The following is a 42,945-nucleotide window of genomic DNA, read 5'->3' on the forward strand; positions in this document are numbered from 1 at the left end:
AGCCATCTGGCACAACCGCCGCACCAGAACACCGATCACCCGGTCACTGACCGCCTACGACCACTGACCAGCACATCGGACTTACTCATCTAGGGGAAGTTCACGATGTTCGACGGGATCGTCGACGTGCCCGACGTCGGTGCGCCGGTGCTGTTGATCACGTGGTTGTACTGGCCCTTGCCGCCGAGCGAGACGACCAGGATGTTGTGGAACTTCACCCCTGGCTTCACCGGCGTCTGGAATCCGTGTTCCTGACGGATGTTCGGGTCGGACGTGTAGTTGCAGTAGCTGCCCATCGCCCATCCCTCGTGGTTGACGACCGAGTCGTCCACCTTGTACGCGGCGTACCCCTGGATGCCGCCGTTCTGGATGGCGGCCTGGTTCGGCGCGTCGTACGCCTTCTCGTTCTGGAAGAAGATCGTCCGGCCGTTCTCGCCGCTCCACCGCACGTCGTACTTGTTGAAGTGTTCGACGAACAGCCCGGTCGCCAGCACGTTGTCGCCGTTCACCTGGAGGCCGTAGTCGGCGCGGTTGGTCTCCCAGCCCACGCCGTCCCCGTGGTCCGCCCGCCAGATCCAGGTGTGGTCGATGATCGTGTCGTCGCTGTTGACGACCATGCTGGTGGTGGCCTTGCCGGGGCCGGCGCCGCCGATGCGGATGAAGACGTCCTGCACGGTCGTCGGGTTGGCGGCGTGACCGGCCGACGCGTTCGGCGGGCCGACCTCCAGCAGCGTCGGGGAGTTCACCGGTCCGGCGTCGATCAGGAAGCCGGCCAGCTTCACGCCGTCCACGTCGGCGACCTTCATCGCCGTCACCCCGTTGTCCGGGATGATCGTCGCGTAGCCGAGGCCGAGGACGACGGTGTTCGCCCGGTTGACGTTGATGGACTGGTCGACGTGGTAGATGCCCGGAGTGAAGAGCAGATGCAGGCCCTGGGCGAGCGCGGCGTTGATCGTGGCCGCCGAGGCGCCCGGCTTGACCACGTAGAACTGGTCGAGCGGCAGCGACTCGCCCTGCGGGGTGCCGTTCCAGGAGACACCGCGCGCGTTGGTGCGCTTGGCCGGCACGAAGACCTTGTACGTGCTGCCGTCCAGGTAGAGGAACGGCTTCTCGCGGGAGGTCGGGGTGTTGTTCAGCGTGGTGTACGGCGGGTTCGGGAAGGACTGCGCGGGTGCGCCCTCGACCCCGGAGAAAGCCATGTTCCAGACGCCGTTGCCCCAGCCGCCGATGGCGCTGTCGCGGGTGTACCACTGCTGCTGGGAGTAGGGCGTGATGGTGCCGTCGACCTTGCTGTCGGCGATGTAGCCGCCGCTGGCCCAGCCGTATCCGTTCGGCGCGAGGTTGAGCCCGCCCTTGACGTGCATACGGCGGAACGGGGCGGCCTGCGCGACCGCCCAGCGGTTGCTGCCGCTGACCGGGTTGAGCGCGAGGTTCTCGGCCGAACGCCAGAAGTTCTGCGTCGCGTTGCCGTTGAACCAGCCGGCGTCGACCGTCACGTCCCCGTTGATGTTCGTGTCGTCGGGCTTGAGGCCGAGACCGGAGATCGAGGTGTAGAAGCCGAGTTGGGCGTTGATGTTGTTGTACGTGCCCGGCTTGAAGAGCAGTTGGTAGCGGCCGGTGCCGAACTGGGCCGACTCCTGCTGCTGGAAGATCTGGTCGAGCGTGCCCTGGATGTTGGGCGTCGAGGGGTCGAAGACCTTGACGTTGGGACCGAGGTCGCCGCCGCCCTGGATCGGACCGCCGGGGCCGCCGCTCTCGCCGTACACCTGGAACTCCCAGAGCGAGTAGCCGTACGGGGTGGCGCGGGTGGTGCCGGTCAGCCGTACGTGGCGGGCGTCGCCGGAGACGTTCAGCGTCTCGGTGCCGCCGGGGCCCGTGGTGGTGGAGTACGCGCTCGTCCAGCTGGTGCCGTTCGTGGACAGCTCGATCCGGTACGCCTTGGCGTACGCGGCCTCCCAGCGCAGTACGACCTGGCTGACCGCGACCGTGGAGCCGAGGTCGATCTGGATCCACTGCGGGTCGGCCGCGGCGCTCGACCAGCGGGTGCCGTTGTCGCCGTCAACGGCGGCGACGGCGGGGGTGCCGCCGTTCTCCGTGCTGGAGACCGTCACCGGTTTGCCCTGGGAGAGCAGGGTCGGTGCGGCGCTCGCCGCGGTGGTGGTGGGGATGAGCATCAGCAGGGAGGCGACGAGGGTGGCGGCGACGGACGCGGCGATGCCGCGGCGGCGCACCGACGCGGGTCTGCGTAACACCGGGAGTACGGACAGCGGAGCGTGCATGGGCAGGTCTCCTGAAGTCTCGGACGACGAGGGGGAGTTCGGTGGTGGAGAGATCCGGCGAAATCCGGGAGAGCGCTCTCTCGTTACGGCAGATGGTTCTCTCGTGTTACGTACACGTCAAGAGTTGTGCACGACCCGGCCACCGCCGGATGCCTTTCGATCAACAACTGACCGACCTTGCGGGGCTTTTGCCTGGTTCACGGCCTGTCTTGCGGAGTGTGCGTTCATGTCCTGACGGTGCGGGCCGGGCGAAAGTCGCGTACGGCACCGTGAACGGGCGGCGGCGACCAGGCATCGATACCGCGCGACCGGAAGCGGTCACGCAGGTGATCCAAATCGTCCTCCGAACCGACGCATTCGTACGGTTAGACTCACGCGATCGCACCGGGGACGACAGGGGAGGCAGCGCCGATGGTGCAAACGAAGAAGATCGCGCTCTATCTGGTCGTGGTCTTCGTGCTGTACACGATCATCACGTCACCCGAACGGTCCGCCGATCTTGTCCAGGTAGGGTTCGAAGGCATAGCCAGCGCGGCCGAGGGTGTCGGCGACTTCATGACCGAGCTCGTACGGTAGCCAAGGCCCCCGGTCACCCCCGGCCGGTCCTCCCGTCCACGCCGTCAGGAGACCCCTTGATCCGCCACCTGGTCCTGTTCAAGCTCAACGAGGGCGTCTCGCGCGACGAGCCCCGCGTGATCGCCGGCGCGCGGGCCTTCGCGGAGCTGGGCGGCAAGATCCCGGAGCTGGAGTTCTGGGAGTGCGGCTGGAACATCAGCGACCGGCCGATCGCTCATGATTTCGCCATCAACTCGGCCGTCGCCGACGCCGGGGCGCTCACCCGCTATCTGGAGCACCCCGACCACCAGGCGGGCGTCGGCCAGTGGCGAGAATTCGCCACCTGGGTGATCGCCGACTACGAGTTCTGACCGGTTCCGACCGGCCGTAGCCGCCCTTGGCCCTCCTGCCGCTCTCCCGGAGCCCTCCCGTGGCTCTCCTGGCCTCACACCTCACGGTGTGGGGCTTTTCGAGTTTGAGCAGCTGATTCCAGCTGAAGACAGCTGGTCCCCCGTCAACACGGAGTTTTCTGGTGCTTGCACACAGTGGGCATGTCTTGTGATGCTATGACCGCTTTTGACGGATGAGTTGACCGTAGTTGACCGCAAAGGGGTGGCGTGACCGTGCCGGCCAGTACAACGCCTCAAATGCCGCCCCAGATCGAGCCGCGGTCCGACACGCGGTCCGAGACCCCCCTCGTCGAGACCCCGGCCGAGAGCGAGCCCCGGCCGTCGACGCCGGGGTCGCGGGGCGCCGACACCAGGGCGCTGACGCAGCTGCTCTTCTCCCAGATCAAGGATCTGGAGCGCGGCAGCCCCGAGCACACCCGCGTACGCAGCGCCCTCATCGAGGCGAATCTGCCGCTCGTGCGCTACGCCGCCGCCCGCTTCCGCAGCCGTAACGAGCCGATGGAGGACGTCGTCCAGGTCGGCACGATCGGCCTCATCAACGCGATCGACCGGTTCGACCCGGACCGCGGCGTACAGTTCCCGACCTTCGCGATGCCGACCGTCGTCGGCGAGATCAAACGGTACTTCCGCGACAACGTACGGACTGTCCACGTACCGCGCCGGCTGCACGAGCTGTGGGTCCAGGTCACCGGCGCCACCGAGGATCTGACGACGGCTCACGGCCGCTCGCCCACCACCGCGGAGATCGCCGCGCGGCTGAAGATCTCCGAGGAGGAGGTCCTCGCCTGCATCGAGGCCGGCCGGTCGTACCACGCGACGTCCCTGGAGGCCGCCCAGGAGGGCGACGGGCTGCCGGGGCTGCTGGACCGGCTCGGCTACGAGGACCCGGCGCTGGCCGGCGTCGAGCACCGCGATCTGGTCCGGCATCTGCTCGTCCAACTCCCCGAGCGGGAACAGCGCATCCTGATGCTCCGCTACTACAACAACCTGACGCAGTCGCAGATCAGTCAGGAACTGGGCGTCTCCCAGATGCATGTCTCACGGCTTCTGGCGCGAAGCTTCGCGCGTTTGCGATCCGCAAACAGGATCGAGGCGTAGCTCTTCTGGGTAGTAACCCCACGACGCCTCCACCGGCAGCAAATTCGCAAACCCCCTTATTACGGTGCAGATATGTCGACTTGGCGCTACGGCGTGTTGACGACATGTGACATTCTGCTGGAACCGCGTTTGCCGCGGCCCCACCTCCGGTATTCAGGTGGAGGCTGCGTTCCTTCGACGGGAGCGGCCACCGCGACCGTCAGCGACCTCAAGGGGGTGGCATGTCCGTAGAACAGGGCAGCTCGAAGGTGCTCACGCTCAACAAGAGCGACCAGGCACCGGACGCACCGGATGCTCTCGACCGTGTGGCCGAAACGCGTGTGTCCCCGCCGGAAGCCATCGACACCCGCACTCTGTCCCGCTCCCTGTTCCTGCGGCTCGCCGTGCTGGCGCAGGACAGCCCGGAGCGCACCTACGTACGTGACACCCTCATCGAACTGAACCTGCCCCTGGTGCGTTACGCGGCGGCCCGCTTCCGCAGCCGAAACGAGCCGATGGAGGACATCGTCCAGGTCGGCACGATCGGCCTCATCAAGGCGATCGACCGGTTCGACTGCGAACGGGGCGTGGAATTCCCGACGTTCGCGATGCCGACCGTCGTCGGCGAGATCAAGCGCTTCTTCCGCGACACGTCGTGGTCCGTGCGGGTGCCCCGCCGGCTCCAGGAGCTGCGGCTGGCGCTCACGAAGGCCAGCGACGAGCTGGCGCAGAAGCTCGACCGCTCGCCGACCGTTCCCGAACTCGCCCTGGTACTGGGCGTGTCGGAGGAGGACGTGGTCGACGGCCTCGCGGTCGGGAACGCGTACACGGCCTCCTCGCTGGACTCCCCGTCACCCGAGGACGACGGCGGCGAGGGCTCGCTCGCGGACCGTCTGGGGTACGAGGACACGGCTCTGGAGGGCGTGGAGTACCGCGAGTCGCTGAAGCCGCTGCTGGCCAAACTCCCGCCCCGCGAGCGGCAGATCATCATGCTGCGCTTCTTCGCGAACATGACGCAGTCTCAGATCGGTGAGGAGGTCGGCATCTCGCAGATGCATGTCTCACGCCTGCTGACCCGTACGCTCGCGCAGTTGCGGGAAGGGCTGATCGCGGACTGAGGTCGGGCGTCACCGCGAGGACGGCGCTCGGCGGAGTGCTGTGCGATCGCGGTGACGCCCCACAGGGAGGCGGAGCGCCACCGTCGAGGCGTGACTGACGCGTGCGGTCCACCGGCGCGATCCACCGGCGTGGTCCGCCGCCCACCGTCAGCCGAGCGCGAGCCAGGCGACCGCGCCCAGGACCACGATCACGGCCACGACGCCGACGATCAGTCCGGTCTTCGATCCGCTCGGCTGTGGCGCCTGGCGACGCTGGGGCTCACCGTCGTCGACAAAGGCGCGGAACATCTGGGTGCTGCCCGCAGGGTCGGGATTTCCCTCGGGGCCCTGCGGGGCATGCGGGTTGTGTGCCATGGGCCAGGACCCTAGCGAACACCGCGCCCCCGCCCAACCCCCGGGGCCGCCCCAACGCCGTACGGCGCGCGTTCGCCCTCTACACTCCGCCTCAACTCCGGCCTCTCGGCGCCCTCCCACCCCCCTTTCACCATTGACCTCGCACATGCGAAGCCTTTTGCCTTCCTTTACCGCTGATGTCCAATTTTAGTTTGCCTTCAGCAACCAACCGCTTCTATGGTTGCCCTAAGCAACAACATGGGAGGGGTCATGGCCTCCACGAGTCAGTACGCCGAACTGGCCCGCCAGCTCAGTGCCATCGGTGCCGTGAAACGGGGACTCTCCCGCGTCCTGCCGCCCGACTGTCCGGGCGGCTCCGCCGCCGTACTGACCCTGCTGGAGCGGCACGGCGAGATGCGGATGAGCCGTCTCGCCGAGCTGCTGGCCGTGGACATGTCCGTGACCAGCAGGCATGTCGCCCACGCGGTGGAGCGCGGCTGGATCGAGCGCGCGCCCGACCTCGCCGACCGGCGGTCCCGCATCCTGCGGCTCACACCGGCCGGCCGGGACCTGCTCGACGAATTGGCGGACCGGACGACCGAGATATTCGCCCGGACCCTGTCCGACTGGACCGACGACGAGGTAAGACAGCTGAACACCATGCTGGCCCGCCTCCGTGACAACTTCGGCGACTGCCGGCCCGGCCGCTGATGCCCCGGCAACAGAGTTGAGAACAAAGGAAATCAATGGCTACGACCAGCACACCAACGGGTGTACGGGGCGGCCACGCCAAGCACGGCGGTGGCTCCGCCGGCGCCGCACCCGGTACGCCGATGACACACCGTCAGATCATGGAGGCGCTCTCCGGGCTGCTGCTCGGCATGTTCGTGGCGATCCTCTCCTCGACGGTCGTCACCAACGCCCTGCCCGAGATCATCTCCGACCTCGGCGGCGGACAGAGCGCGTACACCTGGGTGGTGACCGCCTCGCTCCTGGCGATGACGGCGACCACACCCCTGTGGGGCAAGCTCGCGGACCTCTTCAGCAAGAAGCTGCTCGTCCAGATAGCCCTGACCCTCTACGTGGTCGCCTCGGCGGCGGCCGGACTGTCGCAGAGCGCGGGGATGCTGATCGTCTTCCGCGTCATCCAGGGCATAGGCGTGGGCGGTCTCACCGCCCTCGCCCAGATCATCATGGCTGCGATGATCGCCCCGCGTGAGCGCGGGCGCTACAGCGGCTACCTGGGCGCGACCTTCGCCGTCGCCACCGTCGGCGGCCCGCTCATCGGCGGTGTCATCACCGACACGTCGTGGCTCGGCTGGCGCTGGTGCTTCTACGTCGGCGTCCCCTTCGCCGTCGTCGCGCTGATCGTGCTCCAGAAGACCCTCCGGCTCCCGGTGGTCAAGCGCAAGGTCAAGATCGACTGGACCGGCGCGTTCCTCATCAGCGCGGCCGTCTCGCTGCTGCTGCTCTGGGTCACCTTCGCCGGTGACAAGTACGAGTGGATCTCCTGGCAGACGTACGCGATGCTCGCCGGCACGGTCGCACTCGGCGCGCTGTTCCTCTTCACCGAGTCGCGGGCCGGCGAGCCGATCATCCCGCTGCGGCTCTTCCGCAACCGTACGATCACGCTGGCCTCGCTGGCCTCGCTGTTCGTCGGTATCGCGATGTTCGCGGGCACGGTCTTCTTCAGCCAGTACTTCCAGCTCGCGCGCGACCAGTCGCCGACGATGTCCGGTGTCATGACGATCCCGATGATCGGCGGACTCTTCCTCTCCTCGACGGTCTCCGGCCTCGTCATCACCAAGACAGGACGCTGGAAGGCGTGGCTGGTCAGCGGTGGTGTGCTGGTGACGGCCGGTCTCGGACTGCTGGGCACCATCCGCTACGACACCGAGTACTGGCACATCGCGGCCTTCATGGCGATCATGGGCCTCGGCGTCGGCATGATGATGCAGAACCTGGTCCTGTGCACGCAGAACCAGGTCGAACCGCAGGACCTCGGCGCCGCGAGTTCCGTCGTCACCTTCTTCCGCTCGCTCGGCGGCGCGATCGGCGTCTCGGCGCTCGGCGCGGTGCTGGGCCACCGGGTCACCTCGTACGTCAAGGACGGTCTGGCCGGTCTCGGCCCGGACGCCGCGGCGGCCGGTCACGCCGGAACGGGCGGCGGGGGCATCCCCGACCTGGACGCGCTGCCCGGACCGATGCGGACCGTCGTGGAGGCGGCGTACGGGCACGGGGTCGCCGACGTCTTCCTGTACTCCGCGCCGGCCGCGCTGCTCGCCTTCCTCCTGACGCTGTTCATCAAGGAGGTCGCGCTGAAGACGCGTGCGGCGGGGGCGGGGGAAGCGGAGGAGATCCTGGAGAGCGAACCGGCCGTGCCGTTGGGTGTCGGTGGTGTCGAGGGCCCTGTCGCCGTCGAGACCACCACGGCCGTCCTCACGGCCCACGCCCCGGACACCGTCGGCATCGCCATCCACGGTGTCGTACGCGGCGGCGACGGCGGCTCCGTGCCGCGGGCGGCCGTCACCCTCATCTCCCCGGCCGGGCGCCAGTTGGGCCGCGCGGTCGCCGGGGACGACGGCGAATACACGGTGGACGCGCCCGAGTCCGGCTCGTACGTCCTCATCGCCTCCGCCGACGGCTTCCAGCCGCAGGCGGCCACGGTGGCGGTCGGCGCGGGGCCGCTGGCACACGACATCCTGCTCGCCGGTACGAGCGGCCTCACCGGCTCCGTACGGAGCGCCGAGGGCGATACGCCCGTCGAGGGCGCGATGGTCATCGTGACGGACGTACGCGGCGATGTGCTGGCGACCGGCAAGTCGGTCGAGGGCGGCGAGTTCGGCTTCACGGAGCTGCTGCCCGGCACAGTGACAGTCGCCGTCAACGCCGCCGGCTTCCGGCCGCTGGCCCTGCCGGTGGAGATCGGCGCCCAGGGCGTGACCCGTGTCGAGGCCGTGCTGCAACCCGGCGCGCTCGTCCGGGGCACGGTCCGCGCGGGTGCGGCCCGGCGTCCGCTGCCGGACGCGCGCGTCACGCTGATCGACGCGGCCGGCAACGTGGTCGCCACGGCGACGACCGGGGACGACGGGGCGTACGGCTTCGCGGACCTGGACGCGGGGGAGTACACGATCATCGCGACCGGCTATCCGCCGGTGGCCGGCGCCCTGACGGTGGCCGGGCACGGGATCGACGGCCACGACGTCGAACTCACGCACCCGGAGGACTAGTCGGGCGGGTGAGCAGCAGCCCCCGGACGGGGCGCGTTCCCCAGCGGAGACGTGCCCGGTGCGGTGGAAAGAGGCCCCGGTGACGGTGGTGGCGGCCTGGGGACGGTGCGCCGCCACCGCGCCGGGGCCCACCTCCTGGCCCGTGCCGTGCGGCCGGGCCGCAGGAGAATCGCGAACGAGGAGAGAGAAAACGGGATGGGACTACGCGCACAGGTACGGACACCGGACGGCTGGGCCGTCCAGCACGCCGCCGTGACCCTGACCGACAGGACCGGTGCGCAGGCGGTGCGCGCCGACGCGGACGCCGACGGGGTGGTGTCCGCCGACGCGACGCTCGCACCGGGGCCGTACACCGTGATCGTGACCGCCATCGGCTACGCGCCCGCCGCCGCGACCGTGTTCGTCACCTCCAGCGGTGTCGCCGACGCCGGGACGGTCGTCCTGACCCGGCAGGGCGCCGTCGAGCTGCCGCCGCCCGGTGTGTGGAACATCGACCCCGCGCACTCGTCGGTGGCCGCGGTCGCCCAGCACCTCGGGTTCTCCAGCGTGCGGGGGCGTTTCACCGAGTTCACCGGGCGGATCGGGATCGCGGCGGTGCCGGAGCACTCCCGCGTGGACGCGGTCATCGACGCGCTGAGCATCAACACCGGCAACGACATGCGGGACAAGCACCTCCGGTCGCCGGACTTCCTGGACGTGGAGCGGTTCCCGGAGATCACGTACCACAGCACGGGGGTCAGCCAGTTGGGTCCGGACCGCTGGTCGGTACGGGGCGAACTGGCGCTGCACGGAGTCGTACGGAAGGTGGCGCTGGACCTGTCGTACCTCGGGACCGGGCCCGATCCGTGGGGCGGCGTACGGGCCGCGTTCCGCGCGACGACGGAGCTGAAGCGCGACGACTTCGCCATGAACTTCAACCAGGTGGTGCAGGCGGGGATCCTGGCGATCGGTACGACGCTGCGGGTGGAACTCGACATTCAGGCGGTGCTGGAGGTCGATCCGCGGGACACCGCCGGGTCGTAGGCTGCGAGGCATGGCACCCGACATCGCGACCAACACCACCGTGGCACTCGACGAGTTGCTGGAGTTCGTCCGGCCCAGGCATCACGCGATCCTGCTGACCACCCGCGCGGACGGCCGCCCCCAGGGATCCCCGCTGACCTGCGGCGTCGACGACTCGGGGCGGATCGTCGTCTCCACCTACCCGGAGCGCGCCAAGACGCGGAACGCGAAGCGTGACCCGCGCGCGAGCGTGATCGTCCTGTCGGACACCTGGGACGGGCCGTGGGTGCAGATCGACGGTACGGCGGAGGTGCTGGACGTCCCGGAGTCGGTGGAGCCGCTGGTCGAGTACTTCCGCAACATCTCGGGGGAGCACCCGGACTGGGACGAGTACCGCGCGGCGATGGTGCGGCAGGGGAAGTCGATCATCCGCGTCACCCCGGAGCGCTGGAGCCCGATCGCGACGGGCGGCTTTCCGGCGCGGCTGGCTCCGCCGGAGTAGCCCGGCCGGCGTCTGGCGGCGTCTGGCGGCGTCGTTCAGCCGCGCGCCCGCATCGCCTCGATGCCGGCGATGAGGACTTCGAGCGCGAACGTGAAGTCCCGTTCGCGCATCTCCTCGACCGTCTCGACCGTCTCGCCGCCGCCCGCCTCCATCAGCTCCTCGGCCTGCTCGAAGCGGCCCTCGATTGTGCCGAGGCCGTACACGAACTGGAAGACGGTGGACAGCGCGCCCATCTGACCGTGCGCGGGCAGGCCCGTGCGGCGCACGACCTGTCGCACGGCGGCGGAGAACTCCGTCGAGTGCGGGCCGATGTTGAGGAACTTGCCGAGGAGCGGCGAGACCCAGGGGTGCCGGACCAGCAGGGTCCGGTAGCTGACGGCGAGGGCGCGCAGGTCGTCGCGCCAGTCGGTGGCGGGGTCGTCGTCCCCACGTTCGCCCGGAGCGACCTCCGTGAAGACCGAGTCCAGGGCGAGTTCGAGGAGGTCGTCCTTGGTGTCCACGTACCAGTAGAGGGACATGGCGGTCACGCCCAGCTCGGCGGCCAGCCGCCGCATGGAGAACTTGGCCGGGCCCTCGGCGTCGAGCAGCCGTACCGAGACGGCGATGATCCGGTCCCTGTCGAGGCCGTTGGGATGGTCGGACCGGTCGCTCCTACGGCCGCGGGCCGCCGGCTTGCCCTCCAGCCAGACGCTGGTCCGCAAGGGCTGCTTGGCCTTTTCGTTGGGCTGGTCGGCTGCCGACTCCATGGATGACCCTCCTCGGTTTCCTCGGCCCGCGGCGGTCGAGTTGGCCGTGCGGGTCCGATGCTATGCCGCGGACGTCCAGGGGGTCTCTTGTCGATCGCGGGCGGCTGTCAACTGGCCGGAGGACTGTGCGGTGTACGGGACCGACCGGTCCCGTACACCGCACAAGAAGCTCCCTTACGCCTGTATGACTACTTTTCCGCGGTCAGGTCGTACAGGGTCTCGCCGTCCACGGTGACCTGCTTGAACGTGGACTCCACCCAGGTGGAGACGGCCGTCCCGGTGCCGTTCCCACCGCCGCCGCCGAACCTGCCACCGAACCCGCCACCGCCGCCGAGGAAGTAGTGGATCTCGCCGTCGGCGACGTACTGCTTGAACTGCTCCAGCGTCGGGGACGGGTCGCTGCCGTTGAAGCCGCCGATCGCCATCACCGGTTCCCCGGTGGCGAGTTGGTTGCTCGCGGCGTTCTGGGAACCGATCGTCGCGGCGACCCAGGTGTAGTCGTCGGCGTCCTTCTTCAGCGCGGCAGCGAGTTCGGCGCTGACGGCCCTGCCGTCGAGCAGACCGGCCATGCCGCCACCACCACCGGCACCGCCGGGCTGCCGCGCCAGAGCGGGCGGCGGCTGTTGGCCTTGTCCCCCGGCACCCCGCGGAGCCTGCCCGGCGCCGGGCCACTCGGGCGGGGCGCCGTCGCCCTCACGAGGTCCGCCGTCACCGGGGCCGCCGCCGGGGCCACCCGGCCCGCCACCGAATCCGCCGAATCCCCCGCGCGCCGCCGCCGGACCCGCCGTGACGATCGACCCGGAGTGCGGGGTGTTGACCGTCGACAGCGTGTACGCGAGCGGCGCCGCCAGCGACGCGGCGACCGCCAGCACGACAGCGCCCGTCGCCAGCCGCGGTCCCAGGACACGGAACCGCCCGTCCCGCCCGATCCGGCCCACCAGCGTCAGCGCGACGGCCGCGATCAGCCCGCCGACCAGTACAGCCCAGCGCAGCCACGGCATGTAGTCCGGCGTACGGCCGAGCAGCACGAACGCCCAGACCGCCGTCCCGGCCACCGTCACACCCAGCGCGACCGGGGCGAGCGACTTCGCGCGCTCCTCCCACAGCAGCGTCACACCCATGCCGACCAGGGCGGCGATGTACGGCGCGAGCGCCACCGTGTAGTACTCGTGGAAGATCCCCGCCATGAAGCTGAAGACCCCCGCCGTCATGAGCAGCGCACCGCCCCAGACGAGGAACGCGGCGCACGCGGTGTCCGTGCGCCTGGCCCGCCAGGTCAGCACCAGCCCGACGACCAGCAGGAACAGCGCGGCGGGCAGCAGCCAGGAGATCTGGCCGCCGATGCTGTCGCCGAACATCCGGCCGAGCCCGGCATCCCCGCTGCGCGGGCCGCCTCCCCCGCCTCCGCCGACGCTGCCGGGCTCGTCGCCGTTGATACGGCCAAGTCCGTTGTAGCCAAAGGTGAGTTCGAGGAAGGAGTTGTTCTGCGAGCCGCCGACGTACGGGCGGGACGCGGCCGGCCACAGCTCGACGATCGCGACCCACCAGCCCGCGGCGACCACCAACGCGAGCCCGGCGGCGCCCAGTTGGCCGATCCTGCGCCGCACGGTCGTGGGCGCGCACACCGCGTATACCAGGGCCAGCGGTGGCAGGATCAGGAACGCCTGGAGCGTCTTCGTCAGGAACGCGAATCCCAACGCGACCCCCGCCCACACCAGCCAGCGCGTCCGTGCGCCTTCCAGCGCGCGCAGCACGCAGTAGACCGCGACGGTCATCAGCAGCGCGAGCAGCGCGTCCGGGTTGTTGAAGCGGAACATCAGCACCGCGACGGGGGTGAGGGCGAGCACCGCCGCCGCGATCAGCCCGGCCGGCGCGCTGAAGCGGCGGCGTACGGCGGCGTACAGCACCGCGACCGTGCCCACGCCCATCAGCGCCTCGGGCACCAGGATCTGCCACGAGCCGAGGCCGAACAGCCGTACGGACAGGGCCATCGGCCACAGCGCGACCGGGGGTTTGTCGACGGTGATGGAGTTCCCCGCGTCGGACGAGCCGAAGAACAGGGCCTTCCAGCTCTCGCCGCCGGCCTGGGCGGCGGCGGAGTAGAAGGAGTTGGCGTAACCGGAGTCGCCGAGGCTCCACAGGTTGAGGACCAGCGCCACGACCAGGAGGCCGAGGAACGCGGGGCGCACCCAGGGCGCGTCCTCGGGCCTGCCGCGGCGCAGCCGTACGAGAAGCGGGGAGGCGGGGGAGACATGGGTGGTCATCGTGCGTTCCGTTCCTGGGGTCGCTGGACTTCCCGGGCTTCCTGGACTCGCCGTTCGGGGAAGACCCACGCGCGGAAGAGCAGGAACCGCAGCACCGTCGCCGCGAGGTTGGCGGAGATCAGTACGGCCAGCTCCGTGGCATGGGCCGGGTTCCCGGACGCGGCGTCGAGCGCGGCCAGCGAGCCGCTGGTCAGCGCGAGACCGATACCGAAGACGACGAGGCCCTGGGCCTGGTGCCGCACGGCGCTCTCCCGGCCCCGAACGCCGAACGTCAGCCGGCGATTGGCCGCGGTGTTCGCGACCGCCGAGACCAACAGCGCGGCAGCGTTGGCCGCTTGAGGCCCGGAGGCCGTACGAAAAAGGGAATAGAGCAGCAGATAGAAGAGCGTGGACAGCGCGCCGACGACGCAGAAGCCGACCAGTTGCCGCGCGAGTCCGCCGGGGACGCCGCTGATCGCGCGGTCGCGCGGATCGTCGCCGAACGGCCGGGCCAGCCGGTCGAGCGGCAGCGCGCCGACCGCGAGCGCGCGGCCCACCCGCCAGACGCCCTTGAGGTCGTCGACCGCCGTACTCACGATGTGCACACGGCTGTCCGGGTCGTCGACCCAGTCGACCGGCACCTCGTGGATCCGCAGCCCGGCCCGTTCGGCGAGCACCAGCATCTCGGTGTCGAAGAACCACCCAGTGTCCTCGACCATCGGCAGCAGCCGCTCGGCGACCTCGCGCCGTATCGCCTTGAAGCCGCACTGCGCGTCGCTGAAGCGCGCGGAGAGCGAGGACTTGAGGATCAGGTTGTACGCGCGCGAGATGAACTCCCGTTTGGGGCCGCGTACGACGCGTGACGAACGCGCGAGGCGCGAGCCGATCGCCAGGTCCGAATGGCCCGAGATCAGCGGCGCGACGAGCGGCAGCAGCGCGTTGAGGTCGGTGGACAGGTCCACGTCCATGTAGGCGAGGACGGGCGAGTCGGAGTGCGACCAGACGCTGCGCAGCGCCCGCCCCCGCCCCTTCTCCTCCAGCCGGTACGCGGTGACCTCGGGGATCGACGCGGCGAGCCGGGCCGCCACGGCGGGCGTACCGTCGGTGCTGGCGTTGTCGGCGACGGTGATGCGGAAGCGGTACGGGAAGGTGCGGGCGAGGTGGTCGTGGAGCCGGCGTACGCACGACTCCAGGTCCCGCTCCTCGTTGTGGACGGGGATCGTCACGTCGAGCACGGGGACGCTTGAGGGAGGTCTCGCGCCGAGGGCTTCGACCGGGAGATGTTCCCGGGCCGGGAGGCTTCCCCACGGGGTTTCGGTGTCGGATCGCATGCGACCGACACTCGGAAATCAGGCTGTCACGACAGTGTGGTGAGCCTGTGGTGCGGCTGTGAGTTCACGGCGGGAGCGGGGCCGGCCGGGAGCCGGACCGTGAACACGGTGCGCCGCCCCGGCTCACTCCGCACGCCGACGTCCCCGCCGTGCGCGGTGACGACGGCGTGCACGATGGCGAGGCCGAGCCCGGTGGAGTCGGCCGCCGTGACGCCGGAGCGTGAACGGGACGCGTCGCCGCGCGCGAACCGTTCGAAGACGCGCGGCAGGAGGTCCGGCGGGATGCCCGGCCCGTCGTCGGCCACGTCGACCAGGACGTACGGCTCCGGTCCGTCGGTCACGCGTACGCGCGCCGTGACGGTCGTCCCCGGCGGGGTGTGCGTCCGGGCGTTGGCCAGCAGGTTCACCAGCACCTGCTGGAGCCGGGCGCTGTCGCCGGACACCTGCGCGGGCTCGTGCGGCAGCTCCAGCCGCCAGTGGTGGTCCTGCCCGGCCGCCTGCCCGGCGGCCTGCCCGGCCGCCCGCGCGTCGCTGAGCGCGTCCACGACGAGCGGGGAGAGGTCGACCGTCTCCTGCGCGAGCGGCCGTCCGGCGTCGAGCCTGGCCAGCAGCAGCAGATCGTCGACCAGCCCGGTCATCCGCTCCGCCTCTGCCTCGATCCGGCCGAGCGCGTGCCGGGTCTCGGGGCCGGGCTCCTCCCGGCCGCGCCGGGTGAGTTCGGCGTAACCGCGGATGGAGGCGAGCGGTGTCCGCAGTTCGTGGCTCGCGTCGGCGACGAACCGCCGTACCCGCGTCTCGCTCTCCTGCCGCGCGGCGAGCGCCGAACCGACGTGCCCCAGCATCCTGTTGAGCGCGGCGCCGACCTGGCCGACCTCGGTGCGCGGATCGGCCTCGGTGTCCGGCAGCCGGGTCAGGGGCGCCACCTCGCCGCTGTGCAGGGGGAGTTCGGAGACGCGGGTGGCGGTCGTGGCGACGCGCCGCAGCGGTCGCAGAGCCACCCCGACCAGGACCCCGCCCGCGAGCCCGGCGGCCACGAGAGCGGCGACGGTGACGCAGACCTCGACCACGATCAGGGTGGCGAGGGTGTCCTGGACGTCGCTGAGCGGGACGCCGACGAGGAAGGAGCCGTTGACGCCTTTCACATACTCGACACGGTAGTCACCCCGGTCCGCGAGGGTCACGGTGTGCGCGTCCCCGTCGCGCGGGACCGTGGCCAGGGCCGCCGTCTCGGAGTCGGTGAGCTTCTGCGCGGTGACCTCCTGGCCCCGGTCGTCGCCGCGCGTCTGGGCGCTGATCATGCCCCGGCCGACGTCGCTCGGGCCGGGGCCGGTCAGCTCGACGCCGACCGTACCGATCGGGGCGCCGCCACCGGTGATGGTCCTCAGCGGCTCCGGCAGCCGGGGCAGCGGGAGGTCGTCGGGCGCCGCGCCGTCCCGCTTGTGCGGCCCGGCGGCCCGTTCGGCGATGACATGGACCTGGGCGTCCAGCTGGTCGTACTGGTAGGAGCGGAAGGCGATGGTCGTCACCGCGCCGATCACGGCGGCCACGACGGCGATGAGCGAGACGGCGGACACGACGAGGCGGGTGCGCAGCGACCAGCGCTTCGACGTCGAAGCCTTACGTGCGCGTGTCCGCGCACGCGCCAGTCGAGTCACCGCCACGGCTACTCCCCCGGCTTGATCAGATACCCCGCCCCGCGCCGGGTGTGGATCATCGGCGCCCGGCCCGCGTCGATCTTCCGTCGGAGGTAGGAGATGTACAGCTCCACGACGTTCGCCTGGCCGCCGAAGTCGTACGACCACACGCGGTCGAGGATCTGCGCCTTGCTCAGCACCCGCCGCGGGTTGCGCATCAGGAAGCGCAGCAGCTCGAACTCCGTCGCCGTGAGGTGGATGGACTGCCCCGCCCGGCTGACGTCATGGCTGTCCTCGTCGAGCGTCAAGTCGCCGACGGACAGCACCGATTCGCTGCGTACGGAGGCGGTGCCGGAACGTCGTATGAGCCCGCGCAGCCGGGCCACGACCTCCTCCAGGCTGAAGGGCTTGGTGACGTAGTCGTCACCCCCCGCCGTGAGCCCGGCTATCCGGTCCTCCACGGCGTCCTTGGCGGTCAGGAAGAGGACGGGCACCTGCGGCAGCTCCTCGCGCAGCCGCCCGAGGGCGGCGATGCCGTCCATGTCGGGCAGCATCACGTCCAGCACCACCGCGTCGGGCCGGAACTCCCGCGCCGACCGCACGGCACCCGCGCCGTCACCGGCGCTGCGGACATCCCACCCCTCGTAACGCAGGGTCATCGACATCAGCTCGGCGAGCGAGGCTTCGTCGTCCACGACAAGGACCCGGACGGCGCTGCCGTCCGGCTTGATCATCTCGGTGCGCCCCCTGGGCGAGGTGACGGTCATACTGCCCACCCTGCGGAGTCCGGGTGAGAAGGGTCTTGCCGCTTCCTGTGAATTCCCTGAGAACGGCGAGCCTCGCGCCGGCCCGCGTAGCGCTCCTTGCGGTTGCCCGCCTTCGCCCACTCCTGCCGCTCCTTGACGTGGGAGCGCACCTTGCATCCGGCGCAGCACGGCCGGCCGATCAGCGCGGCGAGGGTCGGTACCCACCGGCACCGGGTGTCCGTTTCGTCCCGCGCGGGGCCGGCCGGCAGGTCGCAGGGGCCGTGACGGTGATCGTGAACAGGCAGGGGGTTGTGCTCCGCGTGGCGGACCCACGGCGGTTTGGTCTTGTCCGTGCGGGACATCTCGTTCCTCTCGGAACCCGCCGCCCGTGCTCCCGGAGCTTCCGGGCGGGCGGCTAGGTCGAGCACGTCGTCCGCGTCACGGCCTCACATCCCTTCCCCTGTGGTGAACAGCCCTTGAGATTAAGGAAATCGCTCCCGTCAGGCCACGCCTTTGTCGTCCAGCCCGAAGAGGCGGACCCCGTTCCCGTAACAGACCGCACGCGTCCAGGCGTCGCCGAGGCCGAGCCGTTCGAGGGCTTCCAGCTGGTGGAGGTACGGATAAGGGATGTTGGGGAAGTCCGAACCGAGCAGGATCCGGTCCCCCAGGTCCGCGAGCCGGGCCTTGGCCTCCGGCCCCGCCGGGAAGGGCGCGAAGGCCTCGCTGAAGTCGGTGAACGCCATCGTCGTGTCGAGCAGGACCCCGTCGTACCGGTCGGCCAGGTCCAGGAAGTCCTCGTACTCCGGCATCCCCATGTGCGCGACGACCAGCCGCAGCCGCGGATGGCGCGCGAGCAGCCGCCCGACGGGCTCGGGCCCGGTGAACTTGCCGGGCTGCGGACCCGATCCGCAGTGCATGACGACCGGCACGGCGGCGTCGGCGAGCAACCCCCAGACCCGGTCGAGGCGTTCGTCGTTGGGGTCGTAACCCCCCACCTGGAGATGCGACTTGAAGATCCGCGCGCCGGACTCGACGGCCTCGCGTACATAACTCTCCACGCCCTCCTCCGGGAAGAGCGTCGCGGTCTGGAGGCAGTCGGGCGTCCGCGCGGCGAACCCGGCGGCCCAGCCGTTGAGCCAGTCGGCCATGCTGGGCTTGTGGGGGTAGAGCATCGAGGTGTACGCGCGGACGCCGAACGCCCGCAGAAGCGCGACGCGTTGGTCCTCCTCGTGCCGGTAGGCGATGGGCCACTCGATGCCGGTGAGAGGTCCGGCGCTGTCGAAGTACGCCCAGACCTTCCGCAGGACGCGGTCGGGCATGAAGTGGGTGTGTATGTCGACGAGTCCGGGCAGCGAGAGCCGTTCCCGGAACTCCCTCACGGCCTCGATCTCCGCGGCTGCTTGATCATCCATCTCTCCACCCTCCGGCCCGGAGGGCGTCCTGTCCAGCAGGTCAGAACAGTCCGTCCTGTACGACGTGGCCGGTGCCGCCCACGCCTGCCACGTCGCGTACGGGCACGGTCACGGTCTCCCCGTCGGTCGTGTTCCCCGCAGAGGCGGTGAGTTCCCACCCCCGCAGGAGCCGGGTGTCGAGCACGAGCACGCCGCTGTCACCGCAGTCCAGGTGCAGATCGGGCCCGGCGGCGGCCAGGAGCCGCCCCGCGACACGCCCCCCGTCGGCCAGTTCGCCGATCACGCCGGTGACGGGCGGGATCCCGGCCAGCCCGAACACGTCCAGGTGATCGACCGGTTCGAGATCCGCCCGTTCCAACGACTCCGGCCATCCGGGGAGGTCGACGGCCCGCCCGTACAACTCCCGTACCTCCTCGGCCCGTTCGGACTCCTCCGCCGGCAGCGCGGCGCGTACGGCGCGCTTCGCGGCGTACGGAACGCGGTCCGGCACACCCAGCGCCGTACGCAGCAACTCCTCGGTCCGCCGGGCCGCCATCAGCGGCCCGCGCCCGAGCCGGGTGAAGACCACGGCCCCCTGTTCGAGCAGCCGCGCCGACCCGCGCGCCTCGGCGGTGATCCCGACCTTGACCATGCCGGGCCCGAACCACGCCAGATAGACGGTGTACGGCTGTGGATCGTCGGCGACGGTGTCGGCGGCCACCGACCGCGACCGGTCGAGCCGCGCACAGTCCGGGCACTGCCCACCGGTACTCCGCCCGCCCACGCGTGCGCCGAGCGGACACACCTGCCCCCGCACCCCGACGCACCGCCGCTCCCCAACGGCCCGGAACCCCACCTCCCGCCCGTACACGAGCGCGCTGCGCCGCTCCCGCGCGCCGTCCCGCCACACGAGCTCACCACCGTCGGCGCTCCACCGCAGCCCGCCGCACCGCCACCCCATACCTTCCCCGCTCTGCTAGAACCGCCGGATGCCGCCGAAGCCCCCCACCCTTCACCATGTCCGCTTCGGTGGCCGACACGCACATCTCGGACATCACCCCGCACACGGCGATCCCCCGCACCCCGGCCGCCACCCCGAACGCTGCCATGTGAGGTGAACAGAGCCGTTAAGCTCACCAGCACGGGGCCGCCATGCCGGAGCGCGACTGGGACGACGACACGGAGTACCGAGCCGCGCTGGCGCGCGCGGAGAAGCTGACCCGCTTCAGCTGGGCGACGATGGTGACGCTGCTCGCCCTGACGGTCGTGGCGCCGGTGATCCTGGCAGGCCTGACCTTCCTGGTCATCGCGGTCTCCATGGGCCAGCGCTGACCCGACCGACCGGTCACTGGAGCCACGTACTCTCCGGGCCGTCGAAGAGGTCGCCGGGCGCGGCGAGGAGCACCGTACGCAGTGGGGTGTCGATCCAGGCGGGATCGACCGCGACCCCCGTCGTGCGTTCCATGAGCGCGAAGGATTCCGCGCAGAGGGTGCCCAGACGAAAGGTGACCCCCTCCGCCCACGCGGGAACCTCCGGTCCGGGGTCCGCCCAGTCCGCGTCCTCCAACTCGGCGGGGTCGAACGCACCGTCCACCCGGCCGTCCCGCGCGCGCATCACCTGATGGCGCGCGTTGACGTCCCAGTGGACGCTGAAGAACTCCCCGCCGTCGGCCGACGCCCGCCGGGCGATCTCGGGAAGGCTGCCGTGATACCCCCACTCGATGGCGACGACATGTTCCTTGCTGGTGACCACCCGCAGCAGCTCGTAGTCCTCGTAGAGGTGATCGGCCTGTTCGTCGGCGGCTTCGGCGAACGTCATGAGTCTCGACTCGCCGGGATCACCGCCGAACGCCCGGATCACGTCGTCCTCGGACTTCCCGGCGACCACGGAGAAGGTGCACGCCTCCAGCGCGTCCGTATCGGCCCACGCGTACCGGGCAACGAGGTCGTCCCACACCGCGGCGTCTCCTTGGGTTCGAGCGCTTTCGCCACCGTGACGGCGCATTGGCGGCGCCTGGCGGCGGATCGCGGCGCCTGGCCGCGCACTCTACCGACTGACGAACGCCCGCCCGGACCGCTCAGGCCCGCGGAATGTCACGCCCCGTCGGCCGGTACTCGATCAACAGCACCCGCCCGTCCAGCACTCGCTGATCGACCAGCTCCAGCTCCCCCGCCGCCACACCCGCGAAGAACGGCTCGCGGCCCGACGACCCCATGAGCAGCGGGAACGTCATCAGCCGCAGCCGGTCGACGAGGCCCGCGCCGAGGAGCTGTCGGGCGACGGAGAGGCTTCCCATGGTGCGGAGCGGTACGTCGCTCTCGCGCTTGAGCCGGCCGATCTCGGCGACGAGGTCGTCACGGCAGACGCGGGTGTTCGGCCACGAGACCGTCTCCAACGTCGTTGAGAACACGACAGCGTTCAGCTCGCTCATCCGCCGCCACGCCTCGTCCCGCGCCTCCTCGGGCAGCCCCGCCAACGCCTCGTAGGTCCGCCGCCCGAAGACGACCAGCTGCGGCAGGGCCGACTCGGCGTTGATCCACGCCTCCAGTTCGGGGCCGTAGAACCCGAAGTACCCCGGTGAGTCCTCCCCGCCGGCCCACCCGTCGGCCGAGATGAAAACATCGACGGTCAGTGTCCGCGTCCGCATGACTGTGGTCCTTCCAACGCTCCGTGAGCCCGTACGAGCCCTTCCACGGGAGACGTCGGAACCACACCGGACTTCTCGACACGACCGGTCACTCACCCCCGCCAAGGATCTCGCCCACGGTGTTCGTAAGGCCGTCGGCGATCGACTCGTCGACGCGCGAGCCGACGAGCGCGGCGATGATCAGGGCCACGAGAACGATGACGCCCACGTACTCGACCGAGCCCTGCCCCTTGTCTCCGCGACGCTTCACAGCGGTGACAGCGGTGACGGCGGTGACGGCGGTGACGGCTCTCAGCGTGACGTTCGACATCAGAATCCCCTTGTGTGTCCGGCCGACAACCGGCCCCCTGTTCGCCGCGCTCGCCGACGTTGTGAGAAAGATACGGGCACATCCCACGGCATGGGTCCCGAGGTCCACGTTCTTCAGAGCTTCCACAGCCGCGCGTCCTTGCCCCTTGCCCACGGTGGCCAGGAACCGTCCGTCGGGAGAGAACGCCACAGCCTCGACCATGCCGGTGTGGCCGGCGATGGATTCACCGACGGGCTGACCGGTGTCCTGACGACATGGTGGGGCCCTTCGAACTACTGGTCACAGGCGCGTCCGGCTGCCCCCGGAGCTGCCTCGGTGGGCTGGCTCGTGCAGCAGCCGTCACCGGTCGCGTTGGGGTCGGCGCTCTTGCCGAGGGTGTCGGCGTCGGCCCTGACGACGTAGACCTCCCACGGCTCCTTGCCGGGGCCGTGCACCCACACCTTGTCCTGGAGGGCGTAGCAGCAGGTGGTGTCGTTCTCCTCGAACGTCGCAAGGCCTGCGTCCTTGAGGCGGCCGGTCGCGGCCATCACCTGGTCCGTCGACCCGACCTCCACGCCGAGGTGGTCGAGGCGGGTTTCCTCTCCGGGCTCGCCCTCGATCAGCACGAGCTTGAGCGGCGGCTCGGTGAGGGCGAAGTTGGCGTAGCCCTCGCGTCGCTTGGCCGGTTCGGTGCCGAACAGCTTCGAGTAGAAGGTGACCGACGCTTCAAGGTCGCTGACGCGCAGGGCGAGCTGTGCACGGGACATGGCGGTGACTCCGATCGGTTGCATTGATGCCTGTCGATCCAAGGTTGCATCTTGGATAGAAGACCGTCAACATAGAAGCATGTCGAAACAAGAGCTTGTGGTGCTCGGCCAGACCGGCGAGGCCGGCGCCTGCTGCCCCGGCCTGCTGACGGCCCCCCTCGACGAGGGACAGGCCGTGGAACTCGCGAAGGTGTTCAAGGCACTGGGTGACCCGGTGCGACTACGCCTGCTGTCGATGATCGCCTCGCGCGCGGGGGGCGAGGTCTGCGTCTGCGACCTGACCCCCGCCTTCGATCTGTCGCAGCCGACAATCTCGCATCACCTCAAGCTGCTTCGGCAGGCCGGACTCATCGACTGCGAGCGGCGCGGGACATGGGTCTACTACTGGCTGCTGCCCGAGATGACCGACCGGCTCGCAGGCATCCTCACCCGTCCCGCCGGTGAGCCCCTGCGCGCACCCGCCGAGGTGACCGCGTGAGTGCTGCGCCCGAGCAGGCGGTCGCCGGCCGCCTGTCGTTCCTCGACCGCTACCTCGCCGTGTGGATTCTCGCCGCGATGGCGGTCGGTCTCGGCCTCGGTCGCGTGGTGCCCGGACTCGGGGACGCGCTCGCCAAGGTCACCGTGACCGGGGTATCGCTGCCGATCGCGCTCGGCCTTCTCGTGATGATGTACCCGGTCCTCGCCAAGGTGCGCTACGACCGCCTCGACACGGTCACCCGCGACCGCCGCCTGCTGCCCTCGCTGCTGCTGAACTGGATCGCCGGACCGGCACTCATGTTCGCGCTGGCGTGGCTGTTCCTGCCCGACCTGCCGGAGTACCGCACGGGCCTGATCATCGTGGGGTTGGCGCGCTGCATCGCCATGGTGATCATCTGGAACGACCTGGCGTGCGGTGACCGCGAGGCGGCAGCCGTCCTGGTCGCTCTGAACTCCGTGTTCCAGGTGATCACGTTCTCGGCGCTCGGCTGGTTCTACCTGTCCGTGCTGCCCGGCTGGCTCGGCCTTGAGCAGGCCGGCCTCGACGTATCCGTGTGGGAGATCGCCCGAAGCGTGCTGATCTTCCTCGGAATCCCGCTCGCCGCCGGTTACCTCACCCGCCGGATCGGCGAGAAGGCCAAGGGACGCACCTGGTACGAGACGAAGCTGATCCCGCGCATCGGCCCCTTCGCCCTGTACGGACTCCTGTTCACCATCGTCGTACTCTTCGCCCTCCAGGGCGACGCGATCACCTCGCAACCGCTCGACGTCGTCCGCATCGCGCTGCCGCTGCTCGTCTACTTCGCCGTCATGTGGGCCGGCTCCATGGCGGTCGGCCGCGCCGTCGGACTCGACTACCCGCGCGCGACGACCCTCGCGTTCACCGCCGCGGGCAACAACTTCGAGCTGGCCATCGCGGTTGCCATCGCCACGTTCGGCGCCACGTCCGGGCAGGCCCTCGCCGGAGTGGTCGGCCCGCTCATCGAGGTGCCGGTGCTGATCGGCCTTGTCTACGTCGCGCTGTACGCCCGCCGCTTCTTCCCCACCCCCGCACCCGTGACCAAGGAAGCCCCCGCCCATGTCTGACACTGCCCTGCCCTCCGTGCTGTTCGTCTGCGTCCACAACGCCGGCCGCTCCCAGATGGCCGCCGCGTTCCTCACACACCTTGCGGGCGACCACGTACAGGTGCGTTCCGCAGGGTCCACCCCCGCCGACACGGTCAACCCCGCGGTCGTCGTCGCGATGGCCGAGGTAGGAATCGACGTCTCGGCCGAGGTGCCGAAGGTCCTCACCACCGAGGCCGTGCAGGCGTCCGACGTCGTGATCACCATGGGCTGCGGCGACACCTGCCCCGTCTTCCCCGGAAAGCGTTACCTCGACTGGCAGTTGACCGACCCCGCAGGTCAAGGCGTCGATGACGTCCGTCCCATCCGCGACGAGATCGAGAAGCGGATTCGCACCCTGATCGGCGAGATCACACTCGCGTAGCGGGATTGGCCAACAGCACCGCGCAGACGGTCAGCGCGAGCACAACGGCCAGGGCAGGGTCTGGCGCACGCCACGCTGATGGCGAGAATCTGTTCCCTCGGCCGACCGCTCCAGCAGCCCGACACCTTCCCCGCCACGCCCCGTGCCGGGTAGACGTCTCGTCCTTGTTGACGTGCACCTTGCCGGTGTTGTCCTTGGTGATCACGGAGGCGTCGTAGGTGCCGGCGGTCAGGAGCGTGCGGTCCGCTCCAGCAATGCCAAGAAGCGTGCTTCGGACCGATCTGGCACCCGGAGACTGTGGTCAGGCAGGCGACGGCGGTCCGGGTCCGACGCCATGGCGCGCGGGACTGCCCGGCAAGGTCCGCCACAACCCACAGACCGCGCCGACGGCGGCCCGCGATCTGCCGGCTGCCGGGACGCCTGGGTGGAAGGACCGGAAGACCGAGGGCCCGTTCGGCGTGCCAAGGGTCCCCGACCCAACCCTACGAACACTTAGAGTGAATGATCATTCCTCTGTGTGAGTGCTGTGGCGTGGTCGGGTACGCGGCGCGTCGCCGGGTACAGCCGCCCAGGCGGTGCCCCCCGTCCCAGGCGAGGAGTACAGATGAGTCAGTGGGGTGTGGTGGTGGCCGGTGGCGTGGTCGTCGGTTATGGGGCGCTCTCACGACGGCTGTCGACGACTGTGCTGTCCGGGCCCCTGGTGTTTGTTGTGTGCGGGCTGGCGATTGGGCCGCTGGGCCTGGACCTGCTGAACCGGGACCGGAATCCGGAGGTCACGCGGACGCTGCTGGAGATCGCCCTGATCCTCGTGCTGTTCACGGACGCGGCGGCGATCAGGATCCAGGACCTGCGCCGGGAGGGGTTCCTGCCGCTGCGACTGCTCGTGGTCGGGCTCCCCCTCACGATGGCGCTGGGGTGGCTGGTGGCATGGCCCCTGCTGCCCGGTCTGAGTGTGTGGGAGCTGGCCCTGGTCGGCATCATCCTGGCTCCGACGGATGCCGCGCTCGGGCAGCAGGCCTTCTCCAACAGACGCGTCCCGGCCCTGGTCCGAGGCGGCCTGGGGGTCGAGTCTGGACTGAACGACGGTCTGGTGCTTCCGTTCTTCGTGCTGGCACTCGCGGCGGCAGGTGAGGGGAGCGGGCATCCGGGCGTCGTCGCGACGTTCCTGCGTGCGCTGCTGCTGAGCAGTGCGATCGGCATCGCGGCCGGCTGGGCCGGGGCGGGCGTGCTGCGCTGGTCGGTCGCCCGGGGCTGGAGCGGCCCCGACTGGCGGCAGTTCCTGGCACTGGCCGTTCCCGTGATCGCCTACGCGGTGTGCGGCGCAGCTTCAGGCAGTGGCTTCATCGGTGCCTGGGCCGCCGGACTTGCCTTCGGCAGCCGACTGCGTGGCGCGTCGTCAGACCGGGGCGCTCACACCGACGGCCCCGGTCCCACGCAGAGCGTGGAGTTCAGCGAGCGTCTCGGGCTACTGCTCGCTTCGGCGAGCTTCCTGGTCTTCGGCGCCGTCATCCTGGGGCCGGCTCTTCAGCATCTGACGTGGCGGATGGTGGTCTACGGGCTCATCAGCCTGACCGTCATCCGGATACTGCCGGTCGCCCTCGCCACGGTCGGCACCGGCCTGCGGGCCGTCTCCATCGCCTACATCGGCTGGTTCGGTCCGCGCGGGCTGGCCTCCCTGGTATTCGGCCTGCTCGCCTTCGAGGAGCATCTGCCCGGGATGACGCTGCTGAGCAGCGTCGTCGCCGTGACCGTGGGCCTGAGTGTTCTTCTCCACGGCGCCACGGCCCCGTTTCTCGGAACCCGCTACGGCGACTGGTTCGCCAAGACGCTCCGCACCGAACCGGACCTCCGGGAGAACGCACTCACGTCCGACGACGTCCACGGTACGCGGGCCCTCCGTGGTTCTTGACAGACGCGGTGCCCCGCGGCGGCGCGGATCGGCGACGACGGCCGACCGGGCGAGCGGTCCGGCGTTCTCGCCGGGCACGGGCGGTTTCACGTTCCCCGCACGCCTCGCCCGACTCCGCCACGCCGTCGACAACCGTCACGGTGCGGGACGCCGACTGTCTCCGCGCGCCCCTTACCGCGGCGCGACGGCCGCGAATACGCCCCGCGCAGTCGTTCCGTCCGGCCAGGTCCACCCGGCGACAAGGCTTGCGGACGACCTCCGCGGTGCCGCCGCCACCGGCTGCAGGACGCGGTTGACCTGGACGTCAGGCGCGTCGTCAGGGCCAGTTCCGTGCACAGTGACGCTTGTGTCAGGAGTGTCGCTCCTGCTCTGGTGCTGCGGCACGGCCATGCCGCGCAGGAGCGCACGCAACTGCGCCATCACCACCGGGTCGTGGACACCGTCGTAGATCCACCGGGTGCCGAGCACCCCGTGCTCGGACGTGCCGATCAACGCCTCGCCGGGGACGCTGTCCAGTGCCGCACCGCGGTAACCCATCGGCACCAGATACGCCGCCGGATCCCGCGCGGTGGTGTCCACCACGACCATGAACTCGATCCCGACCGCGCCCTCGGGATCATCCAGACGGAACCCACCAGCCTTGACCAGTTCCGGTGCTTCCGCACCGCCCACGTACCAGCTCTGCTTCGGCAGCCAGCCGGTCAGCAACTCAAGCTTCGTCGGCGTCATGGTGGTGTGGTGGATCGAGGCCATGCGAGTTCCCCACGCGTAGGTCTGGGCCCGTCCTCCAACGGGATATGACCGAACCTATAGGAGACGGCCGTGCTTCCCGAGCGGTGGCGGTGGAGTCCACCGCCCCGCGCTTCCACGCGGCCGTAGACCTTCGCTGGTCATCGAGTAGACGGCCGCGTAGACCAGCAGGAAGAGCGGGAGAGTCAATGACAGTGCCTCGACTGCCCGCAGGCTGGGCCGCACAGAGCGCCTGATCACGCCGACATGCCAGAACAGAAGCAGTGTCACCGCTGCCGTGCCGCCGATGAGCGCGATGGAGACCCGTTGTCGCCAGGGACCTCACGAGGGCCAGCAGCGTATGCAGTCGGTCGCTCTTCCTCCTCACTCTCCCGGGCGATCGGCGTCTCATGCGGCAGGCCACGAGGGCAGTCACGGACCTTGCGGCACTGTGCGTGCCGTTCCGGCGCCGCAAGAATCTCATCGCAATGGAATGTGTCTCGGTCGGCGGCTGAGTCTGAGCGGAACACCCTCAGGCTGATTGTGGTGGCGCTTTGGCGGTGTGCTTGGCGAGCAGGCCTGCAAGCAGCACGACGAGCAGAGCGATCCCCACGCCGCAGAACGTCCACAGGACCCGGTAGCCCTCGGCGGCATAGTCGGAGGGCTGCCCGATGTCCACGAGGATGAGCACTCCCATGGCGACGGCCGCAGAGTAGAGCGCGTAGTTCCAGAAGCGAATTGCTACCGCGTGCATCAACAGGACGAGCGCGACCACTTGGAGTCCGAGATCGACCGTGACGAGCCTGAGTCCATGTTCACTGGTGGGCACCAGCAGCAGCAGCGCGGCCGCGGCGGCGCCGATCAGCGCGCCGGTGAGGCGCTGAGCGGATACGAGCGTGGCCTGCCCCAGGCTCGACTTCATCGCGATCATGGCGGCGATCGGCAACCAGGTGGTGTGCGACAGGTTCAGGCCGAAAGCAAGCGCGACAGTGCCGGCCATGACCACAGCACGGATGAACGCGAACATGATCAGCGGCGGGGTCAGCTTCCGCCGTGCGGTGTCACCGGGGAGTTCCGCGACCGGCTGGGGCCGGTCCTCGCGCCCGCGGATCAGCCACACAATGAACGTAACCGCGATCCACAGCGCCGCCCCTCCGGTCCAGGCGAGCACCTGAGCCCAGGTGTAGCTGGTGATGCGGGCGTGATGGTGAAGGCTGAACGCGTACCCGAGGACGATGATGAACCAGAGGTTGAGAAGCACAGCGGCGACGAACCTGCGCACCCCGAACGCGACCGCCAGGCCGGCCACGAGCGTGACCGCGAAAGCCGCAAGCACCATCCGGCCCCAGGCGTCTCCCCCGATGCCGAATCCCAGCGCGGTCACGCCTGCGCCGATCACACCAAAGACGGCAATGTGCCACGCGCGGTACCCGTAGTTGCCTCCCGGATCAGCCAGCCACGCGAACAGCAGGCCGAAGAACGCACTGAGAAGGTACTGCTCATGCCCGATCGCCCAGAAGACGATCAGCGGCACCAGTGCAACGTCCAGGAACATCACCCCTCGCGGCCAGTTGAGCCCCGCAGGATTGAACTCAAACACCTTCGACAGCCCGCTCATGGCCTTCCCCGTGTGCACGGGCCGTTCTCCCCGTCCGCCCGCACCGGCCATGCCCCGTCCTCGCTCGCGCTCATCGCCAGGTATTCCGCCGCAAGCCCCGCATTCTCCGATTCCGCCAAGATCGCCGCGAAGCGACCCGCAGGCCCCGATCAAAGACGCCACGTCCACCAGCCATACGGCGCATCAGAACCACCGCACTGTGAGCACTTCCCCGGTCGGCCACCGATGCTCCCCAAGGCGAATCAGCACACGTGACGGGCCCTCCCCAGTGGGTGTCGGCCGCTGCGTCGTACCTGCCGACGAACGACGTTGATGTCACCCACCGATGTCAAAGGCCCCCCGGACGATGTCCGGGGGGCCTTTGATATGTGTGCACTCGGCAGGATTCGAACCTGCAACCTTCTGATCCGTAGGATCGGGCACCGCCTTGCAGGCCCTTTGCTGCCACCAGCAATGTGGAAGTCAACATCAGTGGCTGACAGCCCCTGTACGTCCTCGTTGCCGTCAACGTTGCCGTCAATGAACACGTTGGCCAGGCCGGTGGTTCCGAGGGTTGTGCGCGCTGAAGTGGTGGGGGCCACTGCCACAGCGCCCCGGCTGCGTATCGGAGCGGCTGGCATGCAGAAGCCACTGAGCGTTTTCCAATCTCAGTTTGAGCAGGTCAGGGTGAGGATGGCCTGGACGAGGGTGGAGATGCGGGTGGTTGAGCAGCGGAGCTTGCGCAGGAGTCGCCAGTTCTTGAGAGTGGCGATGGCCTGCTCGACGAGTGCGCGGATCTTCGCATGCGAGCGGTTGACGGCCTGCTGACCTGGGGACAGTGTCTCCCAGCGCCCCTGGTAGGGCACTCGCACGGTGCCGCTGGCGCCCTGGTAGCCCTTATCGGCCCAGCACTCCACCCCGGCTTCCTCCAGGGCGTCGATGATGTCGTGGGTCCGCGCGGCCTTGATGTCGTGGACTGCGCCAGGCAGCGCGGGCGATGCCCACAGCAACCGTCCCGCCGGATCGGCGATCACCTGCACGTTCATGCCGTGCTTCTTGTGTTTCCCGGAGTAGAAGGGCCGGTCGGCGGCGATGCGGCAGCGTACCGTCCAGGATCACGAACGCCTTCGTGGAGGCGGTCCTCGCCGCTTCGGCGAGGGTCGGTGCGAGGGTGGCCAGGACATCTACGGCCTCGGCGATGTACCGGTAGGCGGTGGTGGTGCCGACGTCGAACCCGGCGGCGAGTTGGGCGTAGGTATGGCCGGAGCGAATGTGCGCGAGGACGAGCAGTGCCTGGCGGCCCGCGCTTACGCGGCGCCACCGGGTCCCGCGTTCCCGGCGTCGGGTTCGCAGGCAGGAGGACAGGTAGCGCAGGGTCGAGGTGGACACATTGATGCCGGAGGGGTAGACAAGCACGCGGGCGCTCCTGGCGGGCAGGTGATCTTGGTCGTGAACCTGTCTACCAGGAGCTTCGCTACGTCCGGCGCCCTCCCAAACCACGAAGTTGGAAGGCTCAGCACTAACGGTAGAACGCGACAGGGGTCTCTATCTTGTGCGGCGAGACTTCCTGCAACCAGGCGACAAAGCGCTGGCCGTACGTTTTGCGTGCCGCGTCGCTGATGCGGTGGGGGTTGGCCAGCGGGTCTTCCGGCAGGCCAAGGTTGAAGGTCCGCTTCAGCCAGGCGAGATACTCAGCGTGTCCCTTGGACAGTTCCCTCCGGTGCTCTTCGTCGTCCTCGTCTTCGTCCTCCTCGTCGTCGGCCAGGAAGTGCTCAGTGTCGAGGGCGAGTACCTGGAAAAACTGCCGCATCCCGTCGGCGGCGATGTCCAAGTCGCCTTCGTCGCCGAAGAAGACAACAGGGAGTGTGGAGAGATCCAGCCGGTCGTCGCACTGCCACAGCGCGTAGAAGGACCCCGATCCGGTGGCCTGGGCAAAGGGGATGAGCCTGTCCACATGGCTCTGCTCGCGCGGGCTCAACGGGGCCTTCAGATCGATCCAGGCCGCTATGAGTTCGGGGTCCTGCCCTCCGTACTGCCAGAGCTCGAAGCCATCCGAGAAGTACGCGGCCTCCATGGTGTCCTCGAAGTCCTTGAGGAGGTTCAGCTCTGGTATCGGCGAGAAGGACGTAGTCACAATGCTCCTTCAGACGTGTGAGTGAGGGCAGAACGCTAGCCGACTCCTCTGACAGTCTCAGCCGGGCAGGATCGGTCGGCCAGGCCTGCGGGGAGTTCAGATCGCGGAGAGGGCGAGACCACCAGGCCCGCCGCTGGGTGCAACGCCAGCAGGTCCAGCCCTCTGGCCGCGGGTCGCTGTCGTGTTCTGGCAGCCGTCGGTGGAGCACTGCTTCACCGCCCTCGTCCAATGCACCCTCCCCCTCCATCACGCCAGCTCAGGCGCAGGATGAAAAAGGCTCACTCTCGCGCTTAGTTCGAGGTTTGAACAGCCGCTTTGACTCCTTCAGGTAAACGTGCCGCTGACCTCTGGATGTCACTTTGGGTATCCGCTTGCATGTTTTCAGTGACGAAGCTGCTTCGGCCGTCACGGACATGGAGGAGAACCATGCTCAAAACCATCAGGAGCCGTCGTGGGGCCATCGGGACGGCTGCCGCGCTGAGCCTCCTGGCCGCAGGAGCGGTCGCGGGTGCCGCCATCGCAGATGATGCGGCCGTGGCCGCCAAGGCCCCGCACGCGATGGCGTCCGCGCTGATCAACGCCGACGGAACCCGCACACAGTCCAAGGGAATCAAGTCGTCCACCAAGGTCGCCACCGGCACCTACTGCATCACGTTCGACGACGTCACCAGGATCGACGTGAGCCGCAGCACCCCGGTCGCCACCCTCGTCACGTCCGGCGGCCCGCAGTACGCGATCAACCTCGCCACCTACCCGACGCCTCAATGCGGCAACGCGGCAGACGCGCTGACCGTCTACACCGGCGAACGCCTTCTGATGACCGACGCGCCCTTCATGCTGCTCGTCCCCTGACCGTCCCGCCTCGAAAACCGGGAGGGCAGGACCACCCCGCTCGCCGGCATAACCCGGCCGCCCCAGTACACGGGTGACGCGGCCGAGAAGAAGGAAGCCCCACATGTCTCACAGCATCACCGGACGCGCTCGCGCCATCGCCCTGACCGTCGCCGCCCTGGTGTCGGTCCCCGTCCTGGCCAGTACGGCAGTGGCGGTACCCGACACCATGTACGCCCCCCACGCCCAGGCCGCCGCCCGCATCTCCAGCAACGGCGCAATCCTTGCCAGCAAGGGCATCGACGCGGTCACCCGCCCCGCGGTCGGCAGCTCCAACCGGACTGGGACCTACTGCATCACGTTCACCGACCCCGAGCTGGACCTGGCCCAGACGGCACCGCAGGTGACCGTCGAGGCCGATTCCGGCACCGTCTCCATGCGCACCGCGCCTCACAGCTTCTGCAACAACGCGCGGGACACCCTCACCGTCTTCACCCGCAACACCAGCGGGAACCGGACGGACCTCAGCTTCTCCGTGCTCATTCCGTAGCACCGCCTCACCACCGGTTCGGGCACCGTTCGCCGTCAGGGTGTCCGAACCGGCGGCCTCAGTGCCGCCGTTCCCCGCGGGCTACCGCTGAGGATCAATGACGCCCCCGGGTACCTCGGCGCCGGCATGGCGGGCGCAGTGCCCGGGGACGACGCACCACCTCATGAAGCCGGCCGCCCGCGTCTTTCAGGCGGCCGTGCCGAAGCCGGCCGCAGCCGGGTCCTGCTCGCGCAGTGGGGTGAAGTCCACCTCCAGTCTCGGGTCATACGCCTCGGGCTGGATGCCGAGCTCGCGGGTGCTGTACTCGCCGAACCGGTTGATGTGCTCGGTCAGGTAGGGCGAGATGTGGGCCAGGTCCTCCGGGTCGATCTCCCACCCTGCCTCCAGCAGCTGCCACGCGATCTGCGCGATGTCCAGGGCATTATGGAAGATCACCGCTTTCGTCAGCAGAGCATTGAAAAGCCCCGCCCGGCAGACTCGGCCGAACGGGGGTCATGGCTGTGTGTGCGTCTACCGGTTGCGTAACACGTCATCGGGCGTTGGCCCCGCGCCGAGCATCACTGTGGAGCCGGGTGCTGGGCGGGCTCCTGCTCGGTGTGTTCTCAGACGTGATGCTCATCCCCGCGCTCGCCGTAATCCTGCTCGTCTCCGCAGTCAAGCTCGCCCGTCACGCCTGACTTTCCGAACGGAGATTCAACGGTGACTCTGGCGATTTCCCGCCTCAGTTGGGCCGCCGGCCGTGTGGCGTAGCGTGGCAGCGTGGCAGCGAGCGAACAGAACCTCGGAAAGACGCTCCGGCGACTGCGGCGCCTGGCCGACCTCACGCAAGAGGACCTCGCGGAGCGCTCCGGCGTCTCCGTTGACGTGATCCGTCAGCTCGAACAAGGGCGGAAGCACTCGGCCCGCCTCCCGACGCTGCATGCCCTCGCGAACGGGCTTGGTGTTGAGCTGACCACGCTTCTGGGGGACCCGCCTGCGGTCGCCAAGACCGGTGAGGCCAATGGCCCACGGCTCGTGGCGGTACGTCGCGCGATCATGCCCCCACTGTGGGGGCCGCCACCGCCACCGGTCGGCCCGGACTTCTCCCTGGAACGTCTGCGTGAGCAGATCGCTGACGGATGGTCGCAGTACCACGCGGCCGAGTTCGACGCCCTGATGAAGGCGCTTCCCGACCTGATCTCAGAGGCACGTTCCGCGTCGGTCTCCGGCACCAACGCGGAACGCCGAGGGGGCTTCGCGGCACTGGGCAAGGTGCTCCAGCTCGGTGGCCACGTCGCCATTCGTATGGGCACAACCGACCTCGCCCTGACGAGCCTGGAACGGGCCATAGACGCGGCGGGGCAGTCCTCAGACCCGCTGCTCCTGCCGATGATCGTCAACTCCACGGCATGGGCGTACCAGCGTCAAGGGCGCCTGGAGGACGCGCTGTACGTCGCCAACCGGGCCGCTGACGACATGAAGGCGGCCGGCCACACCGATACTGCGGACGGGCTGAAAGTGTGGGGCGCCCTCACCATGAGCGCCGCCACCTCAGCGGCACGGAGCCGCGACTACGACCGCGCGGCATCGATGATGGAGACGGCGGAGAAGGAAGCCGCACGCGTCTCCAAGCTCCCCGCCGGTGACGACAATCGCATGGTCAGCGTCTTCAGCCCGTCGTCGGTCCGTATCGAGCGCGTCCGCTTGGCCGTCCAGTACGGGCACCCCGAAGACGCCCTCGCGCTGGCCAAGGGCATGCGGCTGAGCAAGGACACACCGCCGTCGTGGCGGACGTGGTTGCTGCTCGATGTGGCACGGGCGCACACGGACATCGGGGACGCCGCCGGGGCAGTGAAGACCCTGGAGTCCCTGAAGCGCGTGGCGCCCGAGTGGATACGCCACCACACCTTGGCGGTCGCGATCTTGCGCGATCTCTGGTCGCTGCCCAACCACCCTGCTGGGCTACGGCCGTTGGCGAAGTTCCTGGGAGTCACCGAATAGGGTCTTGAAAGTGGGACGCAACGTCCCTGTCCGTACCCCTGGCTTGTCGAAACCCTGGTCAAGCAAGCGTCCCCGAACCGCATTACACAGTCCGGGGACAGCCGACCGCTCAACCAGGGGAGCCATCGACATGTGGATCTTCAGCCGCACGGGACGAGCGGAAACCGTGCTCAGCAGAAGAGCGAGAGCGGAGATCGGCAGAGCCCTGGACCGCCGTGAGGAGTTCCAGAAACAGAGTCTGCCGGTGATGGCTCAGGGCGCGTTGGACACCCGGATCACGGTCATCGTGAAGATGAGCGTGGCCAGCTTCCTGGAGTACGCCGCGACCGAGGCCCACGGGCGGTACATGGCGCACCTGGAGGTCTGCGGGTGCCGGGCAGTCGGGATCTCCTGCAAGCGCGGTGACGAGCGGGCCAACGAGTGGCGCAACGCGCGCGAGCTGGCAGGGGTGGACGCATGAGCGCCCCCGAGCTCGGGCCGGAGGAGAGAACCGCTCTCTGGGCCGTCGTGGAGCGGTCTGACCGTGATCTGGAAACCCACGAGATGCAGTGTGTCCCGTGCCGGACGCCCGGCGTGAGCTGCGGTACGGGCGCCAACATCGCCGCGACGAACGCGGATGCCAGGCGCGCCCTGGGGCTCGAATGACGGCCACCCAGGAACTCGAAAGCCAGGAAGTGACGGCCTGGAACGCCTATCTCGATCACTCCCGGAAGTGCAGCGCCTGCGCGACGTTCTACGCGTACTGCGACATCGCCGCTGTGCTTCTCTCCAACGTCCGTGAACTCCGTGACGCGATCGGATGGGGTCCCCGATGAACGCTATTGGACGTACGGTCTGGTCTCTGTTCATCCTGATCGCGGTCGGGACCCTCGTCGGCATTCCCACGCTGGCCTTTACCGGCCGCTTGTGCGCCCCTGTCCAGAGCTCCCCGTGCCTGATGGCGCCGGACAGGCGGCACCCCCAGACGTGCTCAACGCCGCGCCTCGGGGTGCATTGCTGTCAGGCCCTGCGCGCCGTCTGGGATGGGCGCGTCCGGCGCGTAACGCCGTGGCTCCGCGTTCGACCGCGTGGGCGACGCACTTCGGGGTGACGGCAACGGACGGGACGATGACGACGGCCCCGCCGGCACTCCGGTGGCCGTCTGATCACCGCGCCGGAGCGGTTGCCGTCAACCACTGCCGTCACGGCATACACCAGAGGCCCCATCGATTCCTCGATGGGGCCTCTGGCCTGCTGTGCACTCGGCAGGATTCGAACCTGCAACCTTCTGATCCGTAGTCAGATGCTCTATCCGTTAAGCTACGAGTGCTTGGTGTGCTGGGGCTTTTTGGGCCCGTCCGCGTTGCGAGAACAACAGTACATGACCTGCGGCGTCACGTGAAATCCATTAGCCGGACCATGCCTGAGCTGCGGAAACCCCCGAAACAGCCGCCCACAACGGCCGAAGCCCCGGCCGGGTGGGCGGGGCTTCGGTAGGTCGTGCGCGGAGGCGGAGGGATTTGAACCCTCGATGGGATTTAAGTCCCAAACCGCATTAGCAGTGCGGCGCCATAGACCGGACTAGGCGACGCCTCCAGCACACCCGCGCGGGCGCGGGTGGTGCGTGTCAGATGATGACACAGCCGAGCGCGGTGTCACCAATCGCCGCCCACGGTACTAGGCGGGAACCCCGCAGGGCAAAGCGCTTCTTCGCGCCCCGTGCCCGAGCGCAACGACTGGGCCCCACGCGCGTTAGTGATGCCGGGCGCGCACCGTCGGGCCCCTCGGAATCGTCTGCCGTCAGGAGTTCCCATGTCGCGTCGTTTCTCCCTCGCCGCCACCACCGCCGCCTTCGCCGTCTCGCTCGCCGCCGTGGGCGGCCTCGCGCCCGCCGCCGTCGCCGGGCCGCTCGATGTCGCGCCGCTGCCGCTGTCGTCGCTGCTCCAGGAGCGGGAGCAGGACCGGCTCACCGTGACCGTCGTCGACTCGAACATCACCCGCGCCGACGGTACGTACGAGCTGCGCTGCGGCCCCGCCGGCGGTACGCACCCCGAGAGCAGCTCCGCGTGTGCGCGGCTGGACGAGCTGGCCGGGGAGGGGAAGGACCCCTTCGCGCCGGTGCCCGAGGGGCAGATGTGCACCATGCAGATGGGTGGGCCGGCCACCGCGCGGGTCACCGGCACGTGGCAGGGGCGGAGCGTCGACGCGACGTTCAGCCGTAAGAACGGCTGCGAGATCTCCCGCTGGCAGAACCTGGTCCCCGTCCTCCCCGCCGCCAGGGGCTGAACCGCGGGAGTGGGGAGGGGCGTACGGGGGCACGGCGGGGTGCGTACCAGGTCCGCACACAACCTTGGTGAGAGCTCCCCCTCATCCGCCGCCCCCGCCCCGCCCCCAGCCCTTAGACTCCCTCCAGTGACAGGCTGAGACTCAGAGGGGCAAGATGGGACCGGCCGTCCGCAAGGTGCAGTGGTTCAGGGAGGAAGCGTCGTCGTGAGCAGCAGGCCATCCCGAGGCGCTGCTCGCCTCGCGGCGATACTTGACGCGCTTCCCGACGGGCTGGTGCTCGTCAACAGCAACGGCACCGTCGTCAACGCCAACACCATCGCCCTCGAAACCTTCGAAGCGCCTGGTACGGCCCTGGTCGGGCGCGGTCTGCTCGATCTCCTGCCGGAGTTCGACCCGCGCCTGATCCCCGGTTCGATGCGCCGGCCGGAGGCCTCCGACGAGCGGGGCCGTACGAAACCGACGCGGATGATCGCGCGGCGTACGGACGGCAGCGAGTTCCCCGTCGAGGTCACCAGCGCCAACCTGGAGGACGGCCAGCAGGCCCAGGCCTACAACGATCTGCACAACTACACCGGCGACGAGCTGCTGATGCTCGTCGTCCGTGACCTCTCGGGGACCGTCGACACCGAGGCGGAGCTGGCGCGTTCGCAGCGGCAGACCGAGATGATCCTGCGGGCCGCCGCCGAGGGCGTGGTCGGTACGGACACCGACGGCCGCGTCGTGCTCGTCAACCCCGCCGCCGCGCAGATCCTCGGCTTCCGGGCCAGCGATCTGGGCGGTCAGGAGCTGCACCCGCTGATCCTGCACTCGCGCGGTGACGGCGAGCCGTTCCCGTACGAGGACTCGCCCCTCGCCGACACCCTCAAGTCGGGCCGCAAGCACCGGGTGCGCGGGCAGGTGCTGTGGGCGAAGAACGGCAAGCAGGTGCCGGTCGACCTGACCACCGCTCCCGTACGGGACGGGGAACAGCTCGTCGGCGCGGTGATGACCTTCACCGACCGGCGTCCGTACGAGGAACTGGTCGAGGCGCACACGACCGAGGCCCAGCAGACCGCCGAGCGGCACGCGGCGGAGCTGGCGGAGACGATCGAGCGCCACGAGACGGAACTCGCCGCCGCCGTCGAGCGGCACACCGCCGAACTCGCGGACCGCAGCGACCGGTACGCGGCCGAGATCGAGGAGCTGGCGGAGCGGTACGACAACACGGCCCGTCGGCACCACCAGCTGACGGCCGTGCTGGGCGGCGCGCTGCGCGGGCCGCTGGAGGAGCTGCGCGGTGAGCTGTCGACGCTCGCCTCCGACCCGGCCGGGCAACTGTGGCCCGAGGCCAACCAGATGCTGCACCATCTGTCCGCCGGCTACGCCCGTATGACGACGCTGGTGGACAACGTCCTCGGCTACCAGCGGCTCGACGAGGGTCTTGAGCAGCTGACCAAGACCAAGGTGCTGCTCGACGGTGTCGTGGCGGCCGGTGTCGAGGGCGCGATCGAGCTGATCGGCCCCGGCCGGGCGCAGTTCGCGGTGCACGCGCCGCCGATCGAGGCGGAGGTCGACCCCGTACGGCTCGCGACCGCGCTCGCGCATCTCACGGCGGACGTGGCGGGGGTCGACTCGACGGGGCGGACACGGGCGGTGCCGGGCGGCGGTTACGTCGACTCGACGATCGTGGTCGCCGCGGCGCAGCGCGGGGATGTCGTACGGATCGAGGTGCGCGGGCCGTTCGCGGGCGGCGATCCGGTGCACGAGCCGATCGTGCGCGGGATCGTGCGGGCGCACGGCGGGGTGTTGCAGACGCACGAGATGCCGGGCATGGGCGGCAGCGCGTACGTGCTCGAAGTGCCGCTCGGTGAGGGAGCGGGGACGCACCACCCGCCCGCGCCCGAGGAGAGCCAGGCGCCGGTTCAGCAGCAGGAGGGCGAGGAGGCGCCGGGGTCGACCGGTGGCTCCGGACGGACGGGCGGCGGTGGGCGGCGGCGTGCGCGCCGGGCGTCCACGGACGCGTTCCTCGGGTCTCCGGGCGAGGAGCCGGAGGAGGCGGGAGAGCCCACAGGGCGGCGCAGGGCCCGTACGGAAGCGGCGGCCCCTGAGGTCCCAGCCGTCCCCGTGCCGGCCGTACCCGCCGTCCCGGCGCAGGATTCCGGCGAGAGCACCGGCGGGGGTACGGGTGGGGGTACGGGCCGCAGGCGTGGCCGGCCGAGCCCGGCGGAGAACGCGGCCGAAGTCGCCGCACCGGGCGCCGAACTCGCCGTCTCCGCGCCCCCCGCGCCGTCGGCCCCTACCGCTGGATCGGTCGTGACGGCTGCCGAGGGCTCGCACCCGACCGGCCGTCCGGCCCTCGGCCAGACCGTACCGCCACAGGGCGTACCGCACGGCGCACAGCAGGAGGCCGCGGCGGCCGGTGCGGGGCGGCGAGCCCGGCGCGGCGGCCAGAACGCACTCCCGGCCCTGCCCTCCGGCTCGTCGCCCGTCCCGCAGCAAGCCACCCACCCAGCTCCCCAGCAAGCCGCCCAACAGGCACAGCAGCAGCCGGCCGTCCGCCGTGCCCGGCGCGCGCTGGCGCCCACGCAGCAGCGGCCCACGCCGGCGCTCCCGCCGGCCGACGCCGACCGCGCCCCGGCGCCCGACAGTTCGCCGCAGGGGCGCCACGACGCCGCACGGTCGGACCCGCGCGCGGACCACACGCCGCTGAAGCCCCACCCGGTTTCGGCTCCGACGGACCCCAGGCGCAGTCGCCCCAACGCCCCCGCGCCGGCGCCCGGCCCGCAGCCCGGCGACGACGGCGCCCCTCCCATGGACCCCAACAGCTGGGCGCCGGGGATGCCCACCGCCTCCGGCGTCGGCGTGATGCCCGGCCAGTCCTCGTGGCCCGTCCCCGGAGCCGTACCGGCGGCCGAGCACGCGCACACGGACGACGACACAGACAGCACACACGGCACAGCAGACACTGACGGCACGGACGGCGCTGCGACCACTGACGGCACGGACGGTGGCGGTACGGCTCAAGCCGCGGCCCGCCCCCAGGACCCCCGCGTCGCGCAGCCACTGCCGCCCGCCCAGCCGCTCCCCGAGGAGGAGCCGCCCGCGGACTCCACGCAGGGACGGGCGTTCAGTGTCCGTACGCTCGGCCAGGGCGTGCCCTTCTCGCAGCAGATCACCAAGCAGCAGAACCAGACCCTCGGTGCCGGCCGCCGCCGCAGGCTGTCCGCCCCGCACGACCCCGAGGACACCGGCGCCCGCGCCGCGGCCCCCTCCGGCCCCTCCCACGGCGGCCAGGGCGGCCCGCTCGCCCACGGCCCCCACTCCGAGGGCCGCGCCTACGCCATAGAGGCCCCGGACGAGGGCGCCGAAGGCCCTCAGCCGCTGGACGGCCCCGGCGGCGCGGTCGAGGTCGCCAACCGCCCGCAGCCCCGGCCCGTCGACGACGAACTGCCCCCCGAGCCGCTGGACAACCCGCGCCGGCTGCTGGTGTGGCCCGCCCCCGACGTCTCCACCCAGCAGGCCCTGAGCGACCGCGGCTACCGGCCGGTGATCGTCCACTCCCGCGAGGAGGTCGACGCGCAGATCGCCGCCTTCCCCGCGGCGCTGTTCGTCGACCCGCTGACCGGCCCCATCACCCGTACCGCCCTCCAGTCGCTGCGCCAGGCCGCCGTCGCCGCCGAGGTCCCGGTGCTGGTGACGGCCGGGCTCGGGCAGGCGACGCGCGAGGCGGCGTACGGCGCCGACCCGGCCGTACTGCTCAAGGCGCTGGCGCCGCGCGACAGCGAACAGCACCCGTCACGCGTGCTGTTGATCGAGGAGAGCGAGGAGATCGCGCTCGCGCTGACGGCGACGCTGGAGCGTCGTGGCATGCAGGTCGCGCGCGCGGGGACGGACAGCGACGCGGTCACGCTCGCGGGCCAGATGCGGCCGAATCTGGTGGTCATGGACCTGATGCAGGTACGGCGCCGCCGCGCGGGCATCATCGACTGGCTGCGCGCGAACGGGCAGTTGAACCGTACGCCGCTGGTCGTCTACACCTCCACCGGCATCGACCGCGCCGAACTGCCGCAGCTCTCCGCCGGGGAGACCGTCCTCTTCCTCGCCGAACGCTCCACGAGCGAGGACGTGCAGGCGCGGATCGTGGACCTGCTCGCGAAGATCGGCACCAACTGACCGACCGAGCAGGTCAGTTGATGCCGATACCGCGCTAGAGCTGGGTGACGTCCAGTTCCCCGTCCGCGTACCGCTTGCGGATCACCTTCTTCAAGAACCTACGTGCACCACGCAGGTTCCCCTACGATGCTGCTGATGCCATCGAGGCAGGTCAGACCCGGCCCGTGCGGCCGGAGGGTGGGGACGTGGCAGTGAGGCCCGGGGGGACGCCCGTATCAGCCTGGACAAGGACTGCGAGTACAAACAACGAAGACACAGCCCACCCGAGACTGCCCACCCATCAGGGCAAACACCGTTGCGGTACTAGCGTCCATCCTCGGCGCCGAGGACGCCCCGCTTACGGCGGCCAAGGCCCTGGGGCTTGTCGCGGCCGACTCAGGGGCTCGCTGCCTGGTCCTGCCACAGCAGCACTTCCAGAATCGCGGGGCAGGCTCCGCGTCCTGCCGGGTGCACTCCCCTGAGTGAAGATGACTGCGTCCGCGCGACAAGCCAGCTGACAAGCCAGCTGTGTAATGAAACCAGTGGCTGGGACGCATGGTACGGATCATGGGTGCCAAGCCTGCACAGTCTGAGCGTTCAGGCCGGGCGGCAGGGTGAGCTGAAGCCAGAGATCACCCCGGCGACTGTCACGGTCCTGGCGATAAATTCAGCGGCCGCGGCGGAGACCGCAGCGCTGCAAGCCGTCTGTGCCCACACTGATGCGTCCGGCCCTCTCAAGGTGGTCAGTGTCTGGGGTGCGGCCCTGGGCACCATCATGTCCCCGCAGTGCGCCCAAGTCCTTCACCCTGAGGGCTCCTCTCCCTTGCTTCGGGCGGAAGAGCCCTGCGCGTTCTTGAGCCGACGGACCCGATGATTGGCCACGTTGAGGCGGTTGCCGCACAGATCAGGCATGCAATAGCGGCGCCGTCCCGCCTTGCTGGTGTCGATGAACATCCCGTCGCACACCGGCGAGGCACAGTGTCGGACGCGGTCGTACGAGAGGGCTCGCAGGACGCCGAGCAGACCGGTGCCGCTCAGCGTGGCGAGTTCCTCGGCAAGCGAGGCATGGGGCTCGGTCGCGAGGTACCACTGCCAGTGACCGTCCGTATCACGGGTCAGGAGCGGGCTCGCACCTGCCTGCCCGACGAGGGCGTTGGCGGCTTCGGCCACATGGTCTTCATCGGTCGTCTCCAAGATCCTCCGCAGTTCCCGGCGAAGGACGAGGACCTGCTCAAGATCCTCCGCCGTCGGCTTTACGCCCTGCGTCAGAGGGACGTCGTGCTCGCTCAGGAAGCGGCCGAGCGCGGACGCGTCCACGAGCATCTCGCCGGTGCTTCTACGGACCAGGGCAGAGGTGTTGACCAGTGCGGTCACCACACCCGCCCCCAGCGTGTAATCGGAAAAATGAATCTTCAAGCCTTACCCCTGTTAGAGTAACTGGAAAAACTTAACTATACCCATTACTTGGAGATCTCGGCATGAGTGCGCCAACCAGGCCCGGACCGTGGAAACTGCACCAGCGCGTCCCTGTAGCCGCAGGCGAGGCCTCTGTCGGCGTCTTCGGGGAAGGCCCACCCGTCGTCCTGGTCCACGGCACCCCCGCCTCCTCCTACCTCTGGCGCAACGCCGTGCCCACACTCGCCCGTCACCACACCGTCTACGTGTGGGACCTGCTCGGTTTCGGCGAATCCCGCCTCGCGCCGGGCGCTGCGCCTTCCATCGCCCAACAGGCCCGCACTCTTGCTGAACTCACCGCACACTGGGGCCTGGAAGCGCCCAGTCTGGTGGGACACGACATCGGCGGCGGGATCGTCTTGAGAGCCCACCTGATCGACCAAGTCCCGGCGTCCAGCATCGCTCTGCTGGACGCCGCCGTGCTCGGCCCGTGGAACACGCCATTCACAGAACACCAGCAACGCCACGCCGAGGCGTACCGGACGATGCCCTCACAGATCTTCAATGACATCATCACCGCGCGCCTGGCAACCGCCACCCACCTGCCCATGTCCGACACCGACACTGCCGCCTACCTCGGCCCCTGGGCCGGAACCGACGGTCAACAGCGCTGGATCGATCAGGTCTGTGCCGTCAGCTTCGAAGACACCCAAGATGTCGTTGCCCGCTTGGGACGCATCACTGCGCCCACCATCGTGATGTGGGGCGCGCAGGACCAGTAGCTCCGACCAGCTACCGCAGACCGGCTTGCCGAAGCCATTCCCGGAGCTGAGCGCGCAACGATCTCCCAAGCAGGTCACTTCATTGCCGAGGACCAGCCCAAGGAAACCGCCGACACTCTCGTCCAGTTCTTTGCGCGACACCGTCCCTGAAGCGCTGCGGCCGCTCAGGCCCTCCCCAAGGCCCTTAGTGTCCTGCGCCTGAAATCCTGGCGTTAAGTTGCTACGGTTTCAGGATGTCGTTTTCGGGGCGCTCTTCCGTCGAGTTTGTGTTGACCACTGCCGAGCGTGACCAGCTGGTCCGCTGGTCGCAGGGGGCGTCGCGGCTGGCCGTTCGGGCGCGCATTGTGTTGCGGTGTGCCGAGCCGGACGTCGTGT

Annotated in this window: 40 protein-coding genes, 2 tRNA genes and 1 pseudogene; 22 read left to right on the forward strand and 21 right to left on the reverse strand. The window is 69.6% G+C overall.

The window, feature by feature from the left end; all coding sequences use genetic code 11:
- Nucleotides 1-89: 89 nt before the first annotated feature.
- Nucleotides 90-2,174 carry a discoidin domain-containing protein gene (locus ACIBLA_RS35490; RefSeq protein WP_363240095.1) on the reverse strand — a complete coding sequence of 695 codons (2,085 nt, stop codon included), beginning with the start codon at nucleotides 2,172-2,174 and terminating at the stop codon, nucleotides 90-92.
- A 516-nt stretch (nucleotides 2,175-2,690) separates the two neighbouring features.
- On the opposite strand from ACIBLA_RS35490, the gene ACIBLA_RS35495 reads away from it, so the two are divergent.
- The 4 genes from ACIBLA_RS35495 (at nucleotide 2,691) to ACIBLA_RS35510 (ending at nucleotide 5,439) form a co-directional block, all read left to right on the forward strand.
- Nucleotides 2,691-2,855, forward strand: coding sequence for a hypothetical protein (locus tag ACIBLA_RS35495; protein ID WP_363239935.1), 165 nt, complete (start codon nucleotides 2,691-2,693; stop codon nucleotides 2,853-2,855).
- A 56-nt stretch (nucleotides 2,856-2,911) separates the two neighbouring features.
- Complete coding sequence (locus tag ACIBLA_RS35500) at nucleotides 2,912-3,205, forward strand: Dabb family protein (RefSeq protein WP_363239936.1); 294 nt, start codon at nucleotides 2,912-2,914, stop codon at nucleotides 3,203-3,205.
- A gap of 252 nt (nucleotides 3,206-3,457) precedes the next feature.
- Nucleotides 3,458-4,342, forward strand: a complete 885-nt coding sequence (locus ACIBLA_RS35505) for an RNA polymerase sigma factor SigF (RefSeq protein ID WP_363239937.1) — start codon at nucleotides 3,458-3,460, stop codon at nucleotides 4,340-4,342.
- A 221-nt stretch (nucleotides 4,343-4,563) separates the two neighbouring features.
- On the forward strand, nucleotides 4,564-5,439 hold the full coding sequence (locus ACIBLA_RS35510) for an RNA polymerase sigma factor SigF (RefSeq protein ID WP_363239938.1): 876 nt from the start codon (nucleotides 4,564-4,566) through the stop codon (nucleotides 5,437-5,439).
- A gap of 147 nt (nucleotides 5,440-5,586) precedes the next feature.
- Here ACIBLA_RS35510 and ACIBLA_RS35515 read toward each other — a convergent pair whose 3' ends face one another.
- Nucleotides 5,587-5,793, reverse strand: a complete 207-nt coding sequence (locus ACIBLA_RS35515; RefSeq protein WP_363239939.1) for a hypothetical protein — start codon at nucleotides 5,791-5,793, stop codon at nucleotides 5,587-5,589.
- 249 nt (nucleotides 5,794-6,042) lie between these two features.
- Between ACIBLA_RS35515 and ACIBLA_RS35520 the strand changes: the two genes are divergently transcribed.
- From ACIBLA_RS35520 to ACIBLA_RS35535, 4 genes are all read left to right on the forward strand, one after another.
- Nucleotides 6,043-6,483, forward strand: coding sequence for a MarR family transcriptional regulator (locus ACIBLA_RS35520; protein WP_363239940.1), 441 nt, complete (start codon nucleotides 6,043-6,045; stop codon nucleotides 6,481-6,483).
- A gap of 35 nt (nucleotides 6,484-6,518) precedes the next feature.
- Nucleotides 6,519-9,002 (forward strand): MFS transporter, encoded by a 2,484-nt coding sequence (locus ACIBLA_RS35525; RefSeq protein ID WP_399200942.1) that lies wholly within the window; start codon nucleotides 6,519-6,521, stop codon nucleotides 9,000-9,002.
- A gap of 195 nt (nucleotides 9,003-9,197) precedes the next feature.
- Nucleotides 9,198-10,025, forward strand: coding sequence for a YceI family protein (locus ACIBLA_RS35530; RefSeq protein ID WP_363239942.1), 828 nt, complete (start codon nucleotides 9,198-9,200; stop codon nucleotides 10,023-10,025).
- Between the two features lie 10 nt (nucleotides 10,026-10,035).
- On the forward strand, nucleotides 10,036-10,506 hold the full coding sequence (locus tag ACIBLA_RS35535) for a PPOX class F420-dependent oxidoreductase (RefSeq protein ID WP_363239943.1): 471 nt from the start codon (nucleotides 10,036-10,038) through the stop codon (nucleotides 10,504-10,506).
- Nucleotides 10,507-10,541: 35 nt separating this feature from the next.
- On the opposite strand, the gene ACIBLA_RS35540 is transcribed toward ACIBLA_RS35535, so the two are convergent.
- The 7 genes from ACIBLA_RS35540 to ACIBLA_RS35570 all read right to left on the reverse strand — a co-directional run bounded on the left by ACIBLA_RS35540 (nucleotide 10,542) and on the right by ACIBLA_RS35570 (nucleotide 19,558).
- The gene (locus ACIBLA_RS35540; protein WP_363239944.1) at nucleotides 10,542-11,252 is read right to left on the reverse strand and encodes a TetR/AcrR family transcriptional regulator; all 711 of its coding nucleotides are present in this window, start codon (nucleotides 11,250-11,252) and stop codon (nucleotides 10,542-10,544) included.
- Nucleotides 11,253-11,440: 188 nt separating this feature from the next.
- On the reverse strand, nucleotides 11,441-13,516 hold the full coding sequence (locus ACIBLA_RS35545; RefSeq protein WP_399200943.1) for an ArnT family glycosyltransferase: 2,076 nt from the start codon (nucleotides 13,514-13,516) through the stop codon (nucleotides 11,441-11,443).
- On the reverse strand, nucleotides 13,513-14,826 hold the full coding sequence (locus ACIBLA_RS35550; RefSeq protein ID WP_399200944.1) for a glycosyltransferase: 1,314 nt from the start codon (nucleotides 14,824-14,826) through the stop codon (nucleotides 13,513-13,515). Before ACIBLA_RS35550 ends, ACIBLA_RS35545 begins: the two co-directional genes overlap by 4 nt.
- Nucleotides 14,827-14,852: 26 nt before the next feature.
- On the reverse strand, nucleotides 14,853-16,481 hold the full coding sequence (locus ACIBLA_RS35555; RefSeq protein WP_399200961.1) for a sensor histidine kinase: 1,629 nt from the start codon (nucleotides 16,479-16,481) through the stop codon (nucleotides 14,853-14,855).
- Between the two features lie 8 nt (nucleotides 16,482-16,489).
- Complete coding sequence (locus tag ACIBLA_RS35560; RefSeq protein WP_363239947.1) at nucleotides 16,490-17,227, reverse strand: response regulator transcription factor; 738 nt, start codon at nucleotides 17,225-17,227, stop codon at nucleotides 16,490-16,492.
- 479 nt (nucleotides 17,228-17,706) lie between these two features.
- Nucleotides 17,707-18,618, reverse strand: a complete 912-nt coding sequence (locus ACIBLA_RS35565; protein WP_399200945.1) for an amidohydrolase family protein — start codon at nucleotides 18,616-18,618, stop codon at nucleotides 17,707-17,709.
- Nucleotides 18,619-18,658: 40 nt separating this feature from the next.
- A complete protein-coding gene (locus ACIBLA_RS35570; RefSeq protein WP_399200946.1) occupies nucleotides 18,659-19,558 on the reverse strand; it encodes a DUF2797 domain-containing protein in 900 nt (299 codons plus the stop codon).
- Between the two features lie 191 nt (nucleotides 19,559-19,749).
- Here ACIBLA_RS35570 and ACIBLA_RS35575 point away from each other — a divergent pair, with 191 nt between their 5' ends.
- The gene (locus tag ACIBLA_RS35575) at nucleotides 19,750-19,929 is read left to right on the forward strand and encodes a hypothetical protein (protein ID WP_399200947.1); all 180 of its coding nucleotides are present in this window, start codon (nucleotides 19,750-19,752) and stop codon (nucleotides 19,927-19,929) included.
- A 13-nt stretch (nucleotides 19,930-19,942) separates the two neighbouring features.
- Here the strand turns inward: ACIBLA_RS35575 and ACIBLA_RS35580 are convergent, their stop codons facing one another.
- The 4 genes from ACIBLA_RS35580 to ACIBLA_RS35595 all read right to left on the reverse strand — a co-directional run bounded on the left by ACIBLA_RS35580 (nucleotide 19,943) and on the right by ACIBLA_RS35595 (nucleotide 22,301).
- Complete coding sequence (locus ACIBLA_RS35580; RefSeq protein WP_363239951.1) at nucleotides 19,943-20,554, reverse strand: DUF6461 domain-containing protein; 612 nt, start codon at nucleotides 20,552-20,554, stop codon at nucleotides 19,943-19,945.
- A 121-nt stretch (nucleotides 20,555-20,675) separates the two neighbouring features.
- Nucleotides 20,676-21,245 (reverse strand): dihydrofolate reductase family protein, encoded by a 570-nt coding sequence (locus tag ACIBLA_RS35585; RefSeq protein ID WP_363239952.1) that lies wholly within the window; start codon nucleotides 21,243-21,245, stop codon nucleotides 20,676-20,678.
- An 88-nt stretch (nucleotides 21,246-21,333) separates the two neighbouring features.
- Nucleotides 21,334-21,555, reverse strand: a complete 222-nt coding sequence (locus tag ACIBLA_RS35590) for a hypothetical protein (protein WP_399200948.1) — start codon at nucleotides 21,553-21,555, stop codon at nucleotides 21,334-21,336.
- A gap of 272 nt (nucleotides 21,556-21,827) precedes the next feature.
- Nucleotides 21,828-22,301 (reverse strand): ArsI/CadI family heavy metal resistance metalloenzyme, encoded by a 474-nt coding sequence (locus ACIBLA_RS35595; RefSeq protein ID WP_399200949.1) that lies wholly within the window; start codon nucleotides 22,299-22,301, stop codon nucleotides 21,828-21,830.
- A 79-nt stretch (nucleotides 22,302-22,380) separates the two neighbouring features.
- Here ACIBLA_RS35595 and ACIBLA_RS35600 point away from each other — a divergent pair, with 79 nt between their 5' ends.
- From ACIBLA_RS35600 to ACIBLA_RS35615, 4 genes are all read left to right on the forward strand, one after another.
- On the forward strand, nucleotides 22,381-22,779 hold the full coding sequence (locus ACIBLA_RS35600) for an ArsR/SmtB family transcription factor (protein ID WP_399200950.1): 399 nt from the start codon (nucleotides 22,381-22,383) through the stop codon (nucleotides 22,777-22,779).
- Complete coding sequence (gene arsB, locus ACIBLA_RS35605; RefSeq protein WP_399200951.1) at nucleotides 22,776-23,864, forward strand: ACR3 family arsenite efflux transporter; 1,089 nt, start codon at nucleotides 22,776-22,778, stop codon at nucleotides 23,862-23,864. Before ACIBLA_RS35600 ends, arsB begins: the two co-directional genes overlap by 4 nt.
- Nucleotides 23,857-24,267 (forward strand): arsenate reductase ArsC, encoded by a 411-nt coding sequence (locus tag ACIBLA_RS35610; RefSeq protein WP_399200952.1) that lies wholly within the window; start codon nucleotides 23,857-23,859, stop codon nucleotides 24,265-24,267. The genes arsB and ACIBLA_RS35610 overlap by 8 nt, the downstream gene beginning before the upstream one ends.
- A 604-nt stretch (nucleotides 24,268-24,871) precedes the next feature.
- Entirely contained in the window at nucleotides 24,872-26,176 is a 1,305-nt protein-coding gene (locus ACIBLA_RS35615; protein ID WP_399200953.1) for a cation:proton antiporter, read from the forward strand.
- A 171-nt stretch (nucleotides 26,177-26,347) separates the two neighbouring features.
- Here the strand turns inward: ACIBLA_RS35615 and ACIBLA_RS35620 are convergent, their stop codons facing one another.
- From ACIBLA_RS35620 to ACIBLA_RS35635, 4 genes and pseudogenes are all read right to left on the reverse strand, one after another.
- The gene (locus ACIBLA_RS35620) at nucleotides 26,348-26,929 is read right to left on the reverse strand and encodes a 1,4-alpha-glucan branching protein (RefSeq protein ID WP_399200954.1); all 582 of its coding nucleotides are present in this window, start codon (nucleotides 26,927-26,929) and stop codon (nucleotides 26,348-26,350) included.
- Nucleotides 26,930-27,437: 508 nt separating this feature from the next.
- Nucleotides 27,438-28,523 (reverse strand): FUSC family protein, encoded by a 1,086-nt coding sequence (locus ACIBLA_RS35625; protein WP_399200955.1) that lies wholly within the window; start codon nucleotides 28,521-28,523, stop codon nucleotides 27,438-27,440.
- A gap of 647 nt (nucleotides 28,524-29,170) precedes the next feature.
- Nucleotides 29,171-29,918, reverse strand: a pseudogene (locus tag ACIBLA_RS35630) (transposase family protein).
- Nucleotides 29,919-30,021: 103 nt separating this feature from the next.
- Nucleotides 30,022-30,636, reverse strand: coding sequence for a hypothetical protein (locus tag ACIBLA_RS35635; protein ID WP_363239960.1), 615 nt, complete (start codon nucleotides 30,634-30,636; stop codon nucleotides 30,022-30,024).
- A 426-nt stretch (nucleotides 30,637-31,062) separates the two neighbouring features.
- Here ACIBLA_RS35635 and ACIBLA_RS35640 point away from each other — a divergent pair, with 426 nt between their 5' ends.
- Together ACIBLA_RS35640 and ACIBLA_RS35645 are read left to right on the forward strand one after the other, a co-directional pair.
- Nucleotides 31,063-31,488 (forward strand): hypothetical protein, encoded by a 426-nt coding sequence (locus tag ACIBLA_RS35640; RefSeq protein ID WP_363239961.1) that lies wholly within the window; start codon nucleotides 31,063-31,065, stop codon nucleotides 31,486-31,488.
- A 103-nt stretch (nucleotides 31,489-31,591) separates the two neighbouring features.
- The gene (locus ACIBLA_RS35645; protein WP_363239962.1) at nucleotides 31,592-32,017 is read left to right on the forward strand and encodes a hypothetical protein; all 426 of its coding nucleotides are present in this window, start codon (nucleotides 31,592-31,594) and stop codon (nucleotides 32,015-32,017) included.
- Between the two features lie 186 nt (nucleotides 32,018-32,203).
- On the opposite strand, the gene ACIBLA_RS35650 is transcribed toward ACIBLA_RS35645, so the two are convergent.
- Nucleotides 32,204-32,467 (reverse strand): Tn3 family transposase, encoded by a 264-nt coding sequence (locus tag ACIBLA_RS35650; RefSeq protein ID WP_399200962.1) that lies wholly within the window; start codon nucleotides 32,465-32,467, stop codon nucleotides 32,204-32,206.
- A gap of 309 nt (nucleotides 32,468-32,776) precedes the next feature.
- Here ACIBLA_RS35650 and ACIBLA_RS35655 point away from each other — a divergent pair, with 309 nt between their 5' ends.
- From ACIBLA_RS35655 to ACIBLA_RS35670, 4 genes are all read left to right on the forward strand, one after another.
- Nucleotides 32,777-33,997 (forward strand): helix-turn-helix domain-containing protein, encoded by a 1,221-nt coding sequence (locus ACIBLA_RS35655; RefSeq protein WP_399200956.1) that lies wholly within the window; start codon nucleotides 32,777-32,779, stop codon nucleotides 33,995-33,997.
- Nucleotides 33,998-34,163: 166 nt separating this feature from the next.
- Nucleotides 34,164-34,457 (forward strand): hypothetical protein, encoded by a 294-nt coding sequence (locus ACIBLA_RS35660; protein WP_399200957.1) that lies wholly within the window; start codon nucleotides 34,164-34,166, stop codon nucleotides 34,455-34,457.
- Complete coding sequence (locus ACIBLA_RS35665; RefSeq protein ID WP_363239965.1) at nucleotides 34,454-34,642, forward strand: hypothetical protein; 189 nt, start codon at nucleotides 34,454-34,456, stop codon at nucleotides 34,640-34,642. The genes ACIBLA_RS35660 and ACIBLA_RS35665 overlap by 4 nt, the downstream gene beginning before the upstream one ends.
- On the forward strand, nucleotides 34,639-34,812 hold the full coding sequence (locus ACIBLA_RS35670; RefSeq protein ID WP_363239966.1) for a hypothetical protein: 174 nt from the start codon (nucleotides 34,639-34,641) through the stop codon (nucleotides 34,810-34,812). Before ACIBLA_RS35665 ends, ACIBLA_RS35670 begins: the two co-directional genes overlap by 4 nt.
- A 421-nt stretch (nucleotides 34,813-35,233) precedes the next feature.
- Here the strand turns inward: ACIBLA_RS35670 and ACIBLA_RS35675 are convergent.
- Together ACIBLA_RS35675 and ACIBLA_RS35680 are read right to left on the reverse strand one after the other, a co-directional pair.
- Nucleotides 35,234-35,306: transfer RNA gene (locus tag ACIBLA_RS35675), tRNA-Arg, on the reverse strand.
- 175 nt (nucleotides 35,307-35,481) lie between these two features.
- Nucleotides 35,482-35,572 (reverse strand) — tRNA-Ser (locus tag ACIBLA_RS35680).
- 216 nt (nucleotides 35,573-35,788) lie between these two features.
- Here ACIBLA_RS35680 and ACIBLA_RS35685 point away from each other — a divergent pair.
- Complete coding sequence (locus tag ACIBLA_RS35685; protein ID WP_363239967.1) at nucleotides 35,789-36,262, forward strand: SSI family serine proteinase inhibitor; 474 nt, start codon at nucleotides 35,789-35,791, stop codon at nucleotides 36,260-36,262.
- 204 nt (nucleotides 36,263-36,466) lie between these two features.
- On the forward strand, nucleotides 36,467-40,414 hold the full coding sequence (locus ACIBLA_RS35690) for a PAS domain-containing protein (RefSeq protein ID WP_399200958.1): 3,948 nt from the start codon (nucleotides 36,467-36,469) through the stop codon (nucleotides 40,412-40,414).
- A 780-nt stretch (nucleotides 40,415-41,194) separates the two neighbouring features.
- On the opposite strand, the gene ACIBLA_RS35695 is transcribed toward ACIBLA_RS35690, so the two are convergent.
- Nucleotides 41,195-41,809 (reverse strand): CGNR zinc finger domain-containing protein, encoded by a 615-nt coding sequence (locus tag ACIBLA_RS35695; RefSeq protein WP_399200959.1) that lies wholly within the window; start codon nucleotides 41,807-41,809, stop codon nucleotides 41,195-41,197.
- 62 nt (nucleotides 41,810-41,871) lie between these two features.
- On the opposite strand from ACIBLA_RS35695, the gene ACIBLA_RS35700 reads away from it, so the two are divergent.
- Nucleotides 41,872-42,570: an alpha/beta fold hydrolase gene (locus tag ACIBLA_RS35700; protein WP_399200960.1), complete on the forward strand. Its 699-nt coding sequence runs from the start codon at nucleotides 41,872-41,874 to the stop codon at nucleotides 42,568-42,570.
- Nucleotides 42,571-42,945: the final 375 nt, after the last annotated feature.

Source organism: Streptomyces sp. NPDC050433 (genome assembly GCF_044458565.1).
Taxonomy (GTDB): Bacteria; Actinomycetota; Actinomycetes; order Streptomycetales; family Streptomycetaceae; genus Streptomyces.

Bases quoted from the DNA above. Each gene is read 5' to 3' on its own strand.
- ACIBLA_RS35490 (WP_363240095.1), bottom strand. From the start codon at position 2,174: ATGCTCATCCCCACCACCACCGCGGCGAGCGCCGCACCGACCCTGCTC.
- ACIBLA_RS35495 (WP_363239935.1), top strand. From the start codon at position 2,691: ATGGTGCAAACGAAGAAGATCGCGCTCTATCTGGTCGTGGTCTTCGTG.
- ACIBLA_RS35510 (WP_363239938.1), top strand. From the start codon at position 4,564: ATGTCCGTAGAACAGGGCAGCTCGAAGGTGCTCACGCTCAACAAGAGC.
- ACIBLA_RS35515 (WP_363239939.1), bottom strand. From the start codon at position 5,793: ATGGCACACAACCCGCATGCCCCGCAGGGCCCCGAGGGAAATCCCGAC.
- ACIBLA_RS35520 (WP_363239940.1), top strand. From the start codon at position 6,043: ATGGCCTCCACGAGTCAGTACGCCGAACTGGCCCGCCAGCTCAGTGCC.
- ACIBLA_RS35525 (WP_399200942.1), top strand. From the start codon at position 6,519: ATGGCTACGACCAGCACACCAACGGGTGTACGGGGCGGCCACGCCAAG.
- ACIBLA_RS35530 (WP_363239942.1), top strand. From the start codon at position 9,198: ATGGGACTACGCGCACAGGTACGGACACCGGACGGCTGGGCCGTCCAG.
- ACIBLA_RS35535 (WP_363239943.1), top strand. From the start codon at position 10,036: ATGGCACCCGACATCGCGACCAACACCACCGTGGCACTCGACGAGTTG.
- ACIBLA_RS35540 (WP_363239944.1), bottom strand. From the start codon at position 11,252: ATGGAGTCGGCAGCCGACCAGCCCAACGAAAAGGCCAAGCAGCCCTTG.
- ACIBLA_RS35545 (WP_399200943.1), bottom strand. From the start codon at position 13,516: ATGACCACCCATGTCTCCCCCGCCTCCCCGCTTCTCGTACGGCTGCGC.
- ACIBLA_RS35550 (WP_399200944.1), bottom strand. From the start codon at position 14,826: ATGCGATCCGACACCGAAACCCCGTGGGGAAGCCTCCCGGCCCGGGAA.
- ACIBLA_RS35560 (WP_363239947.1), bottom strand. From the start codon at position 17,227: ATGACCGTCACCTCGCCCAGGGGGCGCACCGAGATGATCAAGCCGGAC.
- ACIBLA_RS35565 (WP_399200945.1), bottom strand. From the start codon at position 18,618: ATGGATGATCAAGCAGCCGCGGAGATCGAGGCCGTGAGGGAGTTCCGG.
- ACIBLA_RS35570 (WP_399200946.1), bottom strand. From the start codon at position 19,558: ATGGGGTGGCGGTGCGGCGGGCTGCGGTGGAGCGCCGACGGTGGTGAG.
- ACIBLA_RS35575 (WP_399200947.1), top strand. From the start codon at position 19,750: ATGCCGGAGCGCGACTGGGACGACGACACGGAGTACCGAGCCGCGCTG.
- ACIBLA_RS35585 (WP_363239952.1), bottom strand. From the start codon at position 21,245: ATGCGGACGCGGACACTGACCGTCGATGTTTTCATCTCGGCCGACGGG.
- ACIBLA_RS35590 (WP_399200948.1), bottom strand. From the start codon at position 21,555: ATGTCGAACGTCACGCTGAGAGCCGTCACCGCCGTCACCGCCGTCACC.
- ACIBLA_RS35595 (WP_399200949.1), bottom strand. From the start codon at position 22,301: ATGTCCCGTGCACAGCTCGCCCTGCGCGTCAGCGACCTTGAAGCGTCG.
- ACIBLA_RS35600 (WP_399200950.1), top strand. From the start codon at position 22,381: ATGTCGAAACAAGAGCTTGTGGTGCTCGGCCAGACCGGCGAGGCCGGC.
- ACIBLA_RS35610 (WP_399200952.1), top strand. From the start codon at position 23,857: ATGTCTGACACTGCCCTGCCCTCCGTGCTGTTCGTCTGCGTCCACAAC.
- ACIBLA_RS35615 (WP_399200953.1), top strand. From the start codon at position 24,872: ATGAGTCAGTGGGGTGTGGTGGTGGCCGGTGGCGTGGTCGTCGGTTAT.
- ACIBLA_RS35620 (WP_399200954.1), bottom strand. From the start codon at position 26,929: ATGGCCTCGATCCACCACACCACCATGACGCCGACGAAGCTTGAGTTG.
- ACIBLA_RS35625 (WP_399200955.1), bottom strand. From the start codon at position 28,523: ATGAGCGGGCTGTCGAAGGTGTTTGAGTTCAATCCTGCGGGGCTCAAC.
- ACIBLA_RS35640 (WP_363239961.1), top strand. From the start codon at position 31,063: ATGCTCAAAACCATCAGGAGCCGTCGTGGGGCCATCGGGACGGCTGCC.
- ACIBLA_RS35645 (WP_363239962.1), top strand. From the start codon at position 31,592: ATGTCTCACAGCATCACCGGACGCGCTCGCGCCATCGCCCTGACCGTC.
- ACIBLA_RS35665 (WP_363239965.1), top strand. From the start codon at position 34,454: ATGAGCGCCCCCGAGCTCGGGCCGGAGGAGAGAACCGCTCTCTGGGCC.
- ACIBLA_RS35670 (WP_363239966.1), top strand. From the start codon at position 34,639: ATGACGGCCACCCAGGAACTCGAAAGCCAGGAAGTGACGGCCTGGAAC.
- ACIBLA_RS35685 (WP_363239967.1), top strand. From the start codon at position 35,789: ATGTCGCGTCGTTTCTCCCTCGCCGCCACCACCGCCGCCTTCGCCGTC.
- ACIBLA_RS35700 (WP_399200960.1), top strand. From the start codon at position 41,872: ATGAGTGCGCCAACCAGGCCCGGACCGTGGAAACTGCACCAGCGCGTC.